This window comes from Gemmiger formicilis (assembly GCF_024462815.1).
GTDB lineage: Bacteria > Bacillota > Clostridia > Oscillospirales > Ruminococcaceae > Gemmiger.
Genome location: NZ_JANGCG010000001.1, coordinates 57,672 through 114,058 on the forward strand (window position 1 = coordinate 57,672; position 56,387 = coordinate 114,058).

Consider the following 56,387-nt stretch of genomic DNA (forward strand, 5'->3'; position numbering starts at 1 on the left):
AATTCGTCCTGAACCTGATCCCCTCCGGCATCCTGCGCCCGGACGTCGTCTGCGTCATGGGCGGCGGCATGGTCATTGACCCCGAGCACCTGGAAAAGGAAATCGCTTCGCTGACCGAAAAGGGTGTGGAAATCACCCCCAAGAACCTGAAAATTTCCGACCGCGCAACCATCACCATGCCGTTCCACGTTGCACAGGACGGTCTGGAGGAGGAGCGCCTGTCCAAGACCGGTGCCCAGTTCGGCTCCACCAAGCGCGGCATTGCCTACAGCTACGGCGATAAGTACATGAAGAAAACCCTGCGCATGGGCGACCTTGTCCATATGGATGCCGGCGTCAAGAAGCGTCTGGAGACCATCGTGGAGTCCAAGAACCTGACGATGGTGAACATCTACGGCCAGAAGCCTGTCAGCGTGGAGGAAATGTGGGCCTGGTGCGAGAAGTACTCCAAGCTGTTTGCTCCCTACATCTGCGATGTGGGCGATTATCTGGACAAGGCAGACCGCGAGGGCAAGAAGATTATGTTCGAGGCCCAGCTGGGCGCTCTGCGCGACATTGACTTCGGCATCTATCCCTACACCTCCTCCTCCAACACGGTATCTGCCTATGCGCCCATCGGTGCCGGCATCCCGGGCCATAAGCTGAACCTCTCCATCGGCATTATGAAGGCGTACTCTTCCTGTGTCGGTGAGGGCCCCTTCACCACCGAGCTGGCCATGACCGAGGCCGAGAAGGACGTGCTGCGTGAGCATGGCCATGAGTACGGCGCAGCCACCGGCCGTCCCCGCCGCGTCGGCCCGTTCGACGCTGTGGCAAGCCGCTACGGCGTGCAGTGCCAGGGCTGCGATGAGCTGGCCCTGACCCTGCTGGATGTCCTTGACTATATGGAAGAAGTGCCCATCGTCACTGCCTACAAGCTGACCGACGGCACCACGACCACCCGCTTCCCGATGGGCAAGACGCTGGACGATGCCCAGCCTGTTGTCGAGAAGGTTCCCGGCTGGCACTGCGACATCACCGGCGTGCGCAAGTTCGAGGATCTGCCCCAGGCGGCCCAGAACTACGTCAAGCGTCTGGAGGAGCTGGTCGGCTGCAAGATTAAGTACATCTCTGTCGGCCCCGAGCGCGATGCCTGCATCGTCCGTGACTGACAGGCAACGGACCTGAAATAAACCTAATCCAAAAGGCAGACCTTTACCCGGTCTGCCTTTTTCTGAAAAAGGGGGCATTTTCTCTGATTGATTTTCTGATACGGTGCTTTGTAAAAAACCATGAAAACACCGCCGACCGCGCAGTCCGCACAGCCTGCGGCAACCTTGCCTGTATCGTCAGCGTGGTCTGCAATATGCTGCTGGCAGGCGGTAAAATCGCCGTCGGCGTGCTGACCGGCAGCGTGGCCATCACGGCAGACGGTATGAACAACCTCTCGGACGCAAGCTCCAACATTGTCAGTCTGGTGGGCTTCAAGCTGGGCGCACGCCCGGCGGACTCCGAGCACCCCTACGGCCATGCGCGGTATGAGTATCTGGCCGGGCTGGCGGTCTCGGTGATGATTCTCGTCATCGGCGTGGAGCTGCTGAAGGAGAGCCTTGCCAAAACGCTGCATCCCACGGCCGTGAGCTTCAGCTGGATTATGGTGGTGGTACTGGTCGCTTCCATCCTCGTCAAGCTCTGGATGAGCGCCCTAAACCGTAAAATCGGCACGGCCATCGAGTCCGAGACCCTGCTGGCCACGGCAGCAGATGCCCGCAACGATGTGATTACCACCGTTGCGGTGTTGGTGGCCACAATTCTGACCAAGCTCACCGGCTTTGCCCGCCTTGACGGCCTGATGGGTCTCGGTGTGGCGGCCTTCATCCTCTACAGCGGCGCCATGCTCGTCCGGGATACCATCGACCCGCTGCTGGGTGCAGCGCCTGACCCCGAGCTGGTCGAGCACATTGAGAAAAAGGCACTGAGCTACCCCGGTGTGCTGGGTGTTCACGACCTGATGATTCACGATTACGGTCCCGGCAGCCGTCTGGTCAGCTTCCATCTGGAAATGGACGCCAAGGACGATGTGATGCACAGCCATGATGTGATTGACCGCATTGAGCGCGACCTGCTGGTGGAGGACGGCCTGATTGCCACGATTCACTTTGACCCGATTGTGGTCGGCAACCCCCACGCGGATGAGCTCAAGGAGTTTTTGCAGAACGAGGTGCAGGAGCTGGAACCGCTGGCCAATATCCATGACCTGCGCATTGTGCCCGGCCCTACGCATACGAACGTGATTTTTGACTGCGCCGTCCCGGCGGAATATATGACCGACAAGCAGCACCGCGGTGTCAAGCTCGTCAACGCCCTGCGCAACTCTGTGCAGGCAAAATGGCCGGACCATTTCTGCGTCATAAAGCTGGAGCCCGACTACGCCCCGGCACACCACAAGGATAAATAAAACAGGGAGGACCCACAATGGATTACAACAAAGCAGCACTGGAGCTCCACAGCAAATTCCCCGGCAAGATTGCCGTGCAGAGCCTCTGCGAATGTAAGGACCGCGACGCACTCTCCACCGCCTACACCCCCGGTGTGGCCGAGCCCTGCCGCAAAATCAAGGCGAACCCGGAGGATGTCTATACCTACACGATGAAGGGCCGCACGGTGGCCGTTGTCACCAACGGCACGGCGGTGCTGGGTCTGGGCAACATCGGCCCCGAGGCCGGCCTGCCGGTTATGGAGGGCAAATGCGTACTCTTTAAGGAATTCGGCGGCGTGGACGCGTTCCCCATCTGCCTGAACGCCAAGACCAAGGAGGAGGTCATCGCCGCAGTCAAGGCGATTGCCCCGACCTTCGGCGGAATCAATCTGGAGGATATCCGCAGCCCCGAGTGCTTTGAAATTGAAGCCGAGCTAGAGCGTGAGCTGGATATCCCGGTTTTCCACGATGACCAGCACGGCACGGCCATCATCGTGCTGGCGGGCGTGCTGAACGCCCTCAAGGTGGTCGGCAAGCGCATTGAGGATGTGAAAATTGTCCAGAACGGCCCCGGCGCTGCCGGTACGGCCATCATCCATATGCTGCAGGTGGCGGGTGCCAAGCATATCATCGCCGTGGATGAGCACGGTATTCTGGTTCCGGGCCGCCCCGCCGGTCTGGAAGGCCATAAGGGCAAACTGGCCGAGGAGACGAACCCCGAGAAGCTCTCCGGCGGTCTGGCCGAGGCCATCAAGGGCGCGGACATCTTCATTGGCACCTCCATTGCGGGCGCACTGACGCCGGAACTGGCCGCCACCATGGCCAAGGATGCCATCGTCTTTGCCATGGCCAACCCCACGCCGGAAATCATGCCGGACCTTGCCAAGCAGGCGGGCGTCCGCGTGATTGGCACCGGCCGTTCGGACTTCCCGAATCAGGTCAACAATGTGCTGGCCTTCCCCGGCATCTTCAAGGGCGCGCTGTCTGTCCGTGCGCGGGACATCAACCCCGCCATGAAGATGGCCGCCGCACAGGCCATTGCGGGCCTTATCCCGGAGGAGGAGCTCAACGAGGAGAACATTCTGCCCAAGGCGTTTGACCCGCGTGTGGCGGATGCAGTGGCCGCGGCCGTTGCCAAGGCTGCGCGGGAAAGCGGCGTGGCACGCGTATGAGCATCCGTGAAATTCCGGCCGCCGCCGTCACCGACGCGGTAGAGGCCCTTTGTATCGAAGCCAACACCAGCCTGCCTGTCGATGTGAAGGCTGCGCTGGATGCTGCCGAAGCCGCCGAGCCGTGGCCGCTTGCCAAGGAGACGCTGGGCCTTTTGCAGCAGAATCTCTGCGTTGCCAAGGAAAAGAACCTGCCCATCTGTCAGGACACCGGTATGGCCTGTGTCTTTATCGAGCTGGGGCAGGATGTGCATATTGACGGTGATTTGAACGCCGCCGTCAATGAGGGTGTGCGCCGCGGCTATGAGAAAGCCTATCTGCGCAAATCCATCACGGCAGACCCCCTGCAGCGCGTCAACACAGGGGATAACACCCCGGCCTTTCTGACTGTGCACCTTGTGCCGGGCAGCGGCTGCAAAATCACGGTGGCCCCCAAGGGCGCAGGCAGTGAGAATATGAGCCGCCTGGCTATGCTCAAGCCTGCAGACGGCGTGGAAGGCGTGAAGAAATTCGTGCTGGACACCGTGGAGCAGGCCGGGGCCAACCCCTGCCCGCCCATTGTGCTGGGCATCGGCATCGGCGGCAGCTTTGACCACTGCGCGGCGCTGGCCAAAAAGGCACTGCTGCGCCCGCTGGACACCCCCAACGCCGACCCCTACTACGCCGCACTGGAAAAAGAGCTGCTGGACGCCATCAATGCCACCGGCTTCGGCCCGCAGGGCTTTGGCGGGGCTACCACCTGCCTGGGCGTTGCCATTGAGCAGAAGCCCACCCACGTGGCCTGCCTGCCGGTGGCGGTCAACATCAGCTGCCACGTCACCCGCCGCGCCAGCCGTGAGCTGTAAGGGAGGCTGAATATGCAATACAAATTGAACACGCCGCTTTCCAAACAGGATCTTGCGCCGCTGCAGGCAGGGGATACCGTGTTGCTCTCCGGCGTGGTGTACACCGCCCGCGACGCCGCCCACGCCCGTATGATGGAGCTGCTGGATAAGGGCGAACCGCTGCCGTTCCCGATAGAGGGCGCGGCCATCTACTATGTCGGCCCCACGCCGGAACGCCCGGGCTGTGCCATCGGCGCGGCCGGGCCCACCACCTCCGGCCGTATGGACGCCTACACGCCGCGTCTGCTGGATTTGGGCCTTGCCTGTATGATTGGCAAGGGCAAACGCACCGAGGCTGTCAAGCAGTCTGTTGTAAAAAATGGTGCGGTGTATCTCGCCGCCATTGGCGGTGCGGGCGCTCTGATGGCGGGCAGCGTGCAGAGCTGTGAAATCATTGCGTGGCCGGATTTGGGCTGTGAGGCCGTGCGTAAGCTGGTTGTCAAGGACTTCCCACTGACGGTCCTGCTGGACACCTACGGCGGTGATTTGTACCAAAGCGGCCCGGCCGCTTATCTGGCCAGCCGGGGAACACAGCTATGAGCCGCAAAAAAGCAGCGCGGTGCCTGGGGCTCTGCGCACTGGCGCTGGCTGTCTGTGTTGCTCTTGCGGCGGCGCTTGTCATTACGAAAAATAAACAGCAGGCGGAGGCGGCGGCCAACGCTGCCGCCGCCAGTGAGGCAGCCGCCCGCGCAGCGGAGGAAGAAGCTGCGCGGGCCGCCAGCGAGGCCGCCGCACAGGCTGCTGCAGAAGCGGAAGCTGAGCGCCTTGCCGAAGAAGCCGCCGCCAAGCGCACCGAGCAGGTGGCCGCCGCACAGGCCGAGCATGACAGTGTGCAGTACGGGGATAAGCTCGGCCGTGTCTGGGTCGAGGGCACAAAGGTAGACTGTGACCTCTATTGGGGTGACAGCGAGGGCCAGTTCAGCCGCGGCGCGGGCTGCCGCGCCGAGAGCGACTGCGTCCTGCCCGGCGAGAACGGAACCGTCTTTATCGGCGGCCACACCGGCAGCTATTTTTCGGATTTAGGCTCCACGCAAATCGGCTCCATCATCCATCTGGAAACAGACTGGGGTGATTTTACCTATCAGGTGACCGATATGCAGGTGATTCTGGAAACCGACATTGACAAGGTGCGTCTGAACGCCACCGAACCGAGCGTGATTCTCTACACCTGTTACCCCTTCGGCATCCTGACCCACACCACCCAGCGCTACGCGGTCTATGCAGACCCCGTCGCTGCCGACGAGTACGGCGTCATCCCCGCCGAATCCACCGCAGAATAAACCAAAAGCGAGGCTCCACCCACCCGGGTGAAGCCTCGCTTTTTTGGTGCGGCTAACAGGACTTGAACCTGCACGTCGGGGACACTGGACCCTAAAACCAGCGCGTCTGCCAATTCCGCCATAGCCGCATAACAAACATAGTATACTGTTTTTTGCGGGGATTGTCAATGAGAAAAACGTGCCTTCTGTCCCTTATGAAACTATGACTGCAACATAATCCGCACGGCAACGGCACATACTATCGCTAAAGTGAGGGATAGTTATGCGCAAAAGTGGCTTTTGGCGGCGCGCTGCGGCGGGGACGGTGGTTCTGGCACTGGCTGGCGCGGCCGTACTGGCAGGGCTTGCGGCGTCACTGCCGGATACGCTCTATACCGACGGTGCACTGCACGAGCTGACAGTTGCGTCAATGCCGTATCTTTCGGCAAAGAGCCGGCAGGGGCAGCTGCCTGCGGACAGCGCCGTGCCGGACAAAAGCGGCAATGTCACGCTTGCGCTGTTCGGCGTTGTGCCGGTCAAAACGGTGCGCGTTGTCAGCACCGAGCGCCGCACGGTGCGGGTTTGCGGCACGCCCTTCGGTGTCAAGCTGTTCTCGGATGGTGCACTGGTGGTGGCTTTTTCAGACCGCTACACCGCGCTGGGCAGCGAGAATCCCGGCAAGGCGGCGGGACTGCGGCTGGGAGATCTGATTATCTCGGCGGGCGGCAGGGCGGTGCGCAGCAATGATGACCTGACAGAAGCCATTCGCGCGGCGGGCGGTGCGCCGCTTACGGTGGTCTACCGCCGGGGCGGCACGCAGCACACAGCGCAGCTGACGCCTGTGCAGGATGAAAACGGCGAGTATAAGGCGGGCGTCTGGGTACGCGATTCGGGGGCGGGCATCGGCACAATGAGCTTTGTGGACACGTTGCACGGTACCTTTGCCGGGCTGGGCCACTCCATCAGTGACAGCGATACCGGTGCGGATTTGACGCTGCTCTCCGGCGAGATTGTCCCGGTCACCATCACCGGCTGCATCCGCGGCGCGGCAGGCAGCCCGGGGGAGCTGCGCGGTGAATTTTCCGCCTCCGCGGTGGGGCGCGTGCTGGCCAATGACACAGCAGGCATCTATGGCAGCTACAGCGGCCCGGCAATAGGGCAGGAACTCCCGGTTGCCAATCTGCAGGAGGTCAAGGTTGGCGATGCGGAGCTGTGGGCAACCGTGCAGGGGGTGACCGCCAAGCCATATAAAGTTAAAATAGAGCAGGTCAATATGACAGGCACTGACAAAAACAGGAATCTCCTGATAAAAGCCACAGACGAATCGTTACTGGAAATAACCGGCGGTATCGTGCAGGGGATGAGTGGAAGCCCTATTGTGCAGAACGGACGTCTGGCCGCGGTGCTGACCCATGTACTGGTCAACGACCCGACAGAAGGATATGCAATCTTTGCGGCAACTATGTTGGAAAAGGCGGATGCCGTCGCAAAATAAAAAATCCGGAAGAAAGCCGTCTGTTCGGAAAAAAGCAGAAAGAACAAACGCGACAGAGCATAAGCGCAAATTTTGTCGAAACAGTGCGGCAAACCGCAGAAGCAGGGCGAAAGAGCGCGAAAAAGAGAAAAACTTGTCGAACGAAAGTTGGCCGAAATCACAAATAAATGAAGATTCCCTATTGCGAGAAGTGGAAATTTATGGTAAAATTACCATCGTAAACAGAACTTGAGCAGGGTTTACGCGCAGAAATATGCGCAGCTCAGAAAGTATGGAGGGTATGCAACGATGGAAAAGATCAAATTTGTGATGACTGACACGGATGCACAGGTGTCCGCCCTATGCAGCAGAGCCTTGGAGGACAAGGGCGTTGCCGTGACCGTCTGCGAGAAGAACGGCAGCAAGGCCTTAGAGACCCTGTTGACCGTACATCCGCAGGCGGTTCTGCTGGATGCCTTTATGCCCGATCTGGACGCCATCACGGTCAAGCAACGGTACGAGGCCCAGAACACCAGCAACACCCGCACAGTGTTCTTTGTGACCGGGGCCTTCCAGAGCGAGGAGATGGAGCAGGAGCTGTTGGACAGCGGCTTTTCGTTCTTCTTTGTCAAGCCGTTTGATGAAACCGTGCTTGTCAACCGTGTGCTGAAGGCCGCGGGCACCACACAGCGCCCGCAGGCGGTCTCGCTGGACAGCGATGAGCTGACAGTGACCGAAATCCTGCACCAGATTGGCGTACCGGCGCACATCAAGGGGTACCAGTTCCTGCGCGATGCCATCCTGCTGACCATCGCCGACCACGGATACATCAATGCCGTCACCAAGCGCCTGTACCCGGAAATTGCCAAGCGCAATATGACCACGGCCAGCCGTGTGGAACGCGCCATCCGCCACGCCATCGAGGTTGCGTGGGACCGCGGCGATGTGGACACGCTGAACAGCTACTTCGGCTATACCATCCACAATCTGCGCGGCAAGCCCACGAACAGCGAGTTTATTGCCATGATCAGCGATAAAATCCGGCTGGACAAAAAGCGCCACGCCTGAAAACGGAACAGAACTACAGTATGGAATCGTATGGCCCTTCTGCGCCGGGTAGGCGCAGAGGGCTTTTCTGCGTTTTCCGAAAAAAATCACGAAAAAATCCGGAATCGCGCTTGACAAGCCTTCCGAAATCCTGTATAATCACTACTGTTGTTTGCCTCTGTAGCTCAGTCGGTAGAGCAGGGGACTGAAAATCCCCGTGTCATTGGTTCGATTCCGATCGGAGGCACCATTTTATGCGGCCGTAGCTCATCTGGTAGAGCGCCACCTTGCCAAGGTGGAGGTAGCGAGTTCGAGCCTCGTCGGCCGCTCCACAACGGAACCATCCCTCCGGGGGTGGTTTTTTTGTGCCCAAAAACGGCAAAAATAGTGCATACTGGCATTTTTGCCCATTGACATCCGCGGCGGCGCAACAGTATACTTAAACTGTTCCCTGATATTCTGTCACGGAACGATTGCGGTATATTATAATTAAGGAGTGCGGAATCATGAAAAACAACAACATCAAAACTTTCGTTGCCGTTGGCATCGGCGCAGCTCTTTTCTTCGTTCTGGGCCGTTTTGTGGCAATCCCCAGCCCGGTGCCCAACACCAACATCAGCCTGCAGTACGCCGTTCTGGGCCTGATGGCTGCTATGTACGGCCCTGTGGCCGGCGGCCTGATTGGCTTCATCGGCCATGCGCTCATTGACCTGTCCTGGGGCGGCATCCCGTGGTGGAGCTGGGTCATCGCCTCTGCCTTCACGGGTGTTGTTGTTGGCCTGTTTGCCAAGAAGCTGAATGTGCAGGAGGGCGACTTCAACAAGGCCAAGTTTGCCATGTTTGCCGTTGCAAACCTTATTGCGCATGCCGCTGCATGGATTGTGGTTGCCCCCGTGCTGGATATCCTGATTTATGCCGAGCCTGTCAAGAAGGTCTTTGCACAGGGCGCTTTTGCTGCCGTGTCCAACATCATCACGGCTGTCGTGGTCGGTGGCCTGCTGATTCTGGCCTACACCAAGACCATCGCCAAGAAGGGCTCTCTGGACAAGGAGTGATCCTCTGTAAATCCGTATGCCTTCCCACAAATGCGGGAAGGCATTTTGCTTGCATAGGCACGGCGGCACGGTGTGTGTCCGCCTGTTGTTATGCAGTGTTGTCTTAAAATTTTCCCCGCGAGGTGCCATATGGCTGAAACCAGAACCCCGATTATTTCTTTTCGGAACTTTTCCTTTCAATACCGCGCCCAGAAGCAGCCTACCCTGCATGACATCAATCTGGACATTTACCCCGGTGAGCGCGTCCTCATTGCCGGGCCGTCCGGCAGCGGCAAAAGCACGCTGGCGGATTGCATCAATGGATTGAACCCCTTTTCCAACCCCGGAGAGTGCACCGGCACGCTGACCGTGGACGGCGTCGATGCGCCTCACAGCAGCATTTTTGAGCTGTCCGGGCACGTTGGCACGGTTCTGCAGGACCCGGATGGGCAGTTTATCGGCCTGACGGTGGGGGAGGACATTGCCTTTGCGCTGGAAAACAGCTGCACCCCGCAGCAGGAAATGTACGAAATCACCAACCGTGCCGCCGCACTGGTCGGTATTGAAAACCATTTGGAATACGCCCCGCATGAGCTTTCCGGTGGGCAGAAGCAGCGGGTAAGTCTGGCGGGCGTTATGGTGGACAAGGTCAAGGTGCTGCTGTTTGATGAGCCACTGGCCAATCTGGACCCGGCGACCGGCAAGCACGCCATTGAGCTGATTGACACCATCCAGCAAAAAACCGACACAACTGTGCTTATCATTGAGCACCGGCTCGAGGACGTGCTCTGGCGCAGCGTTGACCGCATTGTGCTTGTCAACGAGGGACGTATTCTCGCGGATTTGCACCCGGACGAGCTGTTGTCCGGCTCTCTGCTGGCCGAGAACGGCATCCGTGAGCCGCTGTATGTCACAGCCATGCGGTACGCGGGCATTGCCATTACACCCGACAAGCACCCCGCGCACATTGACAACGTTGTGCTGGATGCAGCCGACACCGAAAAGCTGCGCGCGTGGTTCCGGGCCGCGCCGCTGCCTGCGCCCAAGCCGGCCCCGGAAACGCTTCTGGAGGTCAGGGGTCTGGGCTTCGGCTACACAAAGGGGCAAAACACCCTCTCTGATGTCAGCTTCACGATTGGCAGGGGCGAGATGGTCAGCATTGTGGGGCGCAACGGCGCAGGCAAGTCCACACTCTCCAAGCTGATTTGCGGCTTTGAAACGCAGGACCGCGGCGAAATTTTCCTGAATGGAAAGAATCTCAAGGATGAGAATATCCGCCGCCGCGCCCAGCACATCGGGTACGTGATGCAGAACCCGAACCAGATGATTTCCAAGACGATGATTTATGACGAGGTCGCTATGGGCCTGCAGGGCAGCGGCCTGAGCGAGAGCGAGATACGCGCCAAGGTCGAGGACACGCTGAAGGTCTGTGGCCTGTATCCTTTCCGTAACTGGCCCATTTCGGCGCTGAGCTTCGGCCAGAAAAAGCGCGTCACCATCGCCAGTGTGCTGGTGCAGGACCCGGAGCTTATCATTCTGGATGAGCCGACCGCGGGGCAGGACTTCCGCCATTACACTGATATTATGGAATTTCTGCGCGGTCTGAACGCCAAGGGCGTCACGGTGGTTATGATTACGCACGATATGCACCTGATGCTTGAATATACGCCGCGTGCGCTGGTTTTCTGCGATGGGCGGCTGATTGCCGACCGTTCGGCGGTAGCGGTTCTGTGCGACCCCGCGCTGGTGGAGCAGGCCGCGCTGAAGGAAACCAGCCTGTATACGCTGGCCAACCGCTGCGGCATTGAACCTGCGGAGAATTTTGTGGAGCGTTTCATCGCGGCTGACAGGGAGGTGCGCACAGATGGCTGCTAATACCGTTTTGAATTATATGCCGCGCAAAAGCGTGGTGCATGAGCTGACCGGCACAACCAAGCTGGCGTTTTTCCTGCTGTTCACCTTTGCCAGTATGATTACCTATAATATCTGGGTGCTGCTGGGGCTGATGGTTGTCAGCTTTGGCGCGTTCAAGCTCAGCCACATCAAGCTGCGTGAAGTCCGCTTTATGCTGGTCTTTATGCTGGTGTTTCTGGCGCTGAACGATTTCTTCATCTTTCTGTTTGACCCCAATCAAGGCACCAAGCTCTACGGCACCCGCACGGTGCTGTGCCATCTGTTCTGGCGGTATGACCTGACAGCGGAGCAGCTGTTCTATATCCTCAATATCTCGCTGAAATATTTTGTTGCGCTGCCGGTTGCCATTCTGTTTATCTCGGCCACCAATCCCAGCGAATTTGCCGCCAGCCTGAACAGCATCGGCATTTCGTACAAGGCAGGCTATTCGGTGGCCATTGCGCTGCGGTATATCCCGGATATTCAGCGTGACTACCACGCCATCAGTCAGGCGCAGCAGGCCCGCGGCGTGGAGCTGGGCCGCAGTGAGCCCTTCTTCAAGCGGCTGAAGAACTCGGTCAGCATCCTGTTGCCGCTGATTCTGACAAGTCTGAACCGCATTGATACCATTTCCAACGCCATGGAGCTGCGCGGCTTCGGCAAGAGCGACAAACGCACATGGTACACCCGCCGACCCTTCGCCCGCAATGACTTCATTGTCCTTGCGCTGGGTGCAATGCTTCTGCTCATCAGCATTGTTGTGACTGTCATATTTGGAAGATTCTATAATCCGTTTGTGTAAAAAAGTAAGCAGGGCCTGCTGTGGCGGACCCTGCGAACCAATCTCCAAATTAACGCGCAGTAGGGGCGGGGCTCTGCTCCGCCCGCGGAGCCTACCCGATAAATGAAAATTGCGGGCTGATGCGAGTATCAGCTCACGCAAAGCTCCCAAAAGCCTTTTCCCCAAAAAAATAACCCCGCGCCGCCACAGAGGCAACTATCCTCTGCAACGATGCGGGGCATTTTTATACTATAGCGGCAGCTTCATGCAGTTTTACTGCATCAAACCGCAGACCAGCTGTGCATACGCAACAGGGTCCTCAATGGGCAGGCCGGCAATCAGCAGGGCCTGGTCATACAGCAGCTCGGCGTACTTGGCAACCTTGTCCGTGTCACCGGCGGCGTGTGCAGCCTTCAAGGCGGCAAACACCGTGTGGTTCGGGTTCAGCTCCAGCACCTTGGTACTCTCCACACCCTCGGCGTTGGGCATACGGCGCAGGACCTTCTCCATCTCCATAGAGATACCGCCCTCGGCGCTCAACGTGACAGGGTGCTCCTGCAGGGTGGGGTTGACCTTGACCTCTTTAATTTTTCCGTTCAAGGCCTTCTTGATTTCCTCAAACAGGTCCTTATTCTCGGTCTCGGCAGCCTCGGCGGCCTTCTTCTCATCCTCGGTCTCCAGACCCAAATCGCCGGAGTTGATGTTCTGGAAGGTCTTTTCCTTGTAGTCGCGCATTACCTGCAGGCAGAACTCATCCACGTCCTCGGTGCAGAGCAGCAAATCATAGCCCTTGCTCAGAACAAGCTGGGCGTTGGGCAGCTTGCCCAGACGGTCGGTATCGTCACCAGCGGCAAAGTAGATGCACTTCTGGCCCTCGGGCATCTTTTCGATGTACTCATCCAGCGTGACCAGCTTCTGCTCCTTGGCGGAGTAGAACATCAGCAAATCGGCTAGCAAATCCTTGTGCATACCGTAGTCGCCGTAGATGCCGAACTTAATCTGACGGCCGAAGTTCTTCCAGAAGGTTTCGTACTTCTCGCGGTCATTGACGAGCATGGCGTGCAGCTCGTTCTTAATCTTCTTTTCCAGAGAGGTGCGCATCAGCTTGAGCTGGTTGTCCTTCTGCAGGGTCTCACGGCTGATGTTCAGGCTCAGATCCTCACTGTCCACAACGCCCTTGACAAAGCTGAAGTAGTCGGGCAGCAGGTCGGCGCACTTCTCCATAATCATAACGCCGGAGGCGTACAGCGCCAGGCCCTTCTCGTACTCCTTGGTGTAGTAGTCATAGGGGGTGGAGCCGGGGATGAACAGCAGGGCGGTGTAGGTGGCCGTGCCCTCGGTGCGGCTGGTGATGACACGCAGCGGGTCGGTGTAGTCCATGAACTTGTTCTTGTAGAACTCGTTGTAGTCCTCGTCCTTGACCTCGCTCTTCGGGCGCTTCCAGATGGGCACCATGCTGTTCAGCGTTTCCAGCTCGGTGTAGGTCTCATACTCGGGCTTGTAATCGTCACCGGCGTCCTCCGGCTTCGGCTTCTGGCGGGACTTCTCGCGGAACATCGTGATGGGGAAGCGGATGTAATCGCTGTACTTCTTGACGAGGTTGGCGATTTCGTAATCTTCCAGATAGTCACTGTACTTGTCGGTGTCGGTATCGTCCTTCAGCACCAGAATGATTTCAGTGCCAACATCGTCCTTGTCGGCCTCGGTCAGGGTGTAGCCCTCCACGCCGGTAGACTCCCACTTCCACGCTGTGTCAGCACCCTGCGCACGGGAGATAACGGTGACCTTCTTGGCCACCATGAAGGCGGAGTAGAAGCCGACGCCGAACTGACCGATGATGTCGATGTTGTCGCTCTGGTTCTCGGCCTTGAAGTCAAAGGAGCCGGACTTGGCGATGGTGCCGAGGTTCTTTTCCAGCTCCTCCTTGGTCATACCGATGCCGTTATCGCTGATGGTCAGCGTGCGGCTCTCCTTGTCGGGCTGGATGTGGATTTTCAAATCATCCTTCGTGATGCCGACGGACGTGTCGGTCAGGCTCTTGAAATAGCGCTTATCGCAGGCGTCCGATGCGTTGGAAATCAGCTCGCGCAGGAAAATCTCGCGGTTTGTATAGATAGAATTAATCATCAGGTCGAGCAGCTTTTTGCTTTCGGCCTTGAACTGACGCATAGCCATAGTAGAAAACCTCACTTATACAAATGAAATTAGCACTCGTTTATTTCAACTGCTAAAGCTAGTTTAGCACTCTTTTTTATAAAGTGCAACCCCTGTGCAGCGTTTTAACAAAAAATTTAAAATCAGGGCTTTTCAAACCCTTCTTTTTGCGGTATGCTAAAGCTATATAGTAATAAAAGGAAAAGAGAAAACCAGATGAGTATGTATGGTGACCGCGCCTACGCGGCCTTTTTCAAGGGTTACAACTGCTGCCAGTCGGTGGCGGTGGCCTTTGCTGACGAAATGGGTATGACCGAAAAGCAGGCGCTGCAGCTTTCTGCTGGCTTCGGCGGCGGCTTTGGCCGTATGCGGGAGGTCTGCGGCGCGTTCTCCGGCATCACGCTGGTGCTGGGGGCGCTCTACGGCAGCGATGACCCGGCCCAAAAGACCGCCCTGTACACCGAAGTACAGGCCCTGGCGGCGGAATATAAGGCCCGCAACGGCCGCGGCAGCATCATCTGCCGGGAGCTGCTGGGCCTGCAGGCGGCGGAGGGCAGCCCCGTTGCCAGTCCCCGCACGCCGGAATACTACAAAAAACGTCCCTGCCCGGAGCTTTGCCGTATGGCGGCAGACATACTGGCGGAGTATATCGCGGCCCATCCCATCACAAACCGGAATCCATCAGAAAAGAGGAACTGAAAATGGAAATGTATACCTACACGCTCCCCAGCGGGGCAAAGCTCGTCGGATATCTGCGGGACGAAACCACCGAAATGCCCGCCTTCAACACGCGCCCGGCCATGCTGATTCTGCCCGGCGGCGGCTACGCCTATTGCAGTGCGCGGGAGGCTGACCCGGTGGCCATGCAGTTTTTGCAGGCGGGGTACAATGTGTTCACGCTGTACTACACCTGCCGCATTTCGGCGGAACAGTCTGCCCTGCACTGGCAGCCGCTGATTGACGCTGCCGGGGCTGTGCTGCATATCCGCCGCAATGCGCAGGCGCTCCGCATTGACCCGGCAAAGATTGCGGTCTGCGGCTTCTCTGCGGGCGGCCATCTGGCGGCGTCCACTGCCATCCTGTGGGACGCCGAGCCGGTGCAGAAGGCGTTGGGCATCCATGCCGAGGAGGCCCGCCCGAACGCTGTTGTGCTGGGCTACCCGGTTGTCACCAGTGGCGTGGCCACCCACGGCGGCTCGATGCAGAACCTCTGCGGCGAGGATGCCGCGCTGCGCAGCACGATGAGCCTTGAAAATCAGATCCGCGCCGGTCTGCCGCCCTTCTTTATCTGGCACACGGTGGAGGATCCCGCTGTGCCGGTACAGAACTCGCTGCTGCTGGCCAACGCGCTGAACGAGCACAAGGTTCCTTTTGAGCTGCACCTCTTTGCCCACGATGGCCACGGCACCAGCACCTGCACGAACGAAGTCAACACCCCCAACAGCCACAACCGCGCATGGGTTGCCCTCTGCACCGACTGGCTGGCGGATACGCTGGACTTTCACCTGTGAGCGCCGTGGAACCGGGCCGCTGCGGGGAAAACTGGGCAGACTGCCCAACGCTGGCCCCGCAGGACGGCTTTGACTTTGCCTGTGCGGGCTGCGGTGACTGCTGCCGCAAGCGGCGCGATTTAGTGCTGTCCGGGTATGACCTCTACCGCATTGCACGTCGGCTGGGGCTGTCGCCGCGCATTGTGGCCTCGGCCTTCTGCAAAAGCTATGTGGCAGAGGTGTCCTGTTTGCCCGCCCTGCGGCTGACGCCTGACCCGAAAACCGGCAACTGTCGCTTTTTTGAGGGCAGCGCCTGCGCCATCCACGCCGCCCGGCCGCTGGCCTGCGCGCTCTACCCGCTGGGGCAGAGCATTGACACCGTGACTGCAAAAATGGAATACTATGTCCAGACACCGCTTTGCGGTGCGCGGGCAGGGGAGAGCCGCACGCTGCAAAGCTATCTGGACGATGCCGCAATCACCGACCGCGTCGGCGTGGACGCCCGGTGGGCCATCGTCTGCACACAGATTTCCCGCAGACTGCAGGCCGCCGGAGGCGCTGCAAACCCGCACTTTTCCGCTGCCGTCAAGCGGGTGGAACGTGCGCTCTACTTCGATTATGACCTCGGCGATGAATTTTACCCGCAGTTTCAGCAGAATATAGAAATCCTGCTGCCGCTGCTGGATAAAATACTGAAGTGAAATAAGGCAGTCATTGCGGAATCGCTCTGCAGGGCCGGATCCGCTTGCTTCCCGCAAGCACCCTTTTCCGTCCCAACCGTAGGGCGGGGTGATTCCACCCCGCCGTGCTTGTCACGGTATGCCGTTTTCGGCTTGCGTGTAGGGGGGCGGCGTCCTCGACGCACCGCAACCTCACCCATACCCCAATACAAACAAAAGCGCTGTGACATTTTCACGTCACAGTGCTTTTTGTTTTTGCATATACTTGCTTTCAGCAGATAAAGAATCCGCCGCGGCCACCGCAGCAGCACCAGCTTAAAATGTTGCAGAACAGCAGATACATCCAGAAGGACAGGCAAAACTGCCCCGGACGCCCGCTGGGCTGAGCGTAGGGCTGCTGGTAGCTTGTATAGCTGCGGCCCGGGCTCTGCAACTGGTCCAGAAGATTCTGATAGGCGTAGTTGTTCGGCTCCATCGAAACCGCCGTGCGGGCTTCCTCCTGGGCGCGGATGTTATTGCCGAGCCCCTGATGCGCCAGCGCGGCGTAGTAGTGCCACTGCGCCGTGCGGTTGGCCGCAGTGATACCGTTCAGCGTGTTCAACGCTTCCTCATAGAAGCCGCTACGGATATAATTGGCGGCGGCACGAAGCTCCGGGTCACCGGCGGCACCGCCATAGCTCTGCCGCCCGGCAGAACCACCGGTGCTGTAGTAGCCGAACCCGAAAGGCCCATAGCCAAACCCGGCCCCACCGAACGGATTCTGGTACTGCTGGCCGTAGCCGCCCTGACTGCGGGATTGCCCGCCCGCGCTGTACGCGCCGCCGCCCTGCTTGATGCGCATAATCTCACTGTAGGCGGCTTGTACCTCTTTAAAATGCTCCTCGGCAGAGGGGTCATCGGGGTGCAAATCGGGGTGATACTGCTTGCACTTCTGGCGGTAGGCTTTTTTAATCGTCTCATCGTCAGCACCGGGGGTGATGCCCAATACACTGTATGGATCAGTCATGGCGTCGTGCCTCCCTGTGCTTGCGTACCAGCGCGTATTTGCTCCACACGCCGGAATAAATCGTGTTGTACAATAGCTTCCCCTCCGGGGTATCTTTTAGAATCGGCAGCATTTCAAACTGCTGCGCACAGCGGCCCATCTGCAGGGTCAGCAGCTCATGGCAACGCTGCTCATAGGCGGCGGGCGGTAGCTCGTCCGCCAACTGACGCAGTGCGTTGAAACGTCCTTTTTTGGCATCCTTGTCCAAATCGTCATAGGCGTCCATCAGGTAAATGAACGCTCCCAGCCCTTGCCCCATGCCGCGCAGAGCGGGTGCCCACAAATCATCCCGGCAGGCAAAAACCTCGCCCAGAAGTGCCCCGAAGGTGTTGCACAGCGCGTCCAGATCGTGACTGCCGGAGCCTTCCAGTGTGTTGAGCCGGTCAAGCATGGCGGCCATTTTGTCCATCTGGCGCGGCCAGCGCTCCCGCAGCGCGGGCAGATACCCCTCCAGCCTTTGCGCCTGCGCCAGACTGCTACGGCGGTGGTCGTCCTGCCAGTCATCCAGAAGATTGTAGTACGCCAGCGCGGCGGTCATATCGGCTGCATAGTCAAGGAACGGATTATCAGCCCGTGGGCGCTTTTTGAGGGGGTGGGGCACACAGCGGCCGTCCTGAAAGGCGGTGGGGGTGTCATACAGCGCAGTCAACAAAATGGAAACAAACGCCATATCGTAGCTTAACGCCAGCTGCCCGGTGCGGCCATACCGACGCCCCAGCGCCTGGCAAAGCCCGCAGTAGTAGGCCTGATAGCGGTCCAGCGCGTCATCTGCCAGACCCTTACGGTAAATCGTAACATATCCGAACATACGGCGTCAACTCTTTTTGATGAACTGCTGGCCGCATTTGGGGCAGGTAATACTGATTTTGCCGCGCCCGCGGGGGACGCGCAGCTGCTGCCCGCAGCGGGGGCAGCGGTAGTAGTGGTAGTCCTTGCGCTGCTTGAAACGCATCTGCTGCTTGCCAAACCACGTTGTGACGCGGTTCTGATAGGAAAGATATTTGAGATTTTCCTGATACCGCTTGCGCGTGTTGCGGCTTAAAATGCGGAAATAGCTGTAAATGATAGCCGCCAGCCCCAGCCAGTACAGCACCGGCGACACCCATGCGCCAATCACAATCAGGATAAGCGAGCTGATGCAGAGAAAGCCGCCGAACTGGTCAAAACCATACCGGCCCGCCATAAAGCGCTGAAACCAGCCTCTCATATGTACAAAACCACCTTTTTCGCGGCATAGCCGCAATGTTTACAGCTTAGTATGACACATAAATATGGGCAAATCGTGAACAAGAGGGGAATAGAGTTTGAACAAAAGCTAGATTTAATCAGCATCTATATGTGCTACAGGTATATAGACTTTTTTCAACGGAATCATCTTTTTGTATTTTTCGCTAAGGTCATCATAATACTTTAAAATCAAATCAACTAGCTCGTTTCCGTTGATTCCTCGTATGATTGGTGTGTGTTGTAAATAAACTTGTGCATTCTTCGCATAATTAGAAAGCGATACAAACAAACCGTAATCGCCCTCGTGCATAGCACCCTTTAAAGATTGAATTGTGGTTTCTTTGATGTCGCTGTCTTGACTTTTGACTTGAACCAAAATGCGGGGAGGCAGTTCGTCCTTATAAGCTATAATGTCAATTCCATGGTCGCCGCCGTGTGGTGAGACGGTTGTTCTGTAACCCATTGCACGGAGCAAGTCGGCAACGAAATATTCAAAATCGAATCCTTTTAGATTTTTACTTAATTCTTTCAGAATGAAATCCTTTGTCGATTCTATAATATCATCCGCAGTAGCAGCAACACTTTCGTCCTCATCGTCTGGCACTGTGCTGCAGGCAGAAAAATTTTGGTCGAGAGCAGCAAGAAACTCATCTGCGTATTTTTTTATGGCAAAAAAAGACATTATAGAGCCTACCTCATATAAAGCTCCTTGAGAGAAAAAGGTTCTCGGTAAATGCTTTATCCATTTTACGGTACGTTGCTGTACATATTCAGTCGCAGAGGGAAGATAAGTATAATTGCCTTCAATAATACCAATGTTGATTTTGCGGTCACTTTTAGATGGGAAGATTACATAATCACCGATTTGCATTTCGTGAATGAAACGAAACAGCATACCAGAACTGGTTGGAATGGAACCCTTTTTGGCGGCAGGGTAGGCTGTAATGTAGTGAGATTTGAAAGCCTCGCGAGATGCCTCGATTTTTGAAAGGTCTCCAAAAGCAGGCCAACCGAGAGCAATTTTGTTTCCGTTCAAAAACAATTTGTCATCTTGTGTATGGATTCCCCATACGTTACACTCATTATTTGAAGTTGCCATATCATACCTCTGTAAAGATGGATTAAATAAAGATGAATTTTAGAAGTGCACCATCTTCACGACGCACTCCACGTGCTTCGTGCGGGGGAAGAGGTCGACCGGCTGCACCTCGACGGCGGCGTAGCCGTGCTCGGTCAGCCAGCGGGTGTCGCGGGCGGCGGTGGCAGCGTTGCAGCTGACCATAACAATCGTGCGGGGGGCCATCTGTGCGATAGCGGTCAGCGTGGCCTCGTCACAGCCCTTGCGGGGTGGGTCAACCACAATGACATCCGGCTGCGCACCCTCGGTGGCAAGCTGCGCAGCGGCAGCACCGGCATCCTGGCAGCGGAAGTCTGCCCGGTCTGCGTCCAGTCCCAGCCGGGCGGCGGTCTCCTTGGCACCCTCCACGGCCTGCGGCACAACCTCCACACCGACCAGGCGCTTGCAGTCCTTCAGCATCGAAAGCCCGATGGTGCCCATACCGCAGTACAAATCCAGCAGGAAATCATCCGGCTGCAGGGCGGCGTACTCGCGGGCTTTGGCGTAAAGCACCTCGGCGGCGGGGGTGTTGACCTGATAAAATTCGTGCACGCCCATGCGCAGCGGCACACCGGCCAGGGTGTCCTCCAAGACGCCGGGGCCCAGCACCGTGCGGGTCTTGCGGCCCAGAATCACGTTCGTCCGTTCGCTGTTGCGGTTGACTAAAACGGTCGCCAAATCGAACTCTTTTTGCAGCGTGGCGCAAATTTCAGCCTCGTTGGGCAGGCCGTTGCCGTTCACCACAAAGCAGAGCAACCGCTGGCCGCTGTGCCAGCCCTGCCGCATATACAAATGACGCACACGCCCGGTGTGCGTTTCCTCATCGTAGGCGGTGACGCCGTTTTCCTCCAGCAGCTGGCAGGCGCGGGCGGCAAGCCGATTCATCCATTCCGGCTGCAATTTACAGTCGGTGCAGGCCACAATGCGGTGGCTGCGCCCGGCAAAAAAGCCGGTCACAATATGGCCGTTTTCGTCCGTGCCGACAGGCAGCTGTACCTTATTGCGGTAACGGTCGGCGCTGGGCGCACCAATCACGTTCAGAACCGGCACATCCAGCCGCCCCAGCCGTGCAAAGGCATCCCGCACAAACTGCGTCTTGGCGGCGCACTCGGCTTCATAGCTGATGTGCCGCAGACTGCATCCGCCGCAGGGGCCGGCGGCAGGGCAGTCCTGCTCTATGCGCCCCGGGCCGGGCGTGACAAGTCTCTCCACGCGGCCAAAGGCGTAGCTTTTCATCGGCTTCACAATGCGAACCTCGGCCACATCGCCGGGGGCGGTCAGCGGCACAAAAACAGCCTGCCCATCCTTGTGGGCAACGCCGTTTCCGTCGCTGGAAAGGGATTCGATCGTCAGGGTCAGAACTTGATTTTTGGTAAAAGGCATAGCTGCTCCTTGGTTTTGACAAAATTAAGCGTTGTGAATCTGGGCGGCACCGTTCTCTTTTTCCAGCGTGGAAAGGTACTTGCTCGGCGGTACGCCCTTGACCTTTTTGAACACGCGGGAGAAATAGAACTGGTCAAAGAAGCCGACCGACACGGCAATTTCGGCGATGGACAGCCCGGAGTTTTTCAGCAGGCTGCAGGCCTCGCTCACGCGGTAGTTGGTCAGGTAGTCAATCGGGCTCTGCCCGACGTTGGACATAAACACACGGTAGAGGTGGCTTCGGCTCACGCCGACCGCCTTGGCAATGTCATCCACTGAAATATCGTGGGAGTAGTTGAACTGGATGAATTTGATGGCGGCCAGCACGTATTGGCTGCTGGAGGAGCCCACGTTCGGCATCGCGTCGCGGGCTTCTTTCATCAGGTGCGCCATAAAAATATACAGGTAGCCGGTCATCATGGCCTCGTGCTGGGGCTCGGTTCCGCGGTTCAGGTAGATATTGTACAGTGCCTCCCGCACCACCTGCACATCCTTGCAGTGGTGCACCGGGTGCGTGTCCGAGAACGGCGTCTGCTGCACCAGCTTGTTGGCGCACGCGCCGTTGAAGCCCACCCAGTAATACTCCCACGGTTCAACCTCGTCCGCGGCGTAGGTGATGAGCTGGTTCGGCTTGGCCAGAAACAAATCGCCCTCCTGCAAGGAATAGGAGGCCCCATTGACCTGGTACACGCCCTTTCCGGCCACAACGAGGTGAATCAGATAGTGGTCGCGCACACCGGGCCCCCACGTATGGCCCGACAGACAGGGCTCATGCCCGCAGTTAAAAATCGAAAGCTCTACATTGTCTGTGTAGCTTTGCTTATAGGATTGCTTCATCTCATTGATGGTCATGACGGCACCTCGCTTGTGTAATACTTTCATTATAGCAAGCTATTCATCAAAAGTCCATAAAAGAGACTGAAAAAAGGTTTGCTTTTTTTTCTGGATTTGCTATACTGAAAACAAGAAATCCGCAGACAGCCGCTTTTTTGACTGCCTGCCCAAAAACACAAGGCTCAATTTGTGCATATCTACGAAAAGAGCTGTCCCGACAGGAAAGGCGAGTGGAATTATGGCAAACACAACGGAACTCAAGCAGCAGATTTCTCAGGGCATTTATGACGCTGCCTTTACCAAACTGTACGGTGCGGACGCCGTGCAGGAGCAGCGCAAGCGCTATACGGACCTGATTTCGGAATTTGAAAAGCAGTACGGCACCAACCGCACGGTACGGCTCTACTCCGCCCCCGGCCGCACGGAAATCGGCGGCAACCACACCGACCACAACAACGGCGTTGTGCTGGCGGGTTCTGTCAATCTGGATATGGTGGCCGTTGTCTCCCCGAACGAGGAGAACATCATCCGCGTTAAGTCCCTTGGTTTTGACAAGATTGACGATGTGGACGTCAATATGCTGGTTCCGCAGCCCAAGGAGGCCGAGCACTCCGCCTCCCTCATCCGCGGCGTGGCCAAGGGTATTGTGGACGCAGGCGGCAAGGTGGGCGGCTTTGACTGCTACACCACCAGCAACGTGCTGCGCGGCTCCGGCCTGTCCAGCTCAGCCGCCTTTGAGGTCTGCATCGGCGCTATCCTGCGCGGCGAGTACAACAACAATGATATGGACACCTTCAATCAGGTCAAGATTGCCCAGATTGGCCAGTTTGCCGAGAACGTGTTCTTTGGCAAGCCCTGCGGCCTGATGGACCAGACGGCCTGTGCGGTCGGCGGCGTTATCACCATCGACTTCAAGGACCCCGCCGCCCCGGTTGTGGGCCAAACCTCCATCGACCTTGCCAAGCACGGCTTTGTTATGTGCATCAGCGACACGAAGGGTAGCCACGCCGACCTGACCGATGACTATGCCGCCATCCGCCGCGAGATGGAGAGCGTGGCAGAGCAGTTCGGTAAGAAGGTACTGCGCGACGTGGACGAGGGCGAATTCTACAAGGCTATCCCGCAGCTGCGCAAGGCCGTGGGCGACCGCGCCGTTGTGCGTGCCATCCACTTCTACAATGACTGCCGCCGCGCTTCGCAGCTCTGCGAGGCCGTGCGCGAGGATGATTTTGATACCTTCCTGCGCCTGATTATCGAGGGCGGTCATTCCAGCTTTGAGTTTAATCAGAACGCCTACAGCATCAAGGCCCCGCAGGAGCAGGGTGTGCCGCTGGCACTGGCCCTGAGCCAGAAAATCTTGAACGGCCGCGGCGCATGGCGTCTGCAGGGCGGCGGCTTTGCCGGTACGATCCAGGCCTTTGTGCCGCTGGATTTGCTGGATGCCTACAAGGCCGCCATTGACGGCTGCTTCGGTGCGGGCAGCTGCCACGTGCTGAACATCCGCAACTACGGCGCCGTGCCTGTAACCCCGGAAATGTAACATAACATAGCATAAAAACAGCACCTCGTCACGATTTTGTGATGGGGTGCTTTGTGTGTTTACAACGCTGCTTTAGTTGTGGTTCCTCTCCCACAGCAGCGCCAGTCCCTTGAACAGCAAATCTGCATCATAGATGATGCTGCGCTTGCAGCAGGGCATAATGTAGGGGGCTAGTCCGCCGGTCACAACCACGGTCAGCGGCTGGCCAAGCTCGGTTTCTACGCGGTCGGCAAGGCCGTCCAGCATGGCGGCGGTGCCGAACATGGCGCCGTTGTTCAGCGCAGCTACTGTGTTGGCGCCAATCAGGTGCTCAGGTGGCTCCGGCGCGATGGGCGGCAGTTGGGCCGTGCCCGCGCTGATGGCACGCAGGCTTGTCTGCACGCCGGGCACAATGAAGCCGCCCAGAAACGCCTTGTCGGCGGAAATGACATTGTAGGTTGTGGCCGTGCCCAAATCCACCGTCATGCAGGGCAGGGGATAGTGCGCGGCCGCGGCTGCTGCATCGGCAATGCGGTCACGGCCTACCTTGGCGGGCTCGTCCACACGGAAGGTCAGACCTGTGTCCAACTCACAGCTCACAATCAGCGCGTCCTTTCCGGTCAGCCGCTTGCAGGCGGCGGCCAGTACCCCGGTCAGCCGCGGCACAACGCTGCACACAATGACCCCCTCGCAAGCGGCGGGGTTTACGGCCAGACGGCGCAGCAAAAATTTCATTTCGGCGGCATATTCATCCGCCGTGCAGCGGGGCCGCGTGACCATGCGGGTGGTAAAGGTGATGGCACTGCCCACCAGCCCGCCGATGCAGATGTTGGAATTGCCGATATCAACAGCTAAAATCATAGTAGAATCCTTTTATCAGTAAGATACGTGCGGATTTTGCCCGCTACCCCATTATACGCATTTGCACAAAGTGCGTCAATCTGCTATAATACACAAAGAAGCTCTATTAAGGCTCTGCGAATCCTCAAGTTAGGTGTTGATTGTATGCTTTTATCCGGAAAAACCATTGTCATCGGCATCACCGGCGGCATTGCTGCGTATAAAATGCCCAATGTGGCCCATGCACTCGTCAAGCTGGGCGCGGACGTTCACGTGCTTATGACGAAGAACGCCACCGAGTTCATCACGCCGCTGGTGTTTGAAACGCTGACGAACCACCGCTGTCAGGTGGACACATTCGACCGCAACTTCCAGTATGATGTGGCCCATGTCAGTCTGGCCAACGCGGCGGATCTGATGCTGATTGCCCCGGCCACCGCCAACGTCATTGCCAAAATGGCCCACGGGCAGGCGGATGATATGCTGACCACCGTCACGCTGGCCGCAACCTGCCCCAAGCTCGTTGCGCCCGCCATGAACACCCATATGCTTGAGAACCCCATCACGCAGGACAACCTAAAAACGCTGGAACACTATGGCTTTACGGTCATTCCGTCCGGCTCCGGGATGCTGGCCTGCGGGGATGTCGGCTCCGGCCGTCTGCCCGAGGAAGGCGTCCTTGTCGATTACGTCCTGCGGGAGCTTGCCTGTGAAAAGGACCTAAAGGGCAAAAAAGTTGTGGTCTCCGCCGGTGCAACGCAGGAGCCGATGGACCCGGTGCGCTACCTGACGAATCATTCGACAGGCAAGATGGGCTACGCCGTGGCACGCGCCTGTATGCTGCGCGGGGCCGATGTCACGCTGCTGGCGTCCACCGGCTGCGCGCTGCCCCCGGTGCCGTTTGTGAAAACGATTCCGTTCACCACCGCCGCAGAGCTGTTTGAGACCGTCAAGACAAACGCAATGGACGCGGATGCACTGGTTATGGCCGCGGCTGTGGCCGATTACCGCCCGGCAACGGTTGCCGCTGATAAAGTGAAAAAGCACGATGGTGAAATGAATATAGCGCTGGAACGCACGGATGACATTCTGGCGTGGGTGGGCGCACACAAGCCGGAAAAGCTGTTCGTCTGCGGCTTCTCGATGGAGACACGCGACCTGATTGAGAACTCCACCGCCAAGCTGCAAAAGAAAAATATGGATATGATTGTTGCCAACAATCTGAAGGTCCCCGGTGCGGGCTTCGGTGTTGACACGAATGTTGTCACCCTCATCACCGCGCAGGGCATTACCGAGCTGCCCCTGCAAAGCAAGGATGCAGTCGCCGGGCACATCGCCGATGCGATTGCCGCCCACAAAAACGCATAAAAACGCCCCCTTTTGCATAGGTTTCTCTGAACGATGCAAAGGGGGCTTTTTATGTGCGGAATTGCGGGGCAGGTCGGACGCGACCCCCGAACCATACAAACCCGGTATGGGACCTACTGCGCCATGCAGCAGACCATGGCGCGGCGCGGCCCGGACCAGCGCGGAATGTACATCAGCGGGCGGGCGGCGCTTATCCATGCGCGGCTTGCGGTGGTGGATTTAGAAAACGGCCTGCAGCCGATGCAGCTGGACTGGCAGGGCGAAAGCTATGTCCTTGTCTACAACGGCGAGCTGTACAACACGCCGGAGCTGCGCGCCGCCCTGCAAAGCCGCGGTCACAGCTTTGTGGGCCATTCTGATACAGAGGTCCTGCTGCACGCCTTTGCGGAATGGGGCGCAGGGTGTGTGGCTATGTGCAACGGCATTTTTGCCTTTGCTGTCTGGCAGGTGCAGGCGGGTACGCTGTTTCTGGCGAGGGACCGCTGCGGGGTCAAACCACTGTTTTATGCGCAGGCGGAGCAAAGCCTGATTTTTGGCAGTGAGCTAAAGACGCTGCTGGCCCACCCGGCAGTGCCGCCCCGCGTGGATGCCAACGGTCTGGCTGAAGTGCTGCTCCTTGGCCCCGGGCGCACACCGGGCTGCGGTGTGTTCCAAAACGTAAGGGAGCTGCTGCCCGGCCAGTACGCACTGTATGAGGCTGACACCGGGCGGCTGACCCTGCACACCTACTGGCGGCTGGAGGACCATGACCACCCCGATGACTTTGCCGCTACGGTACGCCGGGTGCGGGATCTCGTCACAGACGCTATCGAACGTCAGCTTGTCTCCGATGTGCCGGTGGCCACATTTCTCTCCGGCGGGCTGGATTCCAGTCTGATTTCCGCCCTTGCGGATGCACATTTTACGGCGCGGCGGGAGCAGCTGCAAACCTTCTCGGTCGGCTACCGCGATAACAAAAAATATTTTCGCACCACAAAATTCCAGCCCGGTGCGGACGCACCCTATATCCGCAGGATGAACGATTTTCTCCACGCCCGCCACCATTGGGTCACGCTGGATACGCCGGAGCTTGTGCCGGCCCTCTATGCGGCGGTGGATGCCCGCGATTTGCCCGGCATGGCGGATGTGGACGCGTCCCTGCTGGTGTTCTGCCAGCATATCAAGCCCCACGCCACCGTGGCGCTGTCTGGGGAATGTGCGGATGAAATTTTCGGCGGCTATCCGTGGTATCGTGACCCGGCTGTGCGGGAAAAATACGGCTTTCCGTGGGCGCAGTCCACCGCCTACCGCGCCTCGTTTGTTAAGCCGGGGGTGCTGGGCGGCATAGATCCGGCGGCGTTTGTGGATGCGCGCTATCGGCAGACGCTGGCACAGACCTCCATCCGCCCCGGCCTGCCCGCCACGGAGCAGCGTATGCGCCAGATGACGAACCTGAATTTCTACTGGTTTATGCAGACACTGCTTGACCGCAAGGACCGTATGAGTATGTACAGCGGGCTGGAGGTGCGCGTGCCTTTCTGCGATTACCGCATAGCGGAGTACCTGTATTCCGTTCCGTGGGAGTTCAAGGACTATCATGGGCAGGAAAAGGGCCTTCTGCGGGAGGCTATGCGCGGCGTGCTGCCGGATGAGGTACTGTGGCGGCGCAAAAGTCCTTACCCCAAAACGTGGAACCCCAGCTACCTTGCCGCCGTCTCGGCCGAGCTGCGCGCAGTCCTGGCCGACCCCGCCGTGCCGCTTCTGCGCATTATCCGTGCGGATGCGCTGGAAACGCTGCTGGCCTCCGGCGCGGATAACCCGGTTCCGTGGTATGGCCAGCTTATGACCACCCCGCAGACGATTGCATGGTTTGTCCAGCTGAATTACTGGCTGCAAAAGTATAAGGTGGAGCTTGTCTGACGGGCGGGCAAATATTTTTTCCGTCCATCTGTTCAAACCCCGGCGGATGTGCTATAATCAGTAAATGAGATTTTAAAAAGAGAAGGGAGCTTCTTCATGCAGCAGGAAACCGTCATCGTTCTGGATTTCGGTGGTCAGTATAACCAGCTGATTGCACGCCGTGTCCGTGAATGTAACGTATATTGCGAGATCTATTCTTACCGCACCGACCTTGCAAAAATCAAGGCCAAGAATCCCAAGGGCATCATCTTTACAGGCGGCCCCAACAGTGCCTATCTGCCGGATTCGCCCACGATTGACCCGGAAATCTACAGCTGGGGCGTGCCCATTCTGGGCATCTGCTACGGCAGCCAGCTTATGATGCATATGCTGGGCGGCAAGGTCTGCAAGGCGCCGGAACGCGAGTATGGCAAAACGCTGGTGAATCTGGACACCACCAGCCCGCTGTTTGACACCCTGCCCGCGCAGAATGTCTGCTGGATGAGCCATAATGACTATATCGAGCAGGCCGCCCCCGGCTTTGAGATTGTTGCGCACACGCCCAACTGCCCGGTGGCCGCCGCACAGGATAAGAGCCGCGGCCTGTACGCGGTACAGTTCCACCCGGAGGTTCTGCACACCGAGAACGGCACCAAAATCCTGCATAACTTCGTTTATAATGTCTGCCACTGCGCGGGCGATTGGAAGATGGATTCCTTTGTGGAGAATTCCGTCAAGGCGTTGAAGGAAAAAATTGGCGATGGCAAGGTGCTCTGCGCACTGTCCGGCGGCGTGGACTCCAGCGTCTGCGCGGCCATGCTGGCCAAGGCCATCGGCAAGCAGTTGACCTGTGTGTTTGTGGACCACGGTCTGCTGCGCAAGAACGAGCGCGAGCAGGTTTGCGAGGTCTTTGGCGAGGGCGGCCAGTTTGACATCAACTTTGTCTGCGTGGATGCCCGCGACCGCTTCTATAAGAAGCTGGCCGGTGTGGATGCCCCCGAGCGCAAGCGTAAGATTATCGGCGAGGAGTTCATCCGCGTCTTTGAGGACGAGGCCAAGAAGATTGGCGCGGTCGACTTCCTTGCACAGGGCACCATCTATCCCGACGTCGTGGAAAGCGGTCTGGGCGGTGAATCCGCCACCATCAAGAGCCACCATAACGTCGGCGGTCTGCCAGATTACGTGGACTTCAAGGAGATTGTGGAGCCGTTGCGCGACCTGTTCAAGGACGAAGTCCGTCAGGCCGGCCGTGAGTTGGGCCTGCCGGAGTATCTGGTGGCCCGCCAGCCGTTCCCCGGCCCGGGTCTGGCCATCCGCATCATCGGTGACGTTACCCCCGAAAAGGTAGCCATTGTGCAGGACGCCGACGCTATCTGGCGCGAGGAAGTCGATAAGCTGCCCATGGCCCAGCGTCCCAGCCAGTATTTTGCCGCGCTGACCAATATGCGCAGCGTCGGCGTTATGGGCGATGAGCGCACCTATGACTACGCCATTGCTCTGCGCGCTGTGACCACCACCGACTTTATGACCGCCGAGGTGACGATTCTCCCCACCGAGACCATCACCACCGCCGCCAACCGTATCGTCAACGAGGTCAAGAACATCAACCGTGTTATGTTCGACTACACCACTAAACCGCCAGCAACGATTGAGTTTGAATAATCGCGAAAGCTAAATAGAGCCCGTATATTGAACGTTCTATCGTTCAATATACAGGCTCTTTCTTTTTACTGACTCCGTTTTGACTCCCGTTAGTTAGTGGTTGGTAGAAAAAATACCTTTTAGGAGTTGAGCAATAGGGGAATCTTCAGATGTTTTTTTGTTGGCAGTCGTACCTTTGGAATCCGGCTCGTTTGAACTTCGGAAATCGTTGGGAAGCCATACGAAAGCAGGATTGACTTGAGCTTCAATCTCTACTTTATCAACAGTGTCGGCAAGTATCCTAAGCCCTTCTTTTACATCATCTGGGTAGGGTTCGGTATACGAGTTTATTGCATTGTTATAAATGTTTGTTGCTGCTTCCCAGGCGATAAGATTATGAGTCACCCTCTCTGGAAGCTGGATTTCCAATTGATCGCCGGTAGCATTTACAGTTGTTGAGCGGTTCTTAATAAATATGGTGAGATACTGCGCGATTTTGGGGCTAATTCTAATTCGAAAGGTGTCTTCTAGGTACAATTTGTTTTGTGAATCTCGTGTTCCTGTGAACGAAACCAAACCCTTCTTTTGCAATTGCATGATAAAGCCTACAAAATCGCCCTGTTCTTTGATATCTAGATTAGCGCAATCCAAACCGGCGATTGCCGTATAACTAACACACAAAACATCAGCAATACGGCGAATCTGCTCAGGCTGGGGAATTGTCTTATTTGTTTCGTATTTACGGATAGATACGGGGTGGATGCCGGTGCGTTCAGCTAATTGGGATTGTGTCATAAGTAGGCGCGTCCTGCAGTATCGTATACGGTCACCGATTGTCATATTTGTTCCCCCTTGCGATGATTATATTATTATAGCATATCTAAAAAAACAAATCCAGAAAAATATAAATACCCTATTGACAGTAGCTCGCTAGCTACATATAATAAAAATGTAGCTAGCGAGCTACGCATATTATATATAAAAAAGGAGCAATTACTATGGCAAATGAGAACAGATTTTATCTTACGGCAAGCGAACTTTCCGACCTTATGGGTATTTCCATCGGTCACGCCTACAAGCTGATCCGCGACATGAATGCGGAACTTGCGAAAGAAGGCTACATTGTGGTCGCTGGCAAAGTGCCGAAGCGCTATGTGGAAAAGCGTTGCTATGGCTACACGCTGCAGTGAGGTGGGGCTGTGATTGCAAGGAAAAATCCATCGACAGGGAAGTGGGATGCCCAATACAGCTACACAGATTGGCAGGGAAAACGCAAAAAGACAACGAAGCGGGGATTCCGTACCAAGCGTGAAGCAGTGGAATGGTACGACCACTTCAGGGCAACGCAAGATGCCGACTTCAATATGGTCTTTAAGGACTTTATCGAAATCTATATGGAAGATCAAAGCCACCGCCTACGGCAGCATACAATGATGAACAAGCGTTTCCTCTTTGATAAGCATATCATACCGTACTTTGGAAACAAAAAGGTCAATGCCATCAAAGCACCGGATATAAGGGCTTGGCAAAATAAGCTGATGGCAACAGGCTTGAAGCCAACCTACTTAAAAACCATCAATAACCAGCTAAACGCCGTCTTCAATTATGCAATGAAATATTATGACCTAAAAGAAAATCCCTGCCGAAAAGCAGGGAGCATGGGCAAGAGTAAGGCCGAGGAGATGCACATCTGGACGCGGGAAGATTTCACGCAGTTTCTGAATGCCATCATTGACAAAAAGCCCTCTTACATTGCATTTGAAGTACTGTTCTGGACTGGGCTGCGGCTTGGTGAACTGCTGGCCATGACACCTGCTGATATTGATTTTGATAAGCGTACACTTCGCGTCAATAAGTCGTATCAGCGGCTGAAAGGCGAAGATGTTGTGACGCCGCCTAAAACGCCGAAAAGTATTCGAACAATTTCGATTCCGAAATTTCTTGCAGCGGATTTGATGGACTACATCAACAGCAACTATGGCATGGAAGATTCGGACAGGCTTTTCCCTTATACGAAATACTTTTTTGAACATGAACTGAAGCGCGGCATCAAGCTGACCGGGCTGCACAAAATCCGCGTACATGATACCCGGCACAGCCACGCCGCCCATCTGATTCACATGGGTGCAAGTCCCTTGCAGATTCGCGATAGGCTCGGTCACGAGGACATTAAGACAACGCTGAACACCTACGGGCATCTTTATCCCAACACGGACCAGAAGATGGCTGAACAGCTTGAAAGCGAATACAGGGAGGAAATGCGGTGAGTGGATTAGACAAGAATCGTCAGCGCAACTGCACAGTTTGCTTCCGGGCAACGCCACAGGAAGTACAAATGCTGGAAGCGCGGGTCAAGGCAAGTGGAATGCCAAAAGGCAAATATATTCTTGAATCGGTGCTGCATCAAAAAATCAGCATTGCCGTGGGAAAATACCAGAGCGACCGCATGAGCCTTGAATTACAAAAACTGCGCATGGCGCTGGAAAGCACAGATGGCGCGGAACAGCAAGAAGTTCTGACGGAATGTAAGAGTTTGTTGGAGCAGCTGATTGAAATCAGCAGGAAACCTGCCGACACAGAATTGGAAATGGAACGATAATGGCTATAAGAAGAAAAAGAGCCCTTGCATCTGCAAATGCAAGAACTCTAAGCTGTGGTAAAAGGGCGAACCCTAACTAACGCTATTTTACCACACCCCACTTCTTCTTACAATAGAAAGATTGGTGAAATGAGTAAGAATACCGATGTAAAGCTGATTTCAATGGATACAATTCCTATTGAAGAAGTGACATGGCTGCTAAAGCCGTTCATACCTTATGGAAAAATCACAATTATCCAAGGCGACCCCGGCGAGGGTAAAACCACGCTGGTACTGCAAATCATCGCAGCACTGACTACCGGCAGACCGATTTGGGATGGCTTGCCGGAGACGGAACGGATCCATGTGATTTACCAGACTGCAGAGGACGGCTTGTCCGATACGATCAAACCGCGTCTTGTAGCTGCCGGGGCAGATTGTGCAAGGGTGCTTGTGATTGACGACTCCGAAAAGGCACTGACGCTGGACGACGACCGATTGGAACAGGCGTTAGAGCAAACAGGCGCACGGCTTGTGGTGCTTGACCCGATTCAAGGTTATATAGGCTCCGGCGTAGATATGCATCGAGCTAACGAAATCAGACCGCTGATGCACCGACTCGCAAAGCTGGCCGAAAAGTATAGCTGCGCTGTCATCTTGATTGGACACATGAATAAGAACAGCGGCGACAAGTCCAGCTATCGGGGACTTGGCTCTATTGATTTTCAGGCGGCGGCAAGAAGCGTACTGGTAGTTGGGCGTATCAAAGATGATCCTACGCTACGAGTCGTATGCCCAACGAAAAGTTCTTTGGCACCGGAGGGTAAGGCAGTTGCCTTTCGCCTTGATCCAGAACAGGGCTTTCAGTGGGTGGGGCAGTATGATATCAGCGCCGACGAACTTCTCTCCGGCAGCAGCCGGGGACATAAGATGCGGGCGGCACAGGACTTTCTGAAAGAGATTCTGGCAGATGGTGCAGTACCGCAAACCGAGATAGAAACCGCTGCCGAAAAAGCAGGGATTAAGCCGAAAACATTGCGCAATGCTCGCTATGAGTTGGGCGTTGTCTCCAGCAAGGTCGGCCGACAATGGATGTGGGCGCTGCCCGAAGAATAATTCAAGAAGGCAAGATGCCCTATTCCTTAGGAAATGGTCATCTTGCCTTCTTGAAAATGAAAGTTGTTTTTTCCAACAGGTAGCCCCGCAGGGCGCAAAGGCGCTTTTGATACGAAGTGTCAAAAGTGCTTTTGCGTTACTCTTGGCAAGAGTAACAGAACCGTGCCGGCTTGCGCCGGAGATAAGGAGTGGATTTGAAAAGGACAATCAGTGCAATGGTGGGAAAAGGCTCCCTCAATCATAACAGCCGTGAATTTTACGCATCCAACGTAGACCCCAACCGCAGCCATCTGAATATAGAGTTTTGCCGCGAGGATATACGAAACGTCTACCATGAACTGTTCGATGAAGCACAGAAAAGATTCAATGCTAAACAGACTCGAAATGACCGTAGGATTGAGGATTACTACGAGAAAATCTGTTCCTCAAAACAGGAAAAACCATTCCATGAAATTGTCTTACAGATTGGAAATAAGGACGATACCGGCGTAAATACGGAACTGGCAGAAACAGCCAAACAATGTCTGACAGAATATGCGCAGGGCTTTCAAGCACGCAACCCAACGCTCCGCGTGTTTTGGAGTCATCTGCATATGGACGAAGCAACTCCCCATGTACATATAGACTTCGTGCCTTATATTACAGGCAGCAAACGCGGTATGGATACGCGCGTGTCTCTCAAACAGGCGCTTGCCCAGCTTGGATTCAAGGGCGGTACACGCAGTGCTACCGAGTGGAATCAGTGGGCGCAGAGTGAAAAACAAGTGCTGGCAGAGATTATGTTGGAGCACGGTATTGAGTGGGAGCAGCTTGGAACGCACGAGGAACATCTATCCGTTCTGGACTATAAAAAGCAGGAGCGCGCCAAAGAGGTTCGAGCCTTGGACACTACCATTGCGGAAAAGCAAACGCAGGTAGACGAAATCGAACAGACGCTGCAATCGGTGCAGAAACAGGTCATTGACCTTGACAAAATCGAGAATATCAGCGTGAAAAAGGCATTACTAAGCGACAAGGTAACACTGCCCCGCAACGACTTTGAAAATCTGTTGAACGCTGCCAAGCAGTATGTTGTCTACCGCCGCCAAGATGATCGTCTACAAGGACTTCTGGACGCTGCAAATGCTAAAATCATGCAGTTGGAAAGCGTTGTTGGCGAACTGAAGCGAAAAGTTTCCGGGTTGGTAGACGAACTTAGCAATATTGAATTTTGGCATAAGCGAGAACTGGACGAAGTTAAATCCGAGAGCAGGGAAGTACGCCGTGAAAATCTTATACTGAAGCGTGAGCAAAAAGGCTTGATGAACCTTTTACGGCGACACGGTATCGACCCTGTAAAAGAAAGAATCCACGAACAGGAACATGGCGAGAGATAAGGAGCACAATATGACTTACAACGATTTAGGCCGCTGGGCAAATATGCGCTTTGAATTTATCAAGCAGCACCGCCCGCAACTGTACCAAAGCCTACTGAAAGAAAATAAGCTGCACAGCTACTTGGTAGAATTTGACCGCCAAGTGCAAGACACGCTGATTTTAACTGAGGAACAGATGTGTCAGGCAGAGGGCATCACCGAAGAACTGAAACGGCAGGATCAGCTTGAATGGGTATGCCGTATGAACAACATCCGCAGCCGTGCCGAAGAAATTGTGACCGCCGAATTAGTCTACGAATAATTTTGTTGCAGTTTGGATTTGAATAGGGTATTATAAAATCAGACGTTCTTATGTGGAGGATGCTATGAAACAAGAACTGAATTTGCTGGACGGATATACCCCTACAAGCGATTTGCTCAATGATGCAAAGAAGATTATTGAGGTATCTCAAAAGGCTGCATACAGAGCCGTAAATCTGGCGCTGGTGCAGCGTAACTGGCTGTTGGGGTATCGTATCGCACAGGAAGAACTAAAGGGCGAAGAACGCTCCGAGTACGGCAAAGGTATTATTAAGAAACTAGCAGATGAATTGACTGCGTCTTACGGTAGGGGCTTTGATTTCGGCAGTCTTTATAAATATTGCCGCTTTTACAAATTGTACCCGGAGATTTTGGACTCAGTGAGTCCAAAATCTGGTACACTGCTATCTTGGACGCACTATCGTGTATTATTGCAGATTGAGGACAAAACAGCCCGCGATTGGTACACGAAAGAAGCGGCCGATCAAACATGGAGCGTCCGCACGTTGCAGCGCAACATTTCCTCGCAGTATTACTATCGGCTACTGAAGTCCCAGAACCCTGAACCGGTCAAGCAGGAAATGGAAAAGCTGACCGCCGGTTACCAAGCAGACAAGCTGGAGTTCATCAAGAACCCGATGATTACGGAATTTTTGGGCCTTTCCGGCAGCACAGATTTTACCGAAAGCAAGCTGGAGAGCTGCATCATCACGAACATTCAGAAATTCCTCATGGAATTGGGCAAGGGCTATGCCTTTGTAGCCCGCCAGCAGCATATCCACACAGAAAAAGAGGACTACTATATCGACCTTGTGTTCTACAACTATATTCTTAAGTGCTTTGTGCTGGTGGATCTGAAAACCAGCAAAATTACCCATCAGGACGTAGGTCAGATGGATATGTATATTCGTATGTATGACGAACTGAAGCGCGGTGAGGGTGATAACCCGACCATCGGCATCGTCCTTTGCTCCGATACGGACGAGGATATTGCTAAATACTCCGTCCTGCATGGCAATGAGCAGCTTTTTGCCAGCAAGTACAAGCTGTACTTGCCCACAGAAGAAGAACTGCGCGCAGAGATTGAAACACAGAAAGAAATGTTCTATTTGCAAAATAAGTCATAACATTAAATGGGCAGAACCTCCTGTATGCTTAAAGTGGCGTTCAAATTGCGAGTAATTGTCTGAGTATTTAACGCACATACCGTCCGTCCTCTTTTAAGCGAACTGTCGCAGGGGTCATTACACCGTTCGGCTTGATACTCTCGACAAGCTGTTCCATATCCTCGTCCATTAAAACCTTGAACGGGTGGTCTGGAAACTCGTCAATCTCCGATATAGAAATATCCCGTATCTTGCTTAGCTTTGCTTCTCTTGGTCGGTGCATTTATACAAGCTCGTTAACACAATCCGTATATCTGCCTTGCTGAATGAGCTGATTTTGGTGTTGTACAATAAAAGTTGACATAGGGAACTCAAAGGGCCAATATATAGAAGAGGAGAAACAGGAGGCAACGAAAGATGGCTCGGAATCAGCGAAAATACAACACGGAATATAAGGTGCAGGCCGTAAAGCTATCGAATGAAATAGGATCCTCGAAAGCAGCGGTCGAATTGAGGATGCCGGTAGATACGCTGTACGGATGGGTCAAGGCTGCCAAAGAGGGGCGGTTGGACATCGGAGGCAGAGCACATACGCCGCAGACAGCAATGAGTCTGGCCGAGGAATTGAATAGTAAGGCCACCTTGGAGGTGGTAGGCAGAGACCAGCCGGATCAGCGGTTGTATCTGAGCAAAGACCAAGAGAGCCTAGTTTGGGTGCTTGACCATGCAGAGAATGAGCTTTGGAAACAGCCTCCAGACCCGGTACTGGAAGCCGTAGCAAAAATCGTATCTGCTGACAACCGGGAATGGGAAGGCAGTCCCACCGAGCTGGCCCAGGCGATTCAAACGGATATGGCGGTAAATCGGCTCACCAAACATCTGAATGTGAATGCCAGCCGTCTGCTGGAAGAACATCAAGTGAGGTACGAGAACAAAACCAAACATGCTGGACGGCGTATCCGGCTGACCTACATGATGGTGGAAGCACCTGCGTTTGAAGTAATCGAGTAAAGCGCGACGCTCGCAACGGTCGCGACGGTGTTTTGAGGGGTACTCCCAGCACCGTTGCGACCGTCGCCACCGTCGCGGGAAAGAAAAACCGGGGTGGTATTTTGCCACCCTAGCTTCCGGGGCTACGCTGTTTCACGGTAGCCCCAAAAACAATAGGATGGAACGATTTGTTCCACCCCTCAGAAGCGTTCGGAGAACGCGCAGCCACAGAATGAAATTCTGTGTTCAAAAGGGGGCTTGGGGCATTGCCCTCAACAAGCAGACGGCAGGCAATGTGAGTGTGTATTAACACTCGCATTGCTTGCCCGTCGTGTGTGTGGCTATCCACACGCATTGCTTGCCTGTCGTATCTGACCAGAAATCAACAGATACCGAAAATGGGGATTGAAATCGCACTGCTTAAGATATAAGTACGTGATTGCATTATTCGCAAATGCGCTGTATAATAAAGTTGTATATTTATATTCCCTATAAGAAAAGGTGGCCGATATGGATTACATGAACGCAAAAGAAGCCGCTGATAAGTGGGGACTTTCCGTGCGGCGAGTTCAAGTCCTCTGCGAACAAGGTAGAGTTGATGGTGTCGAGCGGTTGGGCAATGTCTGGCTAATTCCTAAAAGCGCAGAAAAGCCGTTGGACGGACGTACTCGTGAAGTGAAAAAGCAGAAACAACAGCCGAAATAAAGTTGTTCAGGAGGAACTAAGATGACAAATCTCGAACGAGCAATAAAAGATGGTTATGCACATATTATTGGAGAAAAAGGCAAAGAGAAAATTACATATGTTTCTTCTAATAACCATGTAGAAAATTATAGCGATCCGGAAGAAAAGGTCCGTGCTGAATTTTGGGCTGAGCTGATTTATAAATACGAATACCCGGTCAATCGGATTAAAATAGAAGTGACTGTACCTGATCGTCTGCCGACAGATCGTGCGGATATTGTTGTTTTCCGTGATGACGAGTGCAAGCGTCCCTATGCTGTGGTTGAGTGTAAAAAAGACGGTGTTACGGATGCCGAATTCAACCAGGCGATAGAGCAGGGCGTTGGCAATGCTACTTGGGTGAAACTTCGGGCTGACTATGTTGTAATTATCGCTGGTGGCACTCGTCGCGTTCTGGATGTTACCGATAAATTCGGCGCATTGGAGCGTGAGCAAAACATCCTGGCTGATTTGCCTCATGCATATGGAAAGCCCCAAGAATTTAGATTCTATAAGGGAAGCAAAAATGATATTAAGCCGGTAGACCGAGAAGATCTCATTGCTGCTATTAAGAAATGCCACCAAACGCTGTGGGGTGGTGGTCGCCTTTCCCCGCCGACTGCTTTTGGAGAACTGTGCAAATTAATCTTCGTAAAAATCAGTGATGAGCAAAAACCTCGAAAAAAAGGTGAGCCTTACCAGTTTCAGATAAAGACGCACGAGCCTGCTTCTAAACTGGCTGAACGAATCAATGCTTTGTACGATGAGCAGAAAAAGAAAGACCCTGAAGTCTTTACTGACTCTATCAAAGTGGATGATCGAGTGTTACGGACGGTAGTTTCTCATCTTGAAGCGATCAATCTGCACGAAACAGACCTTGATGTAAAAGGTGTGGCATTTGAGCAATTCATGGATGGATTTTTTAAAGGCGATTTTGGTCAATATTTTACGCCTCGTCCGATCATTGAGTTTGCTGTAAAGATGACGGCGCCGGAGCACGACTGGGATGTGCTGGATACCTCCTGTGGGTCAGGCGGTTTTTTGTTGTATGCGCTAGACTACATTCGCCATCAGGCCACCGAGTATTACGAAAAAGGCAGTGCGGATCACTACCGCTATTGGCACGATTTTGCGGAGAAACACCTTTATGGAATCGAGATCAATGATGAGATTGCACGCGTTGCGAAGATGAATATGATCGTGCATGATGATGGACATACCAATGTGATCAGCTACGATGCATTAGAGAGTATTGATAAGATTGCAGCACATAACCCTGGTTTTCAAAAAGATAAGTTTGATCTGATTTTGACCAATCCTCCTTTTGGTTCCACGGTGAACGGGGCCGAAAAACCGTATCTCAGCACCTTTGAGTTGGGTAACACCTATGACAAAAAAGGAAAAGCAAAGCCCAGAAAAAACCAGAGTTCGGAAGTCCTATTTGTTGAACGCATTTGTGAGTTCCTCAAACCGGGTACAGGAAAAGCGGCTATCGTTTTGCCTGATGGAATTTTGACAAATAGTTCTTCCCAATATGTACGAGATTTCATTTTAGAGAAATTCCAATTGCTTGCAGTAATTAGTTTGCCTAAAGATGCCTTCGCTCATTTTGGAGCAGGGGTCAATGCATCAGTTGTTTTTTTGAGGAAAAAGAACTATGATGAAGTAACTGACTATGATGTTCCATTGGCTAGTCTTACAACGGCTGATTTTTGTGAGAAAGGAGAAGTTCTTTTTAACAATACTAATTCGATTGATTTGGTCGGAAAAACCACGGTATTCGATGTTGATTGTAGTTGTGCGGTTTCTAATCATATCACTCGGTTAAAGTTAAAAGACGGAGTGGATCCTTATTATGTGGCAGCATTTTTTAATATGCTGCTGCGATTAGACTATTGGAAATTTTTGTGCACAAACTTTAATAATCAATCTGGAATTAACAATGAAACATTAAAAAAAGTTAGGATAATTCTGCCGGATATTGATAAGCAAAGGGAGTTTGCCGGAGAAGTTGTTTCTCACTATAAAAAAGCTATTCAATTAAGAGAGCAGGCGGACAGAGAAGTATCGATGGCGAAAGATGAATTTGAGAAAAAAATACTAGGTGAATGATTGTGGATATAAATAGAGTTAGGACGGTTTATGGGTGGCTAATCAATATTGCAAACAATCCAAATTGTATGACATTCCCTGTTGCGTTACCGGATATTCAAAGTATTAAGAATGGCCTAATCAAAATTTCTCATGACATTGAAAAGGAATCCCCGTATTTCAGCCAAGAGCTGTTTGAGATGAAAGACCGTATGTTTGTTGGATATGGGACGATTAATCCGGTTGTGTTTGGACAAGCCATAGAAATTTTAAAGTCACTTCAGCAAGCAGATAATACAAAGGGATCGGGAGTATGGGATCTCATTCATCCAAAGATTGCTTTGGTGTCCCAAAAGCTATTTGAAGATGGTCACTATGCAAATGCCGCTGAGGATGCATTTGTTGAGATCAATGACCGAGTAAAAAAACTGTTCATGAAGGTAAATCCCACTGCATCCAAAATTCCAGATGGTCATACTGCGATGAACATGGTATTCTCTGATAACGCTCCTTTGGTGGAGTTTTGTGATCGCTCGACCGAGACGGGAAGCAACATACAAAAAGGCTATATGCAGATGTTGGCAGGAGCCATGTCTGCACTGAGAAATCCAAAAGCTCATGCCAATATCACCATTACTAAGGATGATGCAATGCGTCGTCTGATGTTTGCCAGTATGTTGATGTATAAAATTGATGAGGCTATAGACTATTCAGAAATACAAGAAAGATAGAGAAAGAGGTGAGAAAAATGATTCGTATGGAAGGACTTTTTAGCGAGTCTTTTGGAGGAACTTGCACTATACGAGGTTACGCTCGATATGATGAGATTGTTGAGTTGTCATATCCTCATCCAGGTTATCAACGCCCGGTAGACGATGTTCATGTGGGTGAGATTTCAATGTTTATCACTTCTGGATCAAATAGCTTCAGCCCAGAAGTGGTTTTAGCATATACTGCAAAGTATGATTATTATAAGGAGGGCGCTGTATCTGGAATAGACGCAATTGCAGACATCCGGAACGGCAATGGATTTACTTCTAATATTGATGGAATTTCTTTCAAAAAGATCCGCAAAGTAAATAACGGGTATTTATATGAGATCTCTATTCCATATGAAAAGAAATTAATAGATGAAGAGAAGCCATTTCGTCGAGTAGATGGAAATCATCGCCTGCAAGCTATGGAACAACTAGTATCTACAGGACAAATTAGCAGTACATATTTGATACCTTTTTGCCTGATTTTATTTGCAGATACTGATTCCTTAAAAGATGAAAAGGTTATTTTCCACAACATCAATTCTAAAGCAGTCCCCTTAAAATCTGAGCAACTTCTCAAAAGTGTTTTGATCCAACAACATGACGGATTGGATTTTAATGATAGAGAATTGATAGAAAAATTTGGGCCAGAGTATCTTCTTGCAAGGAAAATATTGAGTGCCAATCCTCTTATTGTTAGAAAATTAGGATACATAGAGTGGATACATCCTCGTATTTTGAGCACCCTTGTTGATCTGATTAACTATGTTCAGGAAAAAAGTGGAACCAGGATTGAAACATTAGAACAACAGGTAGTTCGTTGAGATTACTCCGTGTAGATCAGCATAGCGAAGGTGTGACTGGACAAATATCAGATCGTATATTGCGAGATATTGAGATGTCTGGATTGGTAATTGCTGATTTAAGTAGTGGTAGAGCAAATATTCCACATGAAATAGGATTTGCAATGGGCCTAAAAAAAGGACTAATTTTGATTCATAACGGGACAGATGCGGAAGCGGATGAACACACACCTTCAAACATAAAAATGTATGAGCAAATTAGATTTAATCAAGATTATCATAAGTTGGAAACAGAATTGAAGGCAAAATTGATTGATTATTATAAGCTTTAAGGAGATGCCGTATGCCAATGTGGTTATGTCGCGCCGGACGATACGGCGAGTTTGAGAATAAATTTCTTGAGGACAGTAAGGTATACTGCACCTGGGACAATCTATCTGAATCAATCATGCAGTTCCACACCAAGCAGGACTTGCAGCAATATTTTGTGGATAACAACCCAGATGTAAAGGTAAAAACAGCGATGAACTGGGCGAGCCAGGTCTGGCCGTTTGCCCATGAGATGAAAAAGGGAGAGATTGTTGTCCTGCCCAGCAAGATCAAGCCTGTAATTCATTTTGGCAAGATCACAGGTAATTATGAATTCTTACCTAACAACGATAATCCTTATTATCATGCGCATCAGGTAGATTGGTTTGCCTGTGACATTCCCCGCACAGCTTTTGACCAAGACATCTTATATTCCTTTGGGGCTTTTATGACCATTTGCCGTATCAAGCAGGAAGATCGCATAAAAGCAGTCATCAATGCCCATAAACAGGGAAAGAAAGCGCCCCAAATTACTCCGCAAGAGCCACAGGATGATGAAGAGGCACGAGATATTGAAAATGAAGCCTTGGGGGTTATCACAAATCTGATAATCCAGAAGACTAAGGGGCATGGTTTAGCAAAAATTGTAGATGCCATTCTTCGAGCAAAGGGATTCACTACATATGTCAGCCCGGCCGGACCGGACAAAGGTGTGGATATTCTGGCTTCTGCGGGCACACTTGGTTTTGGAAGTCCCAAAATTTGTGTTCAGGTTAAGTCCACGGACGCGCCAGTGGATCGGATTGTTTTGGATCAGTTGGGCGGGGTGATGAAAAACTTTGGTGCCGAATATGGCCTGTTAGTGTCATGGAGTGGGTTCAAATCTTCGGTCATCAATGAGACGGCTAAACAGTTCTTTGAAATCCGGCTTTGGACCCACAAAGAAATTATTGAGGAGTTTCTGCGATACTACGATCAGATGGACGATGAAATCAAAGAGCTGATCCCTCTCAAAAAGATTTGGGTCGTGAGCAACGATGATCAATAATTAAAATGCTTTGATGAAGAATCCATCGTATGATATAATTAGTTTGTAAGGTGTAAATCATCCTCAATTTACTGGCAACACCATGGCAACAAAAAATCAGATAGCCCCTACTATCTGAATAATGAAAATAATGCCCATACCCTGAGCTAAATTCCATAAGCAAATCTGTTTAGAAAACTTCTGACAGGAGCGAGTGGAAATAATGGCGAAAGCTAAATAGGACCTGTATATTGAACGTTCTATCGTTCAATATACAGGCTCTTTCTTTTTGCTGACTCCGTTTTGACTCCCGTTAGTTAGTGGTTGGTAGAAAAAATACCTTTTAGGAGCTGTGCAATAAGGAAATCTTCAGATGTTTTTCCCGTTGATTTGTTGGCAGCAGTCCTTTTGGAATCTTATGCTAAAGCGTGAGCAAAAAGGCTTGACGAACCTTTTGCGACGGCACGGTATCGACTCTGTAAAAGAACAATCTCGTGAACAAGAACGCGAGGAAAGATAAGGAGTACAACATAACACATAACGATTTGGGCCGCTGGGCAAATATCCGCCTTGCATTTATCAAACAGCACCGCTCGCAGCTGTACCAAGGTCTACTGAAAGAAAATAAGCTGCACAGCTACTTGGCAGAATTTGATCGTTAGGTGCGCGATGCCCTGATTTTGACCGAGGAAATTGGAATGGAATGAAAGCTGTATAAAGGAACGTGCAGACAATTTAGCAAACAAGGCAAACGAAATATGGGTTTGCCAGTAAAAACGCTAGTAAGGTGACTCCCGATTGACTCCTTTTACTTGGAAAACCAAGAAAATTTGCAAACTATGAGCAAAAGTTGCTTTCTAAAATGCACGATTCAACATCAGAAAATACTGAGGAAGAATCCTATGCCCTCGAGTTTGAATAAATTGAGAATCCGAAAAAGCCTAGTGTTTATGCGGGTTTGCGGCATTTCAAGAGGCCTTTTGATAACAAATTGATAACAGTCATATAAATGCGATTATTCTCACTATCAAGTGGTTTGCAGGTAGCGGAATGATTTTCAAGCGGCTTGTATGACTGGTGTTCAGAGCCATACTCTGAATAAATCCATATTATTTATAACGCCCTTAGCTGTGGGTAGTAACTCATAGCTAAGGGCGTTTTGTTGTCTTTATCTTTATTTGTCGGATTGGAGGTGGTCTTTGAAAGCGTCAACAAGAGCGTCGCTAAGTTCCTGCGAGGGAACTTTCGCCCAAAGCTGCGTGGTGTCATATTTCGGGTAGTAATAACGCCATCGGTCATATTCTTCTCTGCTGATTTCCTCGGAAGATAACTTGTCCGCCTGTTCTTTCCAAGCACAGAGCATTTTCAGTAGCTCGGCGGCGTCCTTGCCTTTGTCCTTGTTGACTTTTAAGCAGACCTCTCCGTCTGCTTCGCTGACGGTCAGACCGTAAATATCTTCAAGGGTAAATAAGGTGTGCATAAGTCCGATGTAGCTGTCAATGTCGGGAACAGAGAGAGCCTGTGGGGAAACATCAAGCACCTGCGCCAATGCCGCCGTTAAGTCTGCTTTCGGTGTGCGTGTGCCTGTTTCGTACTGAGCCAAACGCACATCAGCGGACTTTTCGGGAAAACCGACAGCCGTACCGAGATATTTCTGCGTCATACCACGCAGAAGCCTAAAAAAATGTATTCTTTCGCCAATAGCCATAGTGTTTCACTCCTTGCCTTATGTATCTGCAAGTAGTATAGCATATAAGTTTAGGAATTGTCAAGAGAAAATGAAACAAAAAAGTTTAATATTTTCTTGAAAGCCACTTGACAAAAGCAAATATGCTTAGTATAATTAAAGGGCATTAAGCAAATGCGCTTAATAAATGCAACTGAATGACCGTCTGAATGGGATATGTCTTTGCAAGGACTTTCCGAAAAGGAAACGAGCGAAGCAACGCCGCTGAAATGGGGCAGGCACAGAAAAACGACATTCGGGTAAAACGGCAACTTGAAAATTTAATGAAAGGACTGATGATATGGAAAACAAATTCATTCGTGCCGATGATGTGGCACAGGAACTAAGCGTATCAAAGCCCTATGCCTATAAGCTCATCAGAAAGCTGAACGAGGAACTGAAAGCACAGGGATTTATTACGATTGCAGGGCGTGTAAACCGCCAGTATTTTTATGAAAGGCTCTACGGAGCAGGAAAGGAGAGTAAATAATGCCAGTATTCAAAAATGAGGACAACGGCACTTGGTATGTAATGGCGAGATATGTGAACTGGAAAGGCGAACGCAAGCAGAAATGCAAGCGGGGTTTCGCCACAAAGAAAGAAGCGCAGGAATGGGAGCGAATGTTTCAGTTACAAAACTCGTCTGACCTTGATATGAGTTTTGAAGCCTTTACGGAACTGTATACACAATGACAAAGACGATTTTTGAAGAAATGGGCGGCACTTATATACGGGTTGGAGATTATTTTCTCCCCGATTTGAAACTGCCCGAAACAGAAACACAATCTATCGGCATATGGGGACAGCGGCATAAACGCTACTTGAAAGAGCATAAACGGCTGTTTTATTCTAATTTGTTGACAAGCGGAAAACTGAACAGTTACCTTGCTGATATTGATCGACAGGCAGAGGAAATGTTTTCTCGGCTGGTAAAACAGATGGCAGAATGTGAGGGCGTGACAGAACAGCTAAAGGCAGAAAATCAGCTTGAATGGGTCGGGAAAATGAATAATATTCGTAGCAGAGCAGTAGAGATTATAGATGTAGAATTGATTTGTGTTTAGGAGGACAAAGCGGCAGATATAATGTTAAAAGTAGTTGCGCGCGCACGCATATTGCGTTATAATACTGGTGGTTAGGAGGAATATATCTATGCAACTATTAAAATGGCTTTCCGTAACAGACCGATTTTACAAAATCTATTTGGACAAGCAACTTGCCCCCTATGGAATCAACAACAGTCAATATATGTTCTTAATCAAAATCTGTCGTTCGCCCGGTATTCTACAAGATTCTTTGTTGAATATGTTCTATGTTCATCCAAGCAATATTGTACGGACGGTTGCGACATTGGAAAAGCAGGGAATGATTACACGTTCTCCCAATGATAATGATAAGCGGACATGTAAATTGTATCCTACAGAAAGAGCATTGTCTATTGTTGACGAGATACAGATGATATGCGAAAAGACAGAAGCTCTTTTATTGCAGGGTATGAGCGAATCCGAGCAGAACCTTTTTATGGATTTCTTAATACAGGCGGGCAGAAATATCACATCGGAACTCCATATAGAGAGAAAGGGGGAGGAGTTCAATGACTGAAAATCCTCTGGGCTATGAAAAAATTCCAAAGCTGTTGAAAAATTTTGCTGTTCCCAGTATTGTGGCGTCTCTTGTCGGTTCAATCTACAATATTGTGGATCAGATTTTTATTGGTCAAGGGGTCGGTTATTTGGGAAATGCAGCAACCAATGTTGCCTACCCGTTTTCTACCATCTGCCTTGCCATTGCACTACTGGTCGGAATTGGCAGTTCTTCCCGTGTTTCCCTCTGTCTTGGATGCAAAGAGCCGAAAGCTGCCGCCAAAGCAGCGGGAAATGGTATTGTTCTGATGGGAATTTTCGGAATTATTTATTTGCTGATTGGAGAAACTTTTCTGTCTTTGCTCCTAAAGGCATTTGGGGCAACGACAGCTGTATTTCCATATGCAAAGCAGTATGCCAGCATAACATTGATTGGAATGCCGTTTCTCATTGTAACGACTGGTATGAGCAATTTGATTCGAGCAGATGGAAAACCAAAGTATTCAATGGTCTGCATGATTGTGGGAGCTATTATCAATACCATTCTTGACCCCATTTTTATTTTTGTTTGCGATTGGGGAATTGCCGGCGGAGCTTGGGCAACGGTTATTGGGCAAATTTTTTCCTTCATACTCGCACTCCGTTATCTATGGCGTTTCCAAACAATCCATTTTGAAAAAGAGTCGTTTTTATTGGACATCAAAGAAAGCATGAAAATTTGCAGCATGGGAATCAGCAGCAGCTCAAACCAGATTGCAGTTACCGTGATTCAAATCATTCAGTACAATTCGTTGACTTATTACGGCGCATTAACAAAATATGGAACAGATATTCCCTTAGCTGCTTGCGGAATCGTTATGAAAACAAATGCCATAATCCTTGCGATTGTTGTAGGAATCTCGCAGGGAACACAGCCGATTATCGGCTTCAACTATGGGGCAAGGCAATACCATCGTGTACGGGAGGCTTACCTGCTTGCGGTAAAATGGAACCTTGTTGTTTCCACAATTGCTTTCATCGCATTTCAATTTTTCCCGCAATCTATCATTTCGCTATTCGGAGATGGGGACGAGCTGTATTTTGAATTTGCTGTTTTGTTCATGCGTACCTATCTTTTCATGGTGTTGGTAAATGGTGTGCAGTTGCTTTCTTCCAGTTTTTTTACCGCAATAGGAAAATCGTTAAAAGGTGCGCTGTTGGCATTAACAAGGCAGACCTTTGTGTTGATTCCGCTTACCCTGCTGCTCCCGCTTCGTTTCGGAATTATGGGAGTATTGCTTGCGGGACCTATTGCTGATTTTTCAGCGTTTATGCTATCTGTTGTACTCGTGGGTATAGAATTAAAAAAACAAAAAAAACTCGCTTATAATTTAAGCCATAGCATATAGCTATTATCCACAGCTACTGAGCAAGTGTTATCAATACCGATAACAAAATGATAACATTAGCTTATATAGGCAGGATAATATGGATATATCAAATAATCAAAGGATTTACATACTCGGCAGAGAATAATTTCTAAACAAAATCAGTTAGGAAAAGTCGAGTTTGAATAATCGCGAGCACTAAATAGAGCCTGCATATTGCACGATGATTCGTGTAATGTGCGGGCTTTTTTCAGAACTTTTTTACTTCATCCTGCCAGCCTTCAGGCTGGACGTCTGCCTTTGGATGGTGTACAATGAATAAAACAAATGTCCGGGGGCGCTTATGGAAGAATACAGCACAGAAGTTTACAAAAATCATCTGATTCGTGGCGATTTACATGGCGCGGTGGACTATCTGGGACGATTCCCGGAGCAGGCAGAGCTGCTGAAAAGGTATAAAGAACGCCTTGAAGAAGTCGGAGTCAATGAGATACAGCAAACGGTAAAATTCCTGTTTGCGGAAAATGAAAGGACGCTTCCATGAAAGAAATTTCTATAAAAGACTTCAGAAATATACAAATTGGCCAGGCAGAAAACGTGCAGGCTGGCACAGGCTGCACGGTGTTTCTGCTGGGCCGGGAGGGCGCATCCGTCGGGCTGGATGTCCGCGGCGGTGGGCCTGCCTCGCGGGAGAGTGAGCTGCTCAAGCCGCTGGCCACCGCGCAGGTCATTCACGCCATTCTGCTGGCGGGCGGCAGTGCCTTTGGGCTGGACGCCGCGGGCGGCGTGATGCGCTATCTGGAGGAGCGCGGCATTGGCGTTGATGTGGGTGTCACAAGGGTTCCGCTGGTCTGCCAGTCGGATTTGTTTGACCTGACAGTGGCCGATGCGCACACCCGCCCCGATGCGGCTATGGCCTACGAGGCCTGTGTCAACGCGGAGACGGGCAACTACCGTGACGGCAACCACGGCGCGGGCACCGGCGCCACCGTCGGCAAGCTGCTGGGTATGGAGCACTGCATGAAGTCCGGCATCGGCAGCTATGCCGTTCAGGTGGGGAACCTGCAGGTCGGCGCTGTGGTGGCCGTCAATGCCGTGGGTGACGTTTACGATTACGAGAACGGCCGTAAAATCGCGGGCCTGTTGGCAGCGGACGGAAAAACCTTCCTCGATTCCGAGCTGGCGGCCCTGCAGGCAATCGAGGCGCAGGCGGAAAAGTTTGTCGGCAACACCACACTCGGCGTGATTCTCACCAATGCAGGGCTGGACAAGGCGCACCTGTGCAAGATTGCGGGCATGGCCCACGATGGATACGCCCGCGCCATCCGCCCGGTGCACACCTCTATGGACGGTGACAGCATTTACGCGGTGTCGCTGGGGGATGTGCCCGCCGATATGGACGTTGTGGGAACGCTGGCGGCGCGGGTTATGGCCAAGGCGATTGTGCGCGCCGTGCAGGCGGCAGAACCGGCCTACGGCCTGCCGTCTGCCGGTGAAATCTGACATTGCACCCTGCAGGAAATCGCGGTATAATAGTCCCATACGATAACCATAGGGAGAACAATCCGATTTATGGCAAAACTGGACGAACAAATCAGAATGATGGCGGGCTACTTCGCGGCGGACTGTGAGCCGGAGGGCCGGCTGACCATCGGGCTGGAGGTTGAGCATTTCCTGACAGGCCCGGATGGCCGTGCGGCAGGACCGGCCGCGGCACAGGCAGCCTTACAGGAGCTGCAGGGGCAGGGGGATGCGCCCATCATCATCGACAGCACCTATATGGGGTACAGCGGCCCGGCAATTTCTGCCGCGCTGGGCCCGGCCTGCCAGCTGCGGGTCAGCCTGAAGCCGCAACGGGATGTGCAGGACATCATGGATTTGTACAACGGCTTCTATTTGCAGATGGGGCTGGCGCTGGCGGCGCATGGGCTGCGTGCGTGGACGGTCGGCTACCATCCCACCTGCCGTGCAGAGGCCCTGCCGCTGCTGTCTGACACCCGGGACGAGGTGATGGACCGCTACTTTAAAAACACAGGGGCCTGCGGTCTGCAGGCCATGCGTGCTACGGCGGCCACACTGATTACGATTGACTATTTCAATGAAACGGATTTTGTCCGCAAAATGCGTGCGGCCAGCCTGCTCACGCCGTTCTTTGCACTGCTGTGCGATAATGTGCCGGTGTATCAGGCAAGCCGCAACAGTGTCTGCACCATGCGCACCCGCATCTGGCAGGATGTCGACCGCGACCGCTGCGGCGTGGTGCCGCACCTGATGGACGCGGATTTCGGCTTTGCCCGCTATGCGGAGAACGTGCTGACCAAGCCGCAGCTTGTTGCGTGGCGCACCGGCCGGGTGAAAGCGGTGGGCAGCAAGACCGCCCCGGACCTGTATGCGGCGCACATCAGCCAGCGGGAAGCCGCACACATTTTGTCAATGTTCTTTTACGATGTGCGTCTGAAATCCCGCATTGAGCTGCGCACGGCGGACAGTATGCCCCCGCAGTATATTGCGGCCTACGCCCAGCTGGTCAAGTCGGTGTTCGGCAGTCCTGCCGCGCTGCAGAATATACTGCGCCACTATGCCGGGGCTACAACGCTGGACATTACCACAGCCAAGATGGCTGTCTGCAAGGATGGCTTCAATGCGCTGGTGTATGGCCGCCCAGTCAGCAGTGAGCTTGCGTGGCTGCTGATGCAGGCCCGCAGCCGCACGCCCTCACAGGAGGAGCGCGCCCTGCTGGACCCCTTTATGAAGCTGGTTACCGCCCGCAAAACCATCCGTGAGCTGGAAAGCGACCATGAATAAACAGGCCGCCCCCGGGCATACTGCACCCGAGAGGGGGCAATACCATTGCGGGAAACATCCTATCATGCGGTCATTGCGGAGATGACCGTGCGGGCGCTGTGGGAGATGCAGAACGTGATGGACTGCATCCCGGACGAGCTGTGGGATCGCTGCTATGGCGGTGCGCCCCTGTGGCAGCATATCTATCACACGTTGCACCATCTGGACCAGTGGTTCATCAACCCGCGAGATAATGATTTTGTGGAGCCGCCGGTGCACACGCCGCATCTGCAGGAGCTGGACATTTACCCCGCCGCCCATCTGGACAGGCGGGATATAGATGACTATTTCTATACAATCAAGGCAAAGCTGTCCATCTATCTCACCTCGCTGCACGATGAGGATTTACTGCAAAGGCCGGAAAACTGCGAATGGACGCGGTTTACGCTGATGCTGTCGCAATATCGGCATCTGTATATGCACATGGGTATGCTGATGGGCTTTGTGGAGGCTGAAACCGGCCTTTGCCCGCGCACCCTGCGGGTAGGGGAGGAGCTGCCCCGCCCGCCCTATGAACCCTATGAATAAGAGACTCCGCCCGCGCCAGTACCAAAAAAATGGCGCTTGTCGGTAAAACACAAGAATACCCCGCGGCTCCATCTGAAAGCCGCGGGGTGTTTTTACTGCTTGGGTATATCCAGCGTGGTGGTCGGGAAGGCAAAATTGCAGCCCTCGGCGCGGACGACATCCAGTATCTGAAAATTCAGCACGTTCTTTACAGCCAGAAATTCGCGCAGCGGAATCTTGGCAATGTAGACACGGCAGCGCAAATCAATGCTGTAATCGTTGAAGCGGTCCAGCGTCACGCTCACGCTGTCCGGCTGTACATCGGGATTGGCCTGCAGCGTGGCAATCAGCTTTCGGCGCAGAGCCTCGATTTTATCATGGCTGGTATCGTAGGTCAGCCCGATGGTGAAATCCCACAGGCGGCTCTGGCGGCGGTCACAGTTCTGGATATACTCCGAGCAAACCTTGGAATTTTCTATCGTGATGGCGACATTATCCAACGTGCGGATGCGGGTGGAACGGAAGGAAACATCCTCCACCGTACCCTCATAGCTGCCCACGGCGATGTAATCCCCGATGCCGAAGGGGTGCTCTAAAACAAGGGTGATACCGGCAATCAGGTTGCTTAAGGTGGACTGCGCCGCAAGAGAGATAGCAAGTCCGGCCACCCCGGCGCCGGTCAGCAGGCCGGTGACCGGCACGCCCAGCCGGTCCAGCATGGCAATGCCGGTGAATACCACAACCAGCGCATGGAAGATATTCTCAAAAAAGCGCCCCATCGTCTGGTGGGTCTGGATGTCCAGATGGTTTTCGGCACTGTGCAGCAGCAGGCGGGTGACAGGCGCGGCCCGCCAGCTGCCCAGCCCGATATAGAAGATGCAGAGCAAATCCGAGGCAATATCCAGCAGGTGGGTAATGTTCTCACTGCGGAGCGCATCGAAGGGCAGCACGGATATGGCGGAGCCCAGCGCAAGCATGGCAAGAAAGACGCGCAGGATCATGGCCAGCGGTATAATGTAGCTTTCCAGCAGGATGCTGAGCCACGAGGCTATGTGCGGCTTCATCCGCTTTAAGAGGCGGGCGGCAATGTACCTGCACAGCTCCGGCAGGGCAACGGCCAGCAGCGCCAACACCAGCGCCGGAATAAGCAGGCTAAAGCTAAAAGTCAAATCAGTCATGGGGCAAGGTCCCTCCTTTGCAAGAATTATACCATACCCTCTTGCATTTTGTAAAACCTGTGCTATAATACTTTCCAGAAAGTCTGTTTCAGGGCGGGGTGCAATTCCCCACCGGCGGTGAACGGCCAAGGCCGTAAGCCCGCGACCGGCTGCTTTTGCAGCCGCTGATCCGGTGTGATTCCGGGGCCGACGGTATAGTCCGGATGAAAGAAACGGAAAGCTGTCTGTTTAGCTTTTTCTGCGCCCTGCTGTATGCTTTTGTACAGCAGGGCGTTTTTATTTGCGATGCAGAGCCTCCCGAAGTTCCAAAGCCGGCTTTCAAAAAATATCGGGAGGAACCCTATTATGAAAAACACATCCAATGTCCGCAAGCTCACAGGAACCGCCATGCTCGGCGCAGTCGCCGCTGTGCTGATGTACCTTGAGTTTCCCATCCCCATTATGCCGTCCTTCGTCAAGCTCGATGTGTCGGAGCTGCCCGCCCTGTTGGCGGCCTACGCCTATGGGCCGGTTTCCGGCATCGCGGTCTGCCTGATCAAGAACCTTATCAAGCTGCCCAGCACCAGTACCGCCGCGGTGGGGGAGCTGTTCAACTTTGTGATGGGCGCGCTCTTTGTCGGCGTGGCGGGCTTTGTCTACAAGCGCAGCAAGTCCCGCCGCAGCGCCCTGATTGGCGCGGGGCTGGGCGCCGTGATTATGGCCGTGGTCAGTGTGCCGTACAACTATTTCATCGTATACCCGGCGTATGTGGTGCTGTACCATCTGCCGCTGGACGCAATTATCGGGATGTATCAGGCCATCAACCCCAGTGTGGATGGTCTGCTGGCCTGCCTGCTGACCTTCAATCTGCCGTTCACCCTTTTCAAGGGATTGCTGGATGCAGCACTCTGCTTCCTGATTTACAAACCGCTGTCTCCGATTCTGCACGGCCGCAAATAAGGCGGCTTTGCGGCAAAAGCACACACGGCGGGCAAAATGTACTACTTTTGTGCAAATCCTATGAACTGCACAACGAAATCTCGTTGACTTGACCGAAAACCTGTGGTACACTAGCAACACAACAACAGAATAGCAACTTATCAAGAGTGGCTGAGGGAACAGGCCCGATGAAGCCCGACAACCTGCACGTATGTGCAAGGTGCCAATTCCTGCGGGAAACCGAAAGATAAGCGTTATGCGCGCAGTCTTTCCGGCTGCGCGTTTTTTTGTTTCCACGGTTGCGTTTCTGCCGAATTTTTATAGGAGGCTATCTACCAATGTCCAAAGTTCTGTTCACGTCCGAATCTGTTACCGAGGGGCATCCCGACAAAATCTGCGACCAGATTTCCGATGCTATCCTTGACGCCATTCTGGCACAGGATCCCGGTGCGCGTGTAGCGTGCGAGACCACCTGCTCCACCGGCCTTGTCCACATCATGGGCGAGATTACCACCAACTGCTATGTTGACATTCCCGGCACCGCCCGCGAGGTCATCCGCTCCATCGGCTATGACCGCGCCAAATACGGCTTTGACTGCGAGACCTGTGGTGTTATCACCAACATTGACGGCCAGAGCCCCGACATCGCGCTGGGCACCAACGACGAGGTTGCCGGTGCCGGTGACCAGGGTATGATGTTCGGCTACGCCTGCAACGAGACCCCTGAGCTGATGCCGCTGCCCATCAGCCTGGCACACAAGCTGGCCAAGCGCCTGACCGCGGTGCGCAAGGACGGCACGCTGGGCTATCTGCGTCCGGACGGCAAGAGCCAGGTTACCGTGGAGTATGAGGACGGCAAGCCTGTACGCGTGGACGCCGTGGTTATCTCCAGCCAGCACAGCCCCGACGTCAGCCAGGAGCAGCTGCATGAGGACATCAAGCGCGAGGTTATTGAGAAGGTTATCCCCGCCGAGCTGCTGGATGAGAACACCAAGTATTACATCAACCCGACCGGCCGCTTTGTTGTGGGCGGCCCGCAGGGTGACTCCGGCCTGACCGGCCGCAAGATTATCGTCGATACCTACGGCGGCTATGCCCGCCACGGCGGCGGTGCCTTCAGCGGCAAGGACCCCAGCAAGGTGGACCGTTCCGCGGCCTACGCTGCCCGCTGGGTTGCCAAGAACATCGTTGCCGCCGGTCTTGCCACCAAGTGCGAGGTTGAGCTGGCCTATGCCATCGGCGTGGCCAAGCCGGTTTCCATCATGGTAGATACCTTCGGCACCGGCACGGTGGCCGATGACAAGATTGAGGCCGCTGTCGAGAAGGTCTTTGACCTGACCCCCGCCGGCATCATCCGCGACCTTGATCTGCGCAAGCCCATCTACCGCCAGCTGGCCGCCTACGGCCATATGGGCCGCGAGGATCTGGGCGTGAAGTGGGAAAACACCGACCGCGTGGATGCCCTGAAGGCAGCTGCCGCTGAATAAAAAATATTTTTTGACCCTGTGCCATAACGGTGCAGGGTCATTTTTTGTACCTTCCGGATTTGCCAAATGCGCACGTATGGGGTATAATAACATTATCTGTGAAAGTGTGACGATTTTGCAGGAAAGGAGGGTATCGATGGAAGCCAAAGAAGAACAGCTCATGAAGCTGGAGGGCACAGTGGAGCACGTTATCTACGAAAACGCCGACTCCGGCTATGCTGTGTTTGAGGTGGATGCGGGCGGCACGGACGTCATTGTGGCGGGCAACGTCGGCGGCGTGGACAACGGTATGTCCGTGACCGTCTACGGCCATATGGTCAACCACCCCAGCTATGGCGAGCAGTTCAAGGCGGAAACCATCGAGGCCCGCCTGCCTGAGGACACCAATGCCATTTTAAGCTATCTGTCCAGTGGTGTGCTGCCCTACATTGGGCCGTCCACCGCCAGAAAAATCGTGGAAAAATTCGGCGAGGATACGCTGAACGTCATTGCCCAGACCCCGCAGAAGCTCTGCGAGCTGAAGGGCATCAATGAGCAGAAGGCCGCGACCATCTCCAACGAATTCCGCCGTATGTACGGCGTGCGGGAGGTTGTGGCGTGGTTTGCCCGGTACGGCCTCAGCGCCCAGCAGGCGGTAAATGCCTACCGCGCCTTCGGCCCCCACACGGTGGAGGCACTGACTCAGAACCCCTATCTGCTCTGTGGGGAGCCGCTGCAGCTGAAATTTGGTCAGGTGGACGGCATTGCGGCCGCGCTGCAGTTTGATGCTGGCTGCCGCCTGCGCGTGGCAGCGGGGCTGCTCTATGCACTGCGCCACAACGCGGGCAACGGCCACACCTGCCTGCCGCGGGACAAGCTGCTGGACAGCACCGCCCGGTTTCTGCGCGTTCCGCCGGAGGCCATCGAGGAAGGTCTTGAGGAGCTGCTCTCCGCCGAGGAGCTGCGCAGCCGCACCTTTGACGGCGTGGAGTATATCTATCTGCCGGACCTGCTCAGCGCCGAGGAGGACATTGCCGCCCGGCTGGGCCAGCTTTCGACCTTCCCGACCGAGACGCCGCGCACACTGGATGCCGACATCTGTGCGCTGGAGCTGGCGCAGGGCTTTGCATATGCCCCACTGCAGAAGCAGGCCATCCGGCTGGCGCTTTCCAGCCGCGTGATGGTGCTGACCGGCGGCCCCGGCACCGGCAAAACCACCACCGTCAACGCCATTCTGAGCCTGTACGAGGCACTATATGACAGGGTCGCGCTCTGTGCGCCCACGGGCCGTGCCGCCAAGCGGCTGAGCGAGCTGACCCACCACGCGGCGTCCACGATACACCGCCTGCTGGAGGTGGACTACAGCAGCGGCAATGTGCGATTTATCCATAATGAAAAGAACCTTTTGAAATATGATGTAATCATCCTCGATGAGATGAGTATGGTGGACGTCAAACTCTTTCAGGCGCTGCTGGCTGCGGCGCGGTACCACTGCCGCATCATTATGGTGGGGGATGCCGACCAGCTGCCCAGCGTCGGCCCGGGCAACATTCTGGGCGAGATTCTGCGTGCGGATGTTGTGCCCACCGTGCGGCTGACGGATATCTTCCGGCAGGCGCAGCAGAGCCTGATTGTCCAGAACGCCCACCGCATTGTCGAAGGGCAGATGCCCCAGAAGGGCGGGGCCAAGGACGATTTCTTTATGATAGAATCCACCGGCCTTGCTTGCCAGAAGCTGGTCTGCGACCTTGTCAGCACCCGCCTGCCCAAGGCCTACGGCTTTGACCCGGTCAAGGATATACAGGTGCTCTGTCCCACAAAGGTGGGCCCCACCGGCAGTGTGGAGCTGAACAAGAAACTGCAGGAAATCCTCAACCCGCCCGCCAAGGGCAAGGCCCAGATTGGCACGGCGGAAAGCCCGAAAATCCTGCGTCTGGGCGATAAAGTTATGCAGGTCAAGAACGATTATGACATTACCTTTGAGCGCAAGGGCGCGGAGGCCGGTGTAGGCGCCTACAACGGCGATATGGGCGTTATCACCGCGGTGGACGTCGATGCCCGCGCTGTGACCGTTATGATGGATGACCGCAAGTACACCTACACAGCCGACCAGCTCAATGAGCTGGAGCCCGCCTACGCGGTCACCGTGCACAAAAGTCAGGGTTCGGAATTTCCGGCGGTCATTCTGCCGGTGGCAGATGTGCCCGCCCGGCTGTGCTACCGCAACCTTTTGTACACAGGCGTCACCCGCGCCCGCCGCCTTTGCGTATTGACCGGCACGGCCCGCACCGAGCAGGCGATGGTAGAGAATGTGCGCCAGAATATGCGCTACAGCGGACTGCGGTTTCTGCTGAAGGACGCCGCCACGCCGACGGAGGAAATGACAAACTCATGAAACAATATGACA

The 56,387-nt window shown here is 53.7% G+C and carries 57 protein-coding genes, 3 tRNA genes, 1 pseudogene and 2 riboswitches (2 of these 63 cut by a window edge); of the genes and pseudogenes, 48 read left to right on the forward strand and 13 right to left on the reverse strand.

All coding sequences use genetic code 11. From position 1 onward, the window contains the following. The 6 genes from NE623_RS00255 to NE623_RS00280 form a co-directional block, all read left to right on the forward strand. Positions 1-1,151 carry the 3' portion of an adenylosuccinate synthase gene (locus NE623_RS00255; RefSeq protein ID WP_256271185.1) on the forward strand. It extends 142 nt beyond the left edge of the window, so 1,151 of the gene's 1,293 nt are visible here — the last part of the coding sequence; its start codon lies beyond the left edge, outside the window; the stop codon is at positions 1,149-1,151. Between the two features lie 98 nt (positions 1,152-1,249). Next, a complete protein-coding gene (locus NE623_RS00260; RefSeq protein WP_370866663.1) occupies positions 1,250-2,437 on the forward strand; it encodes a cation diffusion facilitator family transporter in 1,188 nt (395 codons plus the stop codon). 17 nt (positions 2,438-2,454) lie between these two features. After that, on the forward strand, positions 2,455-3,630 hold the full coding sequence (locus NE623_RS00265) for an NAD(P)-dependent malic enzyme (protein ID WP_256271184.1): 1,176 nt from the start codon (positions 2,455-2,457) through the stop codon (positions 3,628-3,630). A gap of 2 nt (positions 3,631-3,632) precedes the next feature. Beyond that, positions 3,633-4,472 carry a fumarate hydratase gene (locus tag NE623_RS00270; RefSeq protein WP_256271241.1) on the forward strand — a complete coding sequence of 280 codons (840 nt, stop codon included), beginning with the start codon at positions 3,633-3,635 and terminating at the stop codon, positions 4,470-4,472. Between the two features lie 12 nt (positions 4,473-4,484). Continuing rightward, positions 4,485-5,051 carry a Fe-S-containing hydro-lyase gene (locus NE623_RS00275; protein WP_256271183.1) on the forward strand — a complete coding sequence of 189 codons (567 nt, stop codon included), beginning with the start codon at positions 4,485-4,487 and terminating at the stop codon, positions 5,049-5,051. Next, positions 5,048-5,791 carry a class D sortase gene (locus tag NE623_RS00280; RefSeq protein WP_256271182.1) on the forward strand — a complete coding sequence of 248 codons (744 nt, stop codon included), beginning with the start codon at positions 5,048-5,050 and terminating at the stop codon, positions 5,789-5,791. Before NE623_RS00275 ends, NE623_RS00280 begins: the two co-directional genes overlap by 4 nt. A 44-nt stretch (positions 5,792-5,835) precedes the next feature. On the opposite strand, the gene NE623_RS00285 is transcribed toward NE623_RS00280, so the two are convergent. Beyond that, positions 5,836-5,919 (reverse strand) — tRNA-Leu (locus tag NE623_RS00285). Positions 5,920-6,053: 134 nt separating this feature from the next. Here NE623_RS00285 and spoIVB point away from each other — a divergent pair. The 7 genes from spoIVB to NE623_RS00320 all read left to right on the forward strand — a co-directional run bounded on the left by spoIVB (position 6,054) and on the right by NE623_RS00320 (position 12,020). Then, entirely contained in the window at positions 6,054-7,265 is a 1,212-nt protein-coding gene (gene spoIVB, locus NE623_RS00290; RefSeq protein ID WP_256271181.1) for a SpoIVB peptidase, read from the forward strand. 288 nt (positions 7,266-7,553) lie between these two features. Next, a complete protein-coding gene (gene spo0A, locus NE623_RS00295) occupies positions 7,554-8,312 on the forward strand; it encodes a sporulation transcription factor Spo0A (protein ID WP_256271180.1) in 759 nt (252 codons plus the stop codon). Positions 8,313-8,465: 153 nt separating this feature from the next. Then, positions 8,466-8,541, forward strand: a tRNA-Phe gene (locus NE623_RS00300). 6 nt (positions 8,542-8,547) lie between these two features. Next, positions 8,548-8,623: transfer RNA gene (locus tag NE623_RS00305), tRNA-Gly, on the forward strand. Positions 8,624-8,797: 174 nt separating this feature from the next. Further along, a complete protein-coding gene (locus NE623_RS00310) occupies positions 8,798-9,346 on the forward strand; it encodes an ECF-type riboflavin transporter substrate-binding protein (RefSeq protein ID WP_256271179.1) in 549 nt (182 codons plus the stop codon). A 129-nt stretch (positions 9,347-9,475) separates the two neighbouring features. Next, positions 9,476-11,200: an ABC transporter ATP-binding protein gene (locus NE623_RS00315; protein ID WP_256271178.1), complete on the forward strand. Its 1,725-nt coding sequence runs from the start codon at positions 9,476-9,478 to the stop codon at positions 11,198-11,200. After that, positions 11,190-12,020 carry an energy-coupling factor transporter transmembrane component T family protein gene (locus NE623_RS00320; RefSeq protein WP_256271177.1) on the forward strand — a complete coding sequence of 277 codons (831 nt, stop codon included), beginning with the start codon at positions 11,190-11,192 and terminating at the stop codon, positions 12,018-12,020. The genes NE623_RS00315 and NE623_RS00320 overlap by 11 nt, the downstream gene beginning before the upstream one ends. A 252-nt stretch (positions 12,021-12,272) precedes the next feature. Here NE623_RS00320 and htpG read toward each other — a convergent pair whose 3' ends face one another. Next, a complete protein-coding gene (gene htpG, locus NE623_RS00325) occupies positions 12,273-14,174 on the reverse strand; it encodes a molecular chaperone HtpG (protein ID WP_256271176.1) in 1,902 nt (633 codons plus the stop codon). A 195-nt stretch (positions 14,175-14,369) separates the two neighbouring features. Here htpG and NE623_RS00330 point away from each other — a divergent pair, with 195 nt between their 5' ends. From NE623_RS00330 to NE623_RS00340, 3 genes are read left to right on the forward strand one after another with little or no spacing between them, the layout of a single operon-like run. Beyond that, positions 14,370-14,852 carry a C-GCAxxG-C-C family protein gene (locus NE623_RS00330; protein WP_256271175.1) on the forward strand — a complete coding sequence of 161 codons (483 nt, stop codon included), beginning with the start codon at positions 14,370-14,372 and terminating at the stop codon, positions 14,850-14,852. 2 nt (positions 14,853-14,854) lie between these two features. Next, positions 14,855-15,664, forward strand: coding sequence for an alpha/beta hydrolase (locus NE623_RS00335; RefSeq protein ID WP_256271174.1), 810 nt, complete (start codon positions 14,855-14,857; stop codon positions 15,662-15,664). Then, positions 15,661-16,344 carry a YkgJ family cysteine cluster protein gene (locus NE623_RS00340; protein WP_256271173.1) on the forward strand — a complete coding sequence of 228 codons (684 nt, stop codon included), beginning with the start codon at positions 15,661-15,663 and terminating at the stop codon, positions 16,342-16,344. The genes NE623_RS00335 and NE623_RS00340 overlap by 4 nt, the downstream gene beginning before the upstream one ends. Before the next feature lie 250 nt (positions 16,345-16,594). Here the strand turns inward: NE623_RS00340 and NE623_RS00345 are convergent, their stop codons facing one another. The 6 genes from NE623_RS00345 to NE623_RS00370 form a co-directional block, all read right to left on the reverse strand. Then, positions 16,595-17,329 carry a J domain-containing protein gene (locus NE623_RS00345; protein WP_256271172.1) on the reverse strand — a complete coding sequence of 245 codons (735 nt, stop codon included), beginning with the start codon at positions 17,327-17,329 and terminating at the stop codon, positions 16,595-16,597. Further along, positions 17,322-18,176: a DUF5685 family protein gene (locus NE623_RS00350; protein ID WP_256271171.1), complete on the reverse strand. Its 855-nt coding sequence runs from the start codon at positions 18,174-18,176 to the stop codon at positions 17,322-17,324. The genes NE623_RS00345 and NE623_RS00350 overlap by 8 nt, the downstream gene beginning before the upstream one ends. Positions 18,177-18,182: 6 nt before the next feature. Then, positions 18,183-18,575 (reverse strand): zinc-ribbon domain-containing protein, encoded by a 393-nt coding sequence (locus NE623_RS00355; protein WP_256271170.1) that lies wholly within the window; start codon positions 18,573-18,575, stop codon positions 18,183-18,185. A 114-nt stretch (positions 18,576-18,689) separates the two neighbouring features. After that, positions 18,690-19,694: a restriction endonuclease gene (locus tag NE623_RS00360; RefSeq protein WP_256271169.1), complete on the reverse strand. Its 1,005-nt coding sequence runs from the start codon at positions 19,692-19,694 to the stop codon at positions 18,690-18,692. A gap of 39 nt (positions 19,695-19,733) precedes the next feature. Continuing rightward, positions 19,734-21,095: a 23S rRNA (uracil(1939)-C(5))-methyltransferase RlmD gene (gene rlmD, locus NE623_RS00365; protein WP_256271168.1), complete on the reverse strand. Its 1,362-nt coding sequence runs from the start codon at positions 21,093-21,095 to the stop codon at positions 19,734-19,736. A 24-nt stretch (positions 21,096-21,119) separates the two neighbouring features. After that, entirely contained in the window at positions 21,120-21,986 is an 867-nt protein-coding gene (locus NE623_RS00370; RefSeq protein ID WP_256271167.1) for an AraC family transcriptional regulator, read from the reverse strand. 220 nt (positions 21,987-22,206) lie between these two features. Here NE623_RS00370 and NE623_RS00375 point away from each other — a divergent pair, with 220 nt between their 5' ends. Next, entirely contained in the window at positions 22,207-23,508 is a 1,302-nt protein-coding gene (locus tag NE623_RS00375; RefSeq protein ID WP_256271166.1) for a galactokinase, read from the forward strand. Between the two features lie 72 nt (positions 23,509-23,580). Here the strand turns inward: NE623_RS00375 and NE623_RS00380 are convergent, their stop codons facing one another. Then, positions 23,581-24,348 carry a type III pantothenate kinase gene (locus NE623_RS00380; protein ID WP_256271165.1) on the reverse strand — a complete coding sequence of 256 codons (768 nt, stop codon included), beginning with the start codon at positions 24,346-24,348 and terminating at the stop codon, positions 23,581-23,583. A gap of 144 nt (positions 24,349-24,492) precedes the next feature. Between NE623_RS00380 and coaBC the strand changes: the two genes are divergently transcribed. The 3 genes from coaBC (at position 24,493) to guaA (ending at position 29,235) form a co-directional block, all read left to right on the forward strand. After that, positions 24,493-25,695 carry a bifunctional phosphopantothenoylcysteine decarboxylase/phosphopantothenate--cysteine ligase CoaBC gene (gene coaBC, locus NE623_RS00385; RefSeq protein ID WP_256271164.1) on the forward strand — a complete coding sequence of 401 codons (1,203 nt, stop codon included), beginning with the start codon at positions 24,493-24,495 and terminating at the stop codon, positions 25,693-25,695. A 51-nt stretch (positions 25,696-25,746) separates the two neighbouring features. Next, positions 25,747-27,594 carry an asparagine synthase (glutamine-hydrolyzing) gene (gene asnB, locus NE623_RS00390; protein ID WP_256271163.1) on the forward strand — a complete coding sequence of 616 codons (1,848 nt, stop codon included), beginning with the start codon at positions 25,747-25,749 and terminating at the stop codon, positions 27,592-27,594. Between the two features lie 96 nt (positions 27,595-27,690). Then, on the forward strand, positions 27,691-29,235 hold the full coding sequence (guaA, locus tag NE623_RS00395; RefSeq protein ID WP_256271162.1) for a glutamine-hydrolyzing GMP synthase: 1,545 nt from the start codon (positions 27,691-27,693) through the stop codon (positions 29,233-29,235). 93 nt (positions 29,236-29,328) lie between these two features. On the opposite strand, the gene NE623_RS00400 is transcribed toward guaA, so the two are convergent. Continuing rightward, a complete protein-coding gene (locus NE623_RS00400) occupies positions 29,329-30,054 on the reverse strand; it encodes a helix-turn-helix domain-containing protein (RefSeq protein WP_256271161.1) in 726 nt (241 codons plus the stop codon). A 158-nt stretch (positions 30,055-30,212) separates the two neighbouring features. On the opposite strand from NE623_RS00400, the gene NE623_RS00405 reads away from it, so the two are divergent. From NE623_RS00405 to NE623_RS00435, 7 genes are all read left to right on the forward strand, one after another. Beyond that, entirely contained in the window at positions 30,213-30,404 is a 192-nt protein-coding gene (locus tag NE623_RS00405; RefSeq protein ID WP_256271160.1) for an ICEBs1 excisionase, read from the forward strand. A 9-nt stretch (positions 30,405-30,413) separates the two neighbouring features. Further along, positions 30,414-31,481: a tyrosine-type recombinase/integrase gene (locus tag NE623_RS00410; RefSeq protein ID WP_256271159.1), complete on the forward strand. Its 1,068-nt coding sequence runs from the start codon at positions 30,414-30,416 to the stop codon at positions 31,479-31,481. Beyond that, positions 31,478-31,813 (forward strand): plasmid mobilization protein, encoded by a 336-nt coding sequence (locus NE623_RS00415; protein ID WP_256271158.1) that lies wholly within the window; start codon positions 31,478-31,480, stop codon positions 31,811-31,813. The genes NE623_RS00410 and NE623_RS00415 overlap by 4 nt, the downstream gene beginning before the upstream one ends. A 129-nt stretch (positions 31,814-31,942) precedes the next feature. Further along, complete coding sequence (locus NE623_RS00420) at positions 31,943-32,908, forward strand: AAA family ATPase (RefSeq protein WP_256271157.1); 966 nt, start codon at positions 31,943-31,945, stop codon at positions 32,906-32,908. A gap of 194 nt (positions 32,909-33,102) precedes the next feature. Further along, positions 33,103-34,284 carry a plasmid recombination protein gene (locus NE623_RS00425; RefSeq protein ID WP_442490229.1) on the forward strand — a complete coding sequence of 394 codons (1,182 nt, stop codon included), beginning with the start codon at positions 33,103-33,105 and terminating at the stop codon, positions 34,282-34,284. A 10-nt stretch (positions 34,285-34,294) separates the two neighbouring features. Further along, positions 34,295-34,585, forward strand: coding sequence for a TnpV protein (locus NE623_RS00430; protein ID WP_256271156.1), 291 nt, complete (start codon positions 34,295-34,297; stop codon positions 34,583-34,585). 64 nt (positions 34,586-34,649) lie between these two features. Then, positions 34,650-35,711, forward strand: a complete 1,062-nt coding sequence (locus NE623_RS00435; RefSeq protein ID WP_256271155.1) for a PDDEXK nuclease domain-containing protein — start codon at positions 34,650-34,652, stop codon at positions 35,709-35,711. A gap of 67 nt (positions 35,712-35,778) precedes the next feature. Here the strand turns inward: NE623_RS00435 and NE623_RS00440 are convergent, their stop codons facing one another. After that, positions 35,779-35,973: a ParB N-terminal domain-containing protein gene (locus tag NE623_RS00440; RefSeq protein ID WP_442490230.1), complete on the reverse strand. Its 195-nt coding sequence runs from the start codon at positions 35,971-35,973 to the stop codon at positions 35,779-35,781. A 134-nt stretch (positions 35,974-36,107) separates the two neighbouring features. Here NE623_RS00440 and NE623_RS00445 point away from each other — a divergent pair, with 134 nt between their 5' ends. The 8 genes from NE623_RS00445 to NE623_RS14830 all read left to right on the forward strand — a co-directional run bounded on the left by NE623_RS00445 (position 36,108) and on the right by NE623_RS14830 (position 43,053). After that, complete coding sequence (locus NE623_RS00445) at positions 36,108-36,701, forward strand: transposase (RefSeq protein ID WP_256271154.1); 594 nt, start codon at positions 36,108-36,110, stop codon at positions 36,699-36,701. Between the two features lie 489 nt (positions 36,702-37,190). Beyond that, positions 37,191-37,385, forward strand: a complete 195-nt coding sequence (locus tag NE623_RS00450; protein ID WP_256271153.1) for a helix-turn-helix domain-containing protein — start codon at positions 37,191-37,193, stop codon at positions 37,383-37,385. A gap of 21 nt (positions 37,386-37,406) precedes the next feature. Next, positions 37,407-39,515: an N-6 DNA methylase gene (locus tag NE623_RS00455; protein WP_256271152.1), complete on the forward strand. Its 2,109-nt coding sequence runs from the start codon at positions 37,407-37,409 to the stop codon at positions 39,513-39,515. Next, entirely contained in the window at positions 39,512-40,225 is a 714-nt protein-coding gene (locus NE623_RS00460; RefSeq protein WP_256276132.1) for a TIGR02391 family protein, read from the forward strand. The genes NE623_RS00455 and NE623_RS00460 overlap by 4 nt, the downstream gene beginning before the upstream one ends. 17 nt (positions 40,226-40,242) lie before the next feature. Next, entirely contained in the window at positions 40,243-41,076 is an 834-nt protein-coding gene (locus tag NE623_RS00465) for a hypothetical protein (protein WP_256271150.1), read from the forward strand. A gap of 74 nt (positions 41,077-41,150) precedes the next feature. Further along, positions 41,151-41,387, forward strand: coding sequence for a hypothetical protein (locus NE623_RS00470; protein WP_256271149.1), 237 nt, complete (start codon positions 41,151-41,153; stop codon positions 41,385-41,387). 11 nt (positions 41,388-41,398) lie between these two features. Next, positions 41,399-42,412 (forward strand): restriction endonuclease, encoded by a 1,014-nt coding sequence (locus NE623_RS00475; protein WP_256271148.1) that lies wholly within the window; start codon positions 41,399-41,401, stop codon positions 42,410-42,412. A 473-nt stretch (positions 42,413-42,885) separates the two neighbouring features. After that, entirely contained in the window at positions 42,886-43,053 is a 168-nt protein-coding gene (locus NE623_RS14830; protein ID WP_370866655.1) for a TnpV protein, read from the forward strand. Positions 43,054-43,565: 512 nt separating this feature from the next. Here the strand turns inward: NE623_RS14830 and NE623_RS00480 are convergent. Beyond that, positions 43,566-44,099, reverse strand: a complete 534-nt coding sequence (locus NE623_RS00480; RefSeq protein ID WP_129900149.1) for a helix-turn-helix domain-containing protein — start codon at positions 44,097-44,099, stop codon at positions 43,566-43,568. A 319-nt stretch (positions 44,100-44,418) separates the two neighbouring features. Between NE623_RS00480 and NE623_RS00485 the strand changes: the two genes are divergently transcribed. From NE623_RS00485 to NE623_RS00525, 9 genes and pseudogenes are all read left to right on the forward strand, one after another. Then, positions 44,419-44,607 carry a LysR family transcriptional regulator gene (locus tag NE623_RS00485; RefSeq protein WP_118099518.1) on the forward strand — a complete coding sequence of 63 codons (189 nt, stop codon included), beginning with the start codon at positions 44,419-44,421 and terminating at the stop codon, positions 44,605-44,607. Beyond that, positions 44,607-44,807 (forward strand): annotated as a pseudogene (locus tag NE623_RS00490) (Arm DNA-binding domain-containing protein); the annotation flags it as partial. The gene NE623_RS00485 and the pseudogene NE623_RS00490, both read left to right, overlap by 1 nt. Then, positions 44,807-45,181, forward strand: coding sequence for a TnpV protein (locus NE623_RS00495; protein WP_087018019.1), 375 nt, complete (start codon positions 44,807-44,809; stop codon positions 45,179-45,181). The pseudogene NE623_RS00490 and the gene NE623_RS00495, both read left to right, overlap by 1 nt. A gap of 88 nt (positions 45,182-45,269) precedes the next feature. Beyond that, positions 45,270-45,719, forward strand: a complete 450-nt coding sequence (locus NE623_RS00500; protein ID WP_256271147.1) for a MarR family winged helix-turn-helix transcriptional regulator — start codon at positions 45,270-45,272, stop codon at positions 45,717-45,719. Beyond that, the gene (locus NE623_RS00505) at positions 45,712-47,088 is read left to right on the forward strand and encodes an MATE family efflux transporter (protein ID WP_256271146.1); all 1,377 of its coding nucleotides are present in this window, start codon (positions 45,712-45,714) and stop codon (positions 47,086-47,088) included. The genes NE623_RS00500 and NE623_RS00505 overlap by 8 nt, the downstream gene beginning before the upstream one ends. A gap of 322 nt (positions 47,089-47,410) precedes the next feature. Further along, a complete protein-coding gene (locus NE623_RS00510) occupies positions 47,411-47,611 on the forward strand; it encodes a hypothetical protein (RefSeq protein ID WP_256271145.1) in 201 nt (66 codons plus the stop codon). Then, positions 47,608-48,570, forward strand: a complete 963-nt coding sequence (locus tag NE623_RS00515; RefSeq protein WP_256271144.1) for a P1 family peptidase — start codon at positions 47,608-47,610, stop codon at positions 48,568-48,570. The genes NE623_RS00510 and NE623_RS00515 overlap by 4 nt, the downstream gene beginning before the upstream one ends. Before the next feature lie 69 nt (positions 48,571-48,639). Further along, on the forward strand, positions 48,640-49,872 hold the full coding sequence (locus NE623_RS00520; protein WP_256271143.1) for a glutamate-cysteine ligase family protein: 1,233 nt from the start codon (positions 48,640-48,642) through the stop codon (positions 49,870-49,872). Positions 49,873-49,917: 45 nt separating this feature from the next. Next, a complete protein-coding gene (locus tag NE623_RS00525) occupies positions 49,918-50,439 on the forward strand; it encodes a hypothetical protein (protein WP_256271142.1) in 522 nt (173 codons plus the stop codon). 92 nt (positions 50,440-50,531) lie between these two features. Here NE623_RS00525 and NE623_RS00530 read toward each other — a convergent pair whose 3' ends face one another. Next, positions 50,532-51,596, reverse strand: coding sequence for a mechanosensitive ion channel family protein (locus NE623_RS00530; RefSeq protein WP_256271141.1), 1,065 nt, complete (start codon positions 51,594-51,596; stop codon positions 50,532-50,534). 80 nt (positions 51,597-51,676) lie between these two features. Next, positions 51,677-51,815: riboswitch (FMN riboswitch) on the forward strand. 126 nt (positions 51,816-51,941) lie between these two features. Between NE623_RS00530 and NE623_RS00535 the strand changes: the two genes are divergently transcribed. The 4 genes from NE623_RS00535 to NE623_RS00550 form a co-directional block, all read left to right on the forward strand. Continuing rightward, a complete protein-coding gene (locus tag NE623_RS00535; protein ID WP_256271140.1) occupies positions 51,942-52,535 on the forward strand; it encodes an ECF transporter S component in 594 nt (197 codons plus the stop codon). Between the two features lie 134 nt (positions 52,536-52,669). Beyond that, positions 52,670-52,768: riboswitch (SAM riboswitch) on the forward strand. Between the two features lie 84 nt (positions 52,769-52,852). Continuing rightward, a complete protein-coding gene (metK, locus tag NE623_RS00540) occupies positions 52,853-54,001 on the forward strand; it encodes a methionine adenosyltransferase (RefSeq protein ID WP_256271139.1) in 1,149 nt (382 codons plus the stop codon). Positions 54,002-54,137: 136 nt separating this feature from the next. Beyond that, positions 54,138-56,375 carry an SF1B family DNA helicase RecD2 gene (recD2, locus tag NE623_RS00545; protein ID WP_256271138.1) on the forward strand — a complete coding sequence of 746 codons (2,238 nt, stop codon included), beginning with the start codon at positions 54,138-54,140 and terminating at the stop codon, positions 56,373-56,375. Next, positions 56,372-56,387: the beginning of a rod shape-determining protein gene (locus NE623_RS00550; protein WP_256271137.1), read on the forward strand. The gene runs 1,043 nt beyond the window's last position; 16 of the gene's 1,059 nt are visible here — the first part of the coding sequence; its start codon is at positions 56,372-56,374; its stop codon lies off the right edge, out of view. Before recD2 ends, NE623_RS00550 begins: the two co-directional genes overlap by 4 nt.

Excerpts from the sequence above, each read along its gene's own strand:
- NE623_RS00430 (WP_256271156.1), top strand. The coding sequence starts at position 34,295 with ATGACTTACAACGATTTAGGCCGCTGGGCAAATATGCGCTTTGAATTT.
- NE623_RS00470 (WP_256271149.1), top strand. The coding sequence starts at position 41,151 with ATGTCTGGATTGGTAATTGCTGATTTAAGTAGTGGTAGAGCAAATATT.
- NE623_RS00460 (WP_256276132.1), top strand. The coding sequence starts at position 39,512 with ATGATTGTGGATATAAATAGAGTTAGGACGGTTTATGGGTGGCTAATC.
- recD2 (WP_256271138.1), top strand. The coding sequence starts at position 54,138 with ATGGAAGCCAAAGAAGAACAGCTCATGAAGCTGGAGGGCACAGTGGAG.
- NE623_RS00275 (WP_256271183.1), top strand. The coding sequence starts at position 4,485 with ATGCAATACAAATTGAACACGCCGCTTTCCAAACAGGATCTTGCGCCG.
- spo0A (WP_256271180.1), top strand. The coding sequence starts at position 7,554 with ATGGAAAAGATCAAATTTGTGATGACTGACACGGATGCACAGGTGTCC.
- metK (WP_256271139.1), top strand. The coding sequence starts at position 52,853 with ATGTCCAAAGTTCTGTTCACGTCCGAATCTGTTACCGAGGGGCATCCC.
- NE623_RS00310 (WP_256271179.1), top strand. The coding sequence starts at position 8,798 with ATGAAAAACAACAACATCAAAACTTTCGTTGCCGTTGGCATCGGCGCA.
- NE623_RS00530 (WP_256271141.1), bottom strand. The coding sequence starts at position 51,596 with ATGACTGATTTGACTTTTAGCTTTAGCCTGCTTATTCCGGCGCTGGTG.
- guaA (WP_256271162.1), top strand. The coding sequence starts at position 27,691 with ATGCAGCAGGAAACCGTCATCGTTCTGGATTTCGGTGGTCAGTATAAC.
- NE623_RS00475 (WP_256271148.1), top strand. The coding sequence starts at position 41,399 with ATGCCAATGTGGTTATGTCGCGCCGGACGATACGGCGAGTTTGAGAAT.
- NE623_RS00320 (WP_256271177.1), top strand. The coding sequence starts at position 11,190 with ATGGCTGCTAATACCGTTTTGAATTATATGCCGCGCAAAAGCGTGGTG.
- NE623_RS00445 (WP_256271154.1), top strand. The coding sequence starts at position 36,108 with ATGGCTCGGAATCAGCGAAAATACAACACGGAATATAAGGTGCAGGCC.
- NE623_RS00330 (WP_256271175.1), top strand. The coding sequence starts at position 14,370 with ATGAGTATGTATGGTGACCGCGCCTACGCGGCCTTTTTCAAGGGTTAC.
- NE623_RS00350 (WP_256271171.1), bottom strand. The coding sequence starts at position 18,176 with ATGTTCGGATATGTTACGATTTACCGTAAGGGTCTGGCAGATGACGCG.
- NE623_RS00375 (WP_256271166.1), top strand. The coding sequence starts at position 22,207 with ATGGCAAACACAACGGAACTCAAGCAGCAGATTTCTCAGGGCATTTAT.
- NE623_RS00355 (WP_256271170.1), bottom strand. The coding sequence starts at position 18,575 with ATGAGAGGCTGGTTTCAGCGCTTTATGGCGGGCCGGTATGGTTTTGAC.
- coaBC (WP_256271164.1), top strand. The coding sequence starts at position 24,493 with ATGCTTTTATCCGGAAAAACCATTGTCATCGGCATCACCGGCGGCATT.
- NE623_RS00455 (WP_256271152.1), top strand. The coding sequence starts at position 37,407 with ATGACAAATCTCGAACGAGCAATAAAAGATGGTTATGCACATATTATT.
- NE623_RS00500 (WP_256271147.1), top strand. The coding sequence starts at position 45,270 with ATGCAACTATTAAAATGGCTTTCCGTAACAGACCGATTTTACAAAATC.
- NE623_RS00465 (WP_256271150.1), top strand. The coding sequence starts at position 40,243 with ATGATTCGTATGGAAGGACTTTTTAGCGAGTCTTTTGGAGGAACTTGC.
- NE623_RS00450 (WP_256271153.1), top strand. The coding sequence starts at position 37,191 with ATGGATTACATGAACGCAAAAGAAGCCGCTGATAAGTGGGGACTTTCC.
- NE623_RS00505 (WP_256271146.1), top strand. The coding sequence starts at position 45,712 with ATGACTGAAAATCCTCTGGGCTATGAAAAAATTCCAAAGCTGTTGAAA.
- NE623_RS00335 (WP_256271174.1), top strand. The coding sequence starts at position 14,855 with ATGGAAATGTATACCTACACGCTCCCCAGCGGGGCAAAGCTCGTCGGA.
- NE623_RS00280 (WP_256271182.1), top strand. The coding sequence starts at position 5,048 with ATGAGCCGCAAAAAAGCAGCGCGGTGCCTGGGGCTCTGCGCACTGGCG.
- asnB (WP_256271163.1), top strand. The coding sequence starts at position 25,747 with ATGTGCGGAATTGCGGGGCAGGTCGGACGCGACCCCCGAACCATACAA.
- NE623_RS00435 (WP_256271155.1), top strand. The coding sequence starts at position 34,650 with ATGAAACAAGAACTGAATTTGCTGGACGGATATACCCCTACAAGCGAT.
- NE623_RS00345 (WP_256271172.1), bottom strand. The coding sequence starts at position 17,329 with ATGACTGATCCATACAGTGTATTGGGCATCACCCCCGGTGCTGACGAT.
- NE623_RS00485 (WP_118099518.1), top strand. The coding sequence starts at position 44,419 with ATGGAAAACAAATTCATTCGTGCCGATGATGTGGCACAGGAACTAAGC.
- NE623_RS00265 (WP_256271184.1), top strand. The coding sequence starts at position 2,455 with ATGGATTACAACAAAGCAGCACTGGAGCTCCACAGCAAATTCCCCGGC.
- spoIVB (WP_256271181.1), top strand. The coding sequence starts at position 6,054 with ATGCGCAAAAGTGGCTTTTGGCGGCGCGCTGCGGCGGGGACGGTGGTT.
- NE623_RS00370 (WP_256271167.1), bottom strand. The coding sequence starts at position 21,986 with ATGACCATCAATGAGATGAAGCAATCCTATAAGCAAAGCTACACAGAC.
- NE623_RS00380 (WP_256271165.1), bottom strand. The coding sequence starts at position 24,348 with ATGATTTTAGCTGTTGATATCGGCAATTCCAACATCTGCATCGGCGGG.
- NE623_RS00400 (WP_256271161.1), bottom strand. The coding sequence starts at position 30,054 with ATGACAATCGGTGACCGTATACGATACTGCAGGACGCGCCTACTTATG.
- NE623_RS00420 (WP_256271157.1), top strand. The coding sequence starts at position 31,943 with ATGAGTAAGAATACCGATGTAAAGCTGATTTCAATGGATACAATTCCT.
- NE623_RS00510 (WP_256271145.1), top strand. The coding sequence starts at position 47,411 with ATGGAAGAATACAGCACAGAAGTTTACAAAAATCATCTGATTCGTGGC.
- NE623_RS00440 (WP_442490230.1), bottom strand. The coding sequence starts at position 35,973 with ATGCACCGACCAAGAGAAGCAAAGCTAAGCAAGATACGGGATATTTCT.
- NE623_RS00405 (WP_256271160.1), top strand. The coding sequence starts at position 30,213 with ATGGCAAATGAGAACAGATTTTATCTTACGGCAAGCGAACTTTCCGAC.
- NE623_RS00480 (WP_129900149.1), bottom strand. The coding sequence starts at position 44,099 with ATGGCTATTGGCGAAAGAATACATTTTTTTAGGCTTCTGCGTGGTATG.
- NE623_RS00315 (WP_256271178.1), top strand. The coding sequence starts at position 9,476 with ATGGCTGAAACCAGAACCCCGATTATTTCTTTTCGGAACTTTTCCTTT.
- NE623_RS00535 (WP_256271140.1), top strand. The coding sequence starts at position 51,942 with ATGAAAAACACATCCAATGTCCGCAAGCTCACAGGAACCGCCATGCTC.
- NE623_RS00360 (WP_256271169.1), bottom strand. The coding sequence starts at position 19,694 with ATGGCAACTTCAAATAATGAGTGTAACGTATGGGGAATCCATACACAA.
- NE623_RS00495 (WP_087018019.1), top strand. The coding sequence starts at position 44,807 with ATGACAAAGACGATTTTTGAAGAAATGGGCGGCACTTATATACGGGTT.
- htpG (WP_256271176.1), bottom strand. The coding sequence starts at position 14,174 with ATGGCTATGCGTCAGTTCAAGGCCGAAAGCAAAAAGCTGCTCGACCTG.
- rlmD (WP_256271168.1), bottom strand. The coding sequence starts at position 21,095 with ATGCCTTTTACCAAAAATCAAGTTCTGACCCTGACGATCGAATCCCTT.
- NE623_RS00520 (WP_256271143.1), top strand. The coding sequence starts at position 48,640 with ATGGCAAAACTGGACGAACAAATCAGAATGATGGCGGGCTACTTCGCG.
- NE623_RS00515 (WP_256271144.1), top strand. The coding sequence starts at position 47,608 with ATGAAAGAAATTTCTATAAAAGACTTCAGAAATATACAAATTGGCCAG.